The sequence below is a fragment of the Klebsiella sp. NPDC088457 genome, from assembly GCF_044900465.1.
In the GTDB taxonomy this organism is placed as follows: Bacteria; Pseudomonadota; Gammaproteobacteria; order Enterobacterales; family Enterobacteriaceae; genus Klebsiella.
The window spans coordinates 1-57671 of the sequence record NZ_JBJDNH010000002.1; the positions used below are offsets into that span (position 1 = coordinate 1).

At 55.7% G+C, this 57671-nt stretch carries 52 protein-coding genes and 2 pseudogenes (1 of these 54 running past the window's edge); 33 read left to right on the top strand and 21 right to left on the bottom strand.

The annotated features are described in order from the left end of the window. A partial coding sequence (locus ACI2JR_RS02130) for a fumarate hydratase (protein ID WP_462477738.1) occupies window positions 1-428 on the bottom strand: 428 nt, incomplete at its 3' end. A 54-nt stretch (window positions 429-482) separates the two neighbouring features. Then, the gene (locus ACI2JR_RS02135) at window positions 483-1994 is read right to left on the bottom strand and encodes an anion permease (protein ID WP_462477739.1); all 1512 of its coding nucleotides are present in this window, start codon (window positions 1992-1994) and stop codon (window positions 483-485) included. A gap of 636 nt (window positions 1995-2630) precedes the next feature. Between ACI2JR_RS02135 and ACI2JR_RS02140 the strand changes: the two genes are divergently transcribed. Together ACI2JR_RS02140 and ACI2JR_RS02145 are read left to right on the top strand one after the other, a co-directional pair. After that, window positions 2631-5408, top strand: coding sequence for a flavocytochrome c (locus ACI2JR_RS02140; protein ID WP_462477740.1), 2778 nt, complete (start codon window positions 2631-2633; stop codon window positions 5406-5408). A gap of 85 nt (window positions 5409-5493) precedes the next feature. Then, window positions 5494-6447, top strand: coding sequence for an FAD:protein FMN transferase (locus ACI2JR_RS02145; protein ID WP_462477741.1), 954 nt, complete (start codon window positions 5494-5496; stop codon window positions 6445-6447). On the opposite strand, the gene dcuR is transcribed toward ACI2JR_RS02145, so the two are convergent. Then, the gene (gene dcuR, locus ACI2JR_RS02150; protein WP_132731177.1) at window positions 6428-7147 is read right to left on the bottom strand and encodes a two-component system response regulator DcuR; all 720 of its coding nucleotides are present in this window, start codon (window positions 7145-7147) and stop codon (window positions 6428-6430) included. The genes ACI2JR_RS02145 and dcuR overlap by 20 nt on opposite strands. After that, window positions 7144-8763, bottom strand: a complete 1620-nt coding sequence (locus tag ACI2JR_RS02155; protein WP_462477742.1) for a sensor histidine kinase — start codon at window positions 8761-8763, stop codon at window positions 7144-7146. Before ACI2JR_RS02155 ends, dcuR begins: the two co-directional genes overlap by 4 nt. A gap of 506 nt (window positions 8764-9269) precedes the next feature. Between ACI2JR_RS02155 and ACI2JR_RS02160 the strand changes: the two genes are divergently transcribed. The 3 genes and pseudogenes from ACI2JR_RS02160 to ACI2JR_RS02170 all read left to right on the top strand — a co-directional run. Next, window positions 9270-10190 carry an N-acetylmuramic acid 6-phosphate etherase gene (locus ACI2JR_RS02160; protein ID WP_132731175.1) on the top strand — a complete coding sequence of 307 codons (921 nt, stop codon included), beginning with the start codon at window positions 9270-9272 and terminating at the stop codon, window positions 10188-10190. Between the two features lie 273 nt (window positions 10191-10463). Then, complete coding sequence (gene mqo, locus ACI2JR_RS02165; RefSeq protein ID WP_462477743.1) at window positions 10464-12122, top strand: malate dehydrogenase (quinone); 1659 nt, start codon at window positions 10464-10466, stop codon at window positions 12120-12122. 112 nt (window positions 12123-12234) lie between these two features. Next, window positions 12235-12480: pseudogene (locus ACI2JR_RS02170) on the top strand (Bcr/CflA family drug resistance efflux transporter); the annotation flags it as partial. 53 nt (window positions 12481-12533) lie between these two features. On the opposite strand, the gene ACI2JR_RS02175 reads toward ACI2JR_RS02170, so the two are convergent. Continuing rightward, window positions 12534-13568: an AI-2E family transporter gene (locus tag ACI2JR_RS02175; RefSeq protein ID WP_132731173.1), complete on the bottom strand. Its 1035-nt coding sequence runs from the start codon at window positions 13566-13568 to the stop codon at window positions 12534-12536. Between the two features lie 554 nt (window positions 13569-14122). Here ACI2JR_RS02175 and mdtJ point away from each other — a divergent pair. The 3 genes from mdtJ to ACI2JR_RS02190 all read left to right on the top strand — a co-directional run bounded on the left by mdtJ (window position 14123) and on the right by ACI2JR_RS02190 (window position 17063). Then, complete coding sequence (gene mdtJ / locus ACI2JR_RS02180; protein ID WP_462477744.1) at window positions 14123-14485, top strand: multidrug/spermidine efflux SMR transporter subunit MdtJ; 363 nt, start codon at window positions 14123-14125, stop codon at window positions 14483-14485. Beyond that, a complete protein-coding gene (gene mdtI, locus ACI2JR_RS02185; RefSeq protein WP_132731171.1) occupies window positions 14472-14801 on the top strand; it encodes a multidrug/spermidine efflux SMR transporter subunit MdtI in 330 nt (109 codons plus the stop codon). Before mdtJ ends, mdtI begins: the two co-directional genes overlap by 14 nt. Window positions 14802-14906: 105 nt before the next feature. Then, window positions 14907-17063 (top strand): putative bifunctional diguanylate cyclase/phosphodiesterase, encoded by a 2157-nt coding sequence (locus ACI2JR_RS02190; protein ID WP_462477745.1) that lies wholly within the window; start codon window positions 14907-14909, stop codon window positions 17061-17063. A 3-nt stretch (window positions 17064-17066) separates the two neighbouring features. Here the strand turns inward: ACI2JR_RS02190 and ACI2JR_RS02195 are convergent, their stop codons facing one another. From ACI2JR_RS02195 to ACI2JR_RS02205, 3 genes are all read right to left on the bottom strand, one after another. Further along, window positions 17067-17879 (bottom strand): trypsin-like serine peptidase, encoded by an 813-nt coding sequence (locus tag ACI2JR_RS02195; RefSeq protein WP_165905768.1) that lies wholly within the window; start codon window positions 17877-17879, stop codon window positions 17067-17069. 202 nt (window positions 17880-18081) lie between these two features. Next, on the bottom strand, window positions 18082-18309 hold the full coding sequence (locus tag ACI2JR_RS02200; RefSeq protein ID WP_462477746.1) for a hypothetical protein: 228 nt from the start codon (window positions 18307-18309) through the stop codon (window positions 18082-18084). A 196-nt stretch (window positions 18310-18505) separates the two neighbouring features. Beyond that, on the bottom strand, window positions 18506-19432 hold the full coding sequence (locus ACI2JR_RS02205) for a LysR substrate-binding domain-containing protein (RefSeq protein ID WP_462477747.1): 927 nt from the start codon (window positions 19430-19432) through the stop codon (window positions 18506-18508). Between the two features lie 117 nt (window positions 19433-19549). Between ACI2JR_RS02205 and ACI2JR_RS02210 the strand changes: the two genes are divergently transcribed. After that, entirely contained in the window at window positions 19550-20161 is a 612-nt protein-coding gene (locus ACI2JR_RS02210) for a LysE family translocator (RefSeq protein ID WP_462477748.1), read from the top strand. Window positions 20162-20532: 371 nt separating this feature from the next. Here ACI2JR_RS02210 and asr read toward each other — a convergent pair whose 3' ends face one another. Together asr and ACI2JR_RS02220 are read right to left on the bottom strand one after the other, a co-directional pair. Next, window positions 20533-20967, bottom strand: coding sequence for an acid resistance repetitive basic protein Asr (gene asr, locus ACI2JR_RS02215; protein WP_462477749.1), 435 nt, complete (start codon window positions 20965-20967; stop codon window positions 20533-20535). Between the two features lie 176 nt (window positions 20968-21143). After that, a complete protein-coding gene (locus ACI2JR_RS02220) occupies window positions 21144-22631 on the bottom strand; it encodes a carboxypeptidase M32 (protein ID WP_462477750.1) in 1488 nt (495 codons plus the stop codon). Between the two features lie 127 nt (window positions 22632-22758). Between ACI2JR_RS02220 and ACI2JR_RS02225 the strand changes: the two genes are divergently transcribed. The 3 genes from ACI2JR_RS02225 (at window position 22759) to ACI2JR_RS02235 (ending at window position 24472) form a co-directional block, all read left to right on the top strand. Then, window positions 22759-23604, top strand: a complete 846-nt coding sequence (locus ACI2JR_RS02225) for an AraC family ligand binding domain-containing protein (protein ID WP_462477751.1) — start codon at window positions 22759-22761, stop codon at window positions 23602-23604. Between the two features lie 38 nt (window positions 23605-23642). Beyond that, a complete protein-coding gene (locus tag ACI2JR_RS02230; RefSeq protein ID WP_132731162.1) occupies window positions 23643-24233 on the top strand; it encodes a LysE family translocator in 591 nt (196 codons plus the stop codon). A gap of 146 nt (window positions 24234-24379) precedes the next feature. Continuing rightward, on the top strand, window positions 24380-24472 hold the full coding sequence (locus tag ACI2JR_RS02235; protein WP_243655249.1) for a KPN_01571 family protein: 93 nt from the start codon (window positions 24380-24382) through the stop codon (window positions 24470-24472). A 34-nt stretch (window positions 24473-24506) separates the two neighbouring features. Here the strand turns inward: ACI2JR_RS02235 and ACI2JR_RS02240 are convergent, their stop codons facing one another. After that, window positions 24507-25757, bottom strand: a complete 1251-nt coding sequence (locus tag ACI2JR_RS02240) for an MFS transporter (RefSeq protein WP_462477752.1) — start codon at window positions 25755-25757, stop codon at window positions 24507-24509. Window positions 25758-25872: 115 nt separating this feature from the next. Between ACI2JR_RS02240 and ACI2JR_RS02245 the strand changes: the two genes are divergently transcribed. The 3 genes from ACI2JR_RS02245 to bioD all read left to right on the top strand — a co-directional run bounded on the left by ACI2JR_RS02245 (window position 25873) and on the right by bioD (window position 28943). After that, window positions 25873-26781 carry a LysR family transcriptional regulator gene (locus ACI2JR_RS02245; RefSeq protein WP_132731160.1) on the top strand — a complete coding sequence of 303 codons (909 nt, stop codon included), beginning with the start codon at window positions 25873-25875 and terminating at the stop codon, window positions 26779-26781. A 118-nt stretch (window positions 26782-26899) separates the two neighbouring features. Beyond that, entirely contained in the window at window positions 26900-28120 is a 1221-nt protein-coding gene (gene mlc / locus ACI2JR_RS02250; protein WP_132731199.1) for a sugar metabolism global transcriptional regulator Mlc, read from the top strand. 127 nt (window positions 28121-28247) lie between these two features. Beyond that, window positions 28248-28943: a dethiobiotin synthase gene (gene bioD / locus ACI2JR_RS02255; protein WP_132731159.1), complete on the top strand. Its 696-nt coding sequence runs from the start codon at window positions 28248-28250 to the stop codon at window positions 28941-28943. On the opposite strand, the pseudogene ACI2JR_RS02260 reads toward bioD, so the two are convergent. The 4 genes and pseudogenes from ACI2JR_RS02260 to ACI2JR_RS02275 all read right to left on the bottom strand — a co-directional run. After that, window positions 28896-29072, bottom strand: a pseudogene (locus ACI2JR_RS02260) (voltage-gated ClC-type chloride channel ClcB); the annotation flags it as partial. The gene bioD and the pseudogene ACI2JR_RS02260 sit on opposite strands and share 48 nt — an antisense overlap. Window positions 29073-29232: 160 nt before the next feature. Then, entirely contained in the window at window positions 29233-29841 is a 609-nt protein-coding gene (gene dmsD, locus ACI2JR_RS02265; RefSeq protein WP_462477753.1) for a Tat proofreading chaperone DmsD, read from the bottom strand. A gap of 134 nt (window positions 29842-29975) precedes the next feature. Next, window positions 29976-32417 carry a selenate/tellurate reductase subunit YnfE gene (ynfE, locus tag ACI2JR_RS02270; protein WP_462477754.1) on the bottom strand — a complete coding sequence of 814 codons (2442 nt, stop codon included), beginning with the start codon at window positions 32415-32417 and terminating at the stop codon, window positions 29976-29978. Between the two features lie 146 nt (window positions 32418-32563). Continuing rightward, window positions 32564-32827 carry a DUF1161 domain-containing protein gene (locus ACI2JR_RS02275; protein ID WP_132731198.1) on the bottom strand — a complete coding sequence of 88 codons (264 nt, stop codon included), beginning with the start codon at window positions 32825-32827 and terminating at the stop codon, window positions 32564-32566. A 102-nt stretch (window positions 32828-32929) separates the two neighbouring features. Here ACI2JR_RS02275 and ACI2JR_RS02280 point away from each other — a divergent pair, with 102 nt between their 5' ends. Beyond that, the gene (locus tag ACI2JR_RS02280; RefSeq protein ID WP_132731156.1) at window positions 32930-33640 is read left to right on the top strand and encodes a YnfC family lipoprotein; all 711 of its coding nucleotides are present in this window, start codon (window positions 32930-32932) and stop codon (window positions 33638-33640) included. Here ACI2JR_RS02280 and speG read toward each other — a convergent pair. Then, a complete protein-coding gene (speG, locus tag ACI2JR_RS02285) occupies window positions 33634-34194 on the bottom strand; it encodes a spermidine N1-acetyltransferase (RefSeq protein ID WP_462477755.1) in 561 nt (186 codons plus the stop codon). The genes ACI2JR_RS02280 and speG overlap by 7 nt on opposite strands. A gap of 61 nt (window positions 34195-34255) precedes the next feature. Next, the gene (locus tag ACI2JR_RS02290) at window positions 34256-34597 is read right to left on the bottom strand and encodes a DUF1283 family protein (protein WP_132731154.1); all 342 of its coding nucleotides are present in this window, start codon (window positions 34595-34597) and stop codon (window positions 34256-34258) included. 156 nt (window positions 34598-34753) lie between these two features. Between ACI2JR_RS02290 and ACI2JR_RS02295 the strand changes: the two genes are divergently transcribed. The 10 genes from ACI2JR_RS02295 to ACI2JR_RS02340 all read left to right on the top strand — a co-directional run bounded on the left by ACI2JR_RS02295 (window position 34754) and on the right by ACI2JR_RS02340 (window position 47752). Next, a complete protein-coding gene (locus tag ACI2JR_RS02295; RefSeq protein WP_462477756.1) occupies window positions 34754-35080 on the top strand; it encodes a YnfA family protein in 327 nt (108 codons plus the stop codon). A 110-nt stretch (window positions 35081-35190) separates the two neighbouring features. After that, window positions 35191-36474 carry an MFS transporter gene (locus ACI2JR_RS02300; protein ID WP_132731152.1) on the top strand — a complete coding sequence of 428 codons (1284 nt, stop codon included), beginning with the start codon at window positions 35191-35193 and terminating at the stop codon, window positions 36472-36474. Window positions 36475-36616: 142 nt separating this feature from the next. Next, window positions 36617-37831: a starvation-sensing protein RspA gene (rspA, locus tag ACI2JR_RS02305; protein WP_132731151.1), complete on the top strand. Its 1215-nt coding sequence runs from the start codon at window positions 36617-36619 to the stop codon at window positions 37829-37831. 10 nt (window positions 37832-37841) lie between these two features. Continuing rightward, entirely contained in the window at window positions 37842-38855 is a 1014-nt protein-coding gene (locus tag ACI2JR_RS02310) for a Zn-dependent oxidoreductase (protein WP_462477757.1), read from the top strand. Between the two features lie 47 nt (window positions 38856-38902). Continuing rightward, window positions 38903-40279, top strand: coding sequence for an MFS transporter (locus ACI2JR_RS02315; RefSeq protein ID WP_462477758.1), 1377 nt, complete (start codon window positions 38903-38905; stop codon window positions 40277-40279). 190 nt (window positions 40280-40469) lie between these two features. Then, complete coding sequence (gene uxaC, locus ACI2JR_RS02320) at window positions 40470-41876, top strand: glucuronate isomerase (RefSeq protein WP_462477759.1); 1407 nt, start codon at window positions 40470-40472, stop codon at window positions 41874-41876. Between the two features lie 26 nt (window positions 41877-41902). Then, on the top strand, window positions 41903-43447 hold the full coding sequence (locus tag ACI2JR_RS02325) for an MFS transporter (protein WP_132731148.1): 1545 nt from the start codon (window positions 41903-41905) through the stop codon (window positions 43445-43447). A gap of 181 nt (window positions 43448-43628) precedes the next feature. After that, window positions 43629-45092: a mannitol dehydrogenase family protein gene (locus tag ACI2JR_RS02330; protein WP_462477760.1), complete on the top strand. Its 1464-nt coding sequence runs from the start codon at window positions 43629-43631 to the stop codon at window positions 45090-45092. A 590-nt stretch (window positions 45093-45682) separates the two neighbouring features. Next, on the top strand, window positions 45683-47017 hold the full coding sequence (locus ACI2JR_RS02335) for an MFS transporter (RefSeq protein WP_132731146.1): 1335 nt from the start codon (window positions 45683-45685) through the stop codon (window positions 47015-47017). A gap of 303 nt (window positions 47018-47320) precedes the next feature. Beyond that, window positions 47321-47752: a universal stress protein gene (locus ACI2JR_RS02340; protein WP_132731197.1), complete on the top strand. Its 432-nt coding sequence runs from the start codon at window positions 47321-47323 to the stop codon at window positions 47750-47752. A gap of 62 nt (window positions 47753-47814) precedes the next feature. On the opposite strand, the gene ACI2JR_RS02345 is transcribed toward ACI2JR_RS02340, so the two are convergent. Together ACI2JR_RS02345 and ydfG are read right to left on the bottom strand one after the other, a co-directional pair. Further along, the gene (locus ACI2JR_RS02345) at window positions 47815-48501 is read right to left on the bottom strand and encodes a GntR family transcriptional regulator (protein WP_132731145.1); all 687 of its coding nucleotides are present in this window, start codon (window positions 48499-48501) and stop codon (window positions 47815-47817) included. 92 nt (window positions 48502-48593) lie between these two features. After that, window positions 48594-49343 carry a bifunctional NADP-dependent 3-hydroxy acid dehydrogenase/3-hydroxypropionate dehydrogenase YdfG gene (ydfG, locus tag ACI2JR_RS02350; RefSeq protein ID WP_462477840.1) on the bottom strand — a complete coding sequence of 250 codons (750 nt, stop codon included), beginning with the start codon at window positions 49341-49343 and terminating at the stop codon, window positions 48594-48596. 498 nt (window positions 49344-49841) lie between these two features. Here ydfG and dcp point away from each other — a divergent pair, with 498 nt between their 5' ends. From dcp to ACI2JR_RS02375, 5 genes are all read left to right on the top strand, one after another. Continuing rightward, complete coding sequence (gene dcp / locus ACI2JR_RS02355) at window positions 49842-51887, top strand: peptidyl-dipeptidase Dcp (protein ID WP_462477841.1); 2046 nt, start codon at window positions 49842-49844, stop codon at window positions 51885-51887. A gap of 232 nt (window positions 51888-52119) precedes the next feature. After that, entirely contained in the window at window positions 52120-52404 is a 285-nt protein-coding gene (locus ACI2JR_RS02360) for a DUF1272 domain-containing protein (RefSeq protein ID WP_462477761.1), read from the top strand. Window positions 52405-52570: 166 nt separating this feature from the next. After that, window positions 52571-52801, top strand: coding sequence for a hypothetical protein (locus ACI2JR_RS02365; protein ID WP_132731133.1), 231 nt, complete (start codon window positions 52571-52573; stop codon window positions 52799-52801). A 261-nt stretch (window positions 52802-53062) separates the two neighbouring features. Beyond that, entirely contained in the window at window positions 53063-53365 is a 303-nt protein-coding gene (locus ACI2JR_RS02370; protein ID WP_462477762.1) for a cupin domain-containing protein, read from the top strand. Window positions 53366-53516: 151 nt separating this feature from the next. Beyond that, on the top strand, window positions 53517-53927 hold the full coding sequence (locus ACI2JR_RS02375; protein ID WP_132731132.1) for a DUF4354 family protein: 411 nt from the start codon (window positions 53517-53519) through the stop codon (window positions 53925-53927). 398 nt (window positions 53928-54325) lie between these two features. Here ACI2JR_RS02375 and bla read toward each other — a convergent pair whose 3' ends face one another. Beyond that, on the bottom strand, window positions 54326-55180 hold the full coding sequence (gene bla, locus ACI2JR_RS02380; RefSeq protein ID WP_462477763.1) for a PLA/ORN/TER family class A beta-lactamase: 855 nt from the start codon (window positions 55178-55180) through the stop codon (window positions 54326-54328). A gap of 288 nt (window positions 55181-55468) precedes the next feature. Between bla and ACI2JR_RS02385 the strand changes: the two genes are divergently transcribed. Beyond that, window positions 55469-55729, top strand: a complete 261-nt coding sequence (locus ACI2JR_RS02385) for a hypothetical protein (RefSeq protein WP_165905772.1) — start codon at window positions 55469-55471, stop codon at window positions 55727-55729. Window positions 55730-55811: 82 nt separating this feature from the next. Continuing rightward, window positions 55812-56912: an AAA family ATPase gene (locus tag ACI2JR_RS02390; protein ID WP_462477764.1), complete on the top strand. Its 1101-nt coding sequence runs from the start codon at window positions 55812-55814 to the stop codon at window positions 56910-56912. A 41-nt stretch (window positions 56913-56953) separates the two neighbouring features. Here ACI2JR_RS02390 and ACI2JR_RS02395 read toward each other — a convergent pair whose 3' ends face one another. After that, window positions 56954-57671, bottom strand: partial view of an MFS transporter gene (locus tag ACI2JR_RS02395; RefSeq protein ID WP_462477765.1) — the 3' portion only. It continues 548 nt past the right edge of the window; only the last 718 of its 1266 coding nucleotides appear in the window; its start codon lies beyond the right edge, outside the window; the stop codon is at window positions 56954-56956.

Consider the following 57671-nt stretch of genomic DNA (forward strand, 5'->3'; position numbering starts at 1 on the left):
TTGTCCTGGATATAGGTGTTATAGACCCCCTGCGCCAGCGCGGCTTCATCGCCGCCGCCGGTCCACACGCGCTGGCCTTTTTTGCCCATGATGATGGCGGTGCCGGTATCCTGGCAGGTCGGCAAAATGCCTTTGGCGGCGATTTCCGAGTTACGCAGAAACTGCAGCGCGACGTATTTGTCGTTCTCGCTGGCCTGCGGGTCGAGCAGGATCGCCGCAACCTTTTTTTGGTGAGAAACGCGCAGCATAAAGGCCGCGTCGTGGAAGGCCTGCTGTGCCAGCAGGGTCAGCGCTTCAGGTGTAACCTTCAGAATTTCCTCGCCTTCGAATTCGGCTACGGAAACATGCTCTTTGCTCAGCAGATAGTATTCGGTCTCATCTTTTGCCAGCGGAAAGGCTTCCTGATAAACGAACGGTTTAGTCGACATAGCTTAGCTCCCTAAGAGTAAAACCGCCGGGAGTATGCCCCCGGCGGTGATGAATCAGAACATCATGGACATCCACGGATAGCCAATCAGCAGCAGGGCGGCCAGGAAGATGGCGCCGAAGATGGTGCCGAGGCGCCAGTAGTCTTTGGTCGGCAGATAGCCGCTACCGTAGTAAATTGGGCTGGGGCCCGTGCCGTAAGGGGTGATGATGCCCATGACCCCCAGCGAGGTGACCATCAGCAGGACGAACACCTGCATATTCATACCCGGGATGGTTGCGGCGATAGTCAGCATCGCCGGCAGCAGCGCGGTGGTGTGCGCGGTGGTGCTGGCAAACAGGTAGTGCAGCAGGTAGAACGCCAGCAGCAGTACGATAGTGGCGACCCCCGGGGAGATACCGCTCATCAGCGCGCCGCCTTCTTTACCCAACCAGGCGATAAAGCCGGTAGAAGAGAGGCCATCCGCCAGCGCCACCAGGGTGGCGAACCAGACAAAGGTGTTCCACGCCGCTTTATTATTGGTGATATCGCTCCAGGACAGGACGCCGGTCCACAGCATCAGCACGATGACCAGCAGGGCAGCCAGCGCCGGTTCAATCCACTCGGCGGCGAAAATCCACATCATCAGCGCGAAGCAGACGAACACCAGCAGCAGAATTTCATTGCGCGACAGGCGGCCCAGTTTTTCCAGCTCACGTGCGGCCCACAGCGGCACTTCGTTGTTTACTTTGACTTCTGGCGGGTAGAACCAGTAGGCCAGCAGTGGCATTGCCAGAATCAGCAGGATCCCCAGCGGCAGGAAGGCGATAAACCAGGTACCCCACGAGATATTGATCCCGACGATGCTTTTAACCAGCGCGAGGGCCAGCAGGTTTGGCGCCAGCGCGGAGAGGAACATGGAGCTGGTGATACAGGCGGCGGTAATCGCGACCCACATCAGGTAGGAACCGATGCGGCGGGCGCTGGGGTCATTCGGTTTTGAACCGTACAGCGGCGGCAGGTTGGCGATAATCGGGTAGATGGTCCCGCCGCTACGCGCGGTATTCGAGGGGGTAAACGGCGCCAGCAGCAGGTCGGCGAAGGTAATGGCATAACCCAGCGTCAGGCTGCGACGGCCGAGATATTTCACCAGAATCAGCGCCAGACGGCGGCCAAACTGGGTTTTATCATAGCCGGCGGCGAACATAAAGGCGCCGAAAATCAGCCACACGGTGGAGTTGCCAAACCCGCTTACCGCCCACTTAAAGGACGCGCCGGCGAGTTTGAATTTGGGGTCCGCCAGTTGCGCCGGGTTGAAGAGCAGCCACTGGCTGCACAGGGCGATAACCACCACGCCGGTGATGCCAATCACGGCGCCCGGCAGCGGTTCGAAAATGAGCCCGACAATGACGCCGACGAAAATAGCGAAGTAGTGCCAGGCATATGGCGGTAACCCCTCAGGCACCGGAACGAAGAGTAACAGTACCGCGACGATAATGGGCAGCGTCATCATCAGCAGACGGCTTTTATTGGCAGCCCTGGGACTGGCTGCGCCGGCAGGCGCTATGGTTGTCTTTTTCTCTTTCATAATGAGTATCTGCGAGTAGTTGAAAATACGGTTGCGTCACGCCATAACCACTAATTTCTTTAATTACGAAACTTTCTTTAGTTATTAATGGTTGGTTTTGCTGATCGCGTTGACAGTTATTTAACGCATTTTGTCGGGCGTTAAATTAAATTATTGGGTTATTTATATATTGCGCTTTGATGTCGCGTTGCAATTGATCGAGATCAAAAAATACCGCGTAACAGGCTATTTTTTTATTTTGCTAATAACCCTGTTGGATAAGGTGTTTATTTGTTTAAAATATCGCTGATTGTTAAATTGCAATCGAGAATGTGTCGTAACTGATGATGGGGTTGTTTTCTATCGTAATGATATATATCGATTTTTAATTCCTGCCCTTGAGGTAGTGATTTTAACAAAGATGTCCGGTTTGTTATCAGTTTTTTGTTTTATGTGAATGCGATATTTTAAATTAATAATACAATAGAGGTATTGATGTTATTGCTGGGATTAAATAGTTTTTTAACTAACGTAATTACTTTGGTAACTAAAAATAGCGCTATATTATTAGCATGAACACAGGAATTAAGAAACATAATCAAAAACACTTCCGTCACCCCATTCTGAATTTCAATATTTAAAATCTGGAGTGTTAATATGACCAGTAACTCACGTATTTTGCGTCCTTTTACCTTACCCAACGGTACCGAGCTGAAAAACCGTTTGTTAATGGCGCCGATGACCACCTGTAGCGGTTATTTTGATGGTGGCGTGACCAGCGAGCTGGTGGAGTACTATCGTGCGCGTGCCGGCAGCATTGGTACCATTATCGTTGAGTGCTGCTTTATCGATGATTACGGTCTGGCTTTCCCGGGCGCCATCGGCATCGACAGCGATGACAAAATTGCCGGTCTGGCAAAAATCGCCGACGCGATCAAAGCCGAAGGGTCAAAAGCGATTTTGCAGATCTACCACGGCGGCCGCATGGTCGACCCGCAGCTGATCGGCGGTCGTCAGCCGGTAGCGCCGAGCGCGCTGGCCGCGCCGCGTGAGGGCGCCGCGCTGCCGCGGGCGCTGACCGCGGAAGAAGTGACAGGGATGATTGTCAAATTCGGCGATGGCGTGCGTCGCGCGATCCAGGCCGGTTTCGATGGCGTGGAAATCCACGGTGCGAACACCTACCTGATTCAGCAGTTCTATTCCCCGAACTCCAACCAGCGGGACGACGAGTGGGGCGGTAGCCGCGATAATCGCGCCCGTTTCCCGCTGGCGGTGCTGGAGATCACCCATAAAATGGTCAGCCAGTATGCCGATGATGCCTTTATTATCGGCTATCGTTTCTCGCCGGAGGAGCTGGAAGAGCCGGGTATTCGCTTCGACGATACCCTGTATCTGCTGGAAAAACTGGCGGCGCGCGGTCTCGATTATCTGCACTTTTCAGTCGGCGCTTCCCTGCGTCCTTCGATTGTTGACACCAGCGATCCTACGCCGCTGATTGAAAAATATTGCGCGCTGCGTTCTGACACCCTGGCGCAGATCCCGGTGATGGGCGTTGGCGGCGTGGTTAACGCGGCGGATGCGGAGCAGGGGCTGGATCATGGCTACGATCTGATTGCCGTGGGCCGCGCCTGTATCGCTTACCCGGACTGGACGGCGCGGATTGCTGACGGTGAACATCTGGAGCTGTTTATCGACAGCACCCAGCGCGAAGCGCTGCATATTCCGCAGCCGCTGTGGCGCTTTTCGCTGGTCGAAGCCATGATCCGCGATATGAGCATGGGTGATGCGAAGTTTAAGCCCGGCGTGTTTGTCGAAACCGTGCAGGACGATGTCAGCGAACTGGTCATCAACGTCAGTCTGGAAAATGATCGCATCGCCGATATTGAACTGGCGGCCAGCCCGCGGCAAACCGTGGAGTTCACCACCAGTTTTGCCGAGATCCGTGAACGTATTCTGAGTGCGAACACACCGCATGTGGACGCCATCTCCGGTGCTACCAGCCAGAGTGAAGCGGTGAAAAAAGCGGTGTCGAAGGCGATGCTCAAATCGAGCAAAGCGCTGGCCCTTGAAGAGGGTGGCGACGATCTGACGCCGAAAAGCTACGACGTCGTGGTGGTGGGCAGCGGCGGCGCCGGTCTGGCGGCCGCGATTCAGGCGCATGATGAAGGCGCCAGAGTGCTGATCGTTGAGAAAATGCCGACAATCGGCGGTAATACCATCAAGGCGTCTGCCGGGATGAACGCCGCTGAAACACGCTTCCAGCGGGTAAAAGGCATTGTGGACAGCAAAGAGCTGTTCTACCAGGAAACGCTGCGCGGCGGGCATAACAAAAACAATCCGCAGCTGCTGCGCCGCTTTGTGGAAAACGCGCCGCAGGCCATCGAATGGCTGGCCCGCCGCGGGATTATGCTCAACGACATTACCACCACCGGTGGGATGAGCATTGACCGTACCCACCGCCCACGCGACGGATCCGCCGTCGGCGGCTATCTGATTAGCGGTCTGGTGCGCAACATCACCAGACGCGGTATTGACGTGATGCTGGAGACTTCGGTGGAAGAGATCCTGATGGATAACGACGAAGTGTGCGGCGTCCGTCTGCTGAATGATGAGCAGGAGAGCATCGTCGTCCAGACGCCGGGCGTTGTCGTGGCAACCGGCGGCTTCAGCGCGAACAGCGCGATGGTGGTTAAATACCGTCCTGACCTGGCCGGTTTCGTCACCACTAACCATAAAGGGGCGACCGGCGGCGGCATCGCGCTGCTGGAGCGTATCGGCGCGGGCACCGTGGATATGGGCGAAATTCAGATTCACCCGACCGTCGAGCAGAACACCTCGTATCTGATCTCCGAATCGATTCGCGGCGGCGGGGCGATTCTGGTTAACCAGCAGGGCAAGCGCTTCTTCAACGAAATGTCGACCCGCGATAAAGTATCAGCGGCGATTATCGCCCTGCCGGAACATTACGCCTACATCGTCTTTGATGAGCATGTGCGCGCCAAAAATAAAGCAGCCGATGAATACATCGCCAGGGGGCTGGTGACCAGTGCCAGCTCGCTGCGCGAGCTGGCGGAGAAGCTGGGGATGGATTACCATGCCTTCCTCGCGACGCTTGAGCGCTACAACGGTTTTGTTGAAAAGCAGTGCGACGAAGAGTTCGGTCGTACCACCGCGCTGCGCGCGCCGGTCAACGAGGGGCCGTTCCACGCGATCCGTATCGCGCCGGGGGTTCACCACACCATGGGGGGGGTGACCATTAACCCGGAAACCGCGGTATTGAATACCCGCCATCAGCCGATTGCCGGCGCCTACGCGGCAGGGGAAGTGGTTGGCGGCATTCACGGCGGCAACCGCATCGGCGGGAATGCGGTGGCGGATATTATTATCTTCGGCACCCTGGCGGGCCACCAGGCGGCAAAACGCGCCAGAGGCTAACGCTCAGTGATAACAGGCCGGGTTCGCCCGGCGTTTTCCCCCGGCGGCGCGCTGCCGGCCGGGGCGACACAGAGGAGCTGCAACCATGTCTGGCGACCGCCGCATCTATAGTTACTCCACCGTGCTGATGGGCTCACCGATCTTACTTAAACTCTTCTCCCACGACGAAGCCCTGGTTTCCCGCACCTTTCAACTGATTAAGCGTTACGAAGACCTGTTCACCGTTAACCGCGCGCAATCGCAGGTGATGGATATCAATCATGCCGCCGGACGTCATCCGGTTAGCGTCAGCCGCCCGGTTTACCAGTTGATCAAATGCGCGAAAGCCGCCAGCATGGTGCAGGATAGCGCCTTCAATCTGGCGATTGGTCCGCTGGTGAAACTCTGGCGTATCGGTTTTCAGGGACGCAGCGTACCGGCCGAGGAAGAGATTGCCGCCCGGCTGTCGCTGACCCATCCGCAGGATGTGATCCTCGATGACGCCGCTGGCAGCGTTTTTCTCACCCAGGCGGGGATGGAGATTGACCTTGGGGCGATTGCCAAAGGCTATATCGCCGATCGGGTACGCGATTATTTACGTCAGCAGGGGGTCAGCGCCGCGCTGATCAATCTCGGCGGGAATGTGCATACCCTCGGCGAGTGGTCGATTGGGCTGAAAAAGCCTTTTGCCCGCGACGATGCGCTGGTCGGAAGTATTGCGGTTGCCGGTCAGTCGGTGGTGACCTCCGGTATTTACGAGCGCTATTTTGAGCAGGACGGGCGGCGCTGGCACCATATCCTTGACCCGCGCAGCGGCTATCCCCTCGATAACGAACTCGAGAGCGTGACCATCATCGCGGACGACTCGCTCGACGGCGATATCTGGACCACCTTGATCTATGGCCTCGGGGTGGAGAAAGGGTGCGCGGCGCTGCATCGACGCGACGATATCGAAGCGATTTTCGTCACCAAAAATCGCCAGGTGATCCTTTCATCGCAGCGCCGCTTCCGCTTTCATTTACTCGACGACAGCTACCGGCTTACTGACTGTACTGTTTAAGCAGGCTGTACTGCTCGGCGACCAGACGATAGCGGTACACCGGGCGCCCGGTCGCGCCGTAGTGAATGCTGGTGTAAAGAATATTAATTTGCGCCAGCCAGATCAGATATTTACGGCACGAGACGCGGGAAATGTTCACCGCCACCGCCAGCTCGTCGGTCGAAAACTCGGTACCTGGATGGGCATCGATCCACTGGCACAGCGTACGCAGCGTCTGCGCGGTTAACCCTTTCGGCAGCTTGCGCGCGTCGGTGGCTTCCGGCGCTCCGCCGTGGAGCAGGCGGTCAACATCGGCCTGCTCATAATAGGGCTGACCGGTCATCAGCTTTCTTTTTTCGCGCCAGGCGGTCAGCGCCTCTTCGAAACGCGGGAACTGAAACGGTTTGATCAGATAATCGACCACCCCATAATGCATTGAGGTTTGCACCGTCGCCGCATCGGCAGCGGAGGTAATCATAATCACATCGATGGGGCGGCCGGAAGCGCGGATGGTTGGCAGCAGATCCAGCCCGCTATCATGCTGCATGTAGACATCCAGCAGCACCAGATCGATCTCCATCGCGCTATCGTTAATCATCTCCTGGGCTTTATTCAGCGTTGACGCCGTGCCGCAGCAGCGGAAACCGGAGATTCTCGCCACGTACAGGCGATTCAGTTCGGCCACCATGGCATCATCATCAACAATTAAGACATTTATCACGCACGTTTCCTTTTACTATCCCAGGGAAGATGTACAAAAAATTGGGTAAACACGCCGGGCTCGGACTCGACGGCCAGCGTGCCGCCCAGCTCGCGCAGCTGCTGGCTGGCAAGAAACAGCCCGACACCGCGGTTTTCACCCTTGGTGGAAAAGCCTTTCGTAAAGATGGCGTCAATATGGGCGGCCGGAATTCCCGGGCCGTCATCGCTCACCTCGCCACTTAGCCAGCCATTTTGATAGTGCAGCAGCAGGCTGACTTCGCCTTCTTTCTGGCCGCTCATGGCGTCCAGCGCATTCTCGATCAAATTACCCAGCACCGTCACCAGCACGGTGACCTGTTTTTCGTTCGGACAATCGGGGACCAGGCTCTCTTCCGCGAGGCTCAGGCTGAAGCCCCGCTCTTTAGCGCGCTGGATTTTACCAATCAGAAAACCCGCGACCACCGGTGATTTGATCCGGTGCTGAATTTCGCCGATGTCCGCCTGATAAGTATGGGCGGTTTGCAGCACGTATTCCTCCAGCTTGTCGTAGCTTTTCATATTCAGCAGGCCAAGGATCACGTGCAGCTTATTCATAAACTCGTGGGAGGTGGTGCGCAGCGCATCGACATAATTGACCATCCCGTCGAGCCGTTGCAGCAGCTGGCTGACCTCGGTTTTATCACGGAAGGTGCTGATGGCGCCGACAATCGCATTCTGACTGCGCACCGGCACGGTGTTGCTGAGCAGCAGGAATCCGTTGCAGCCGAGCTCGCGGTCGTAAATCGGCGTGCCGGTTTGCAGCACCTCCTGTAAATCCGCCAGCAGCGGGGTATGAGCGATCTCCTGGCCGGGGCCGCTCAGCAGGATCTCGCGGGCCGCGGGGTTGATCAGCGTGACGCGCCCCGCGACATCGACCGCCACCACCCCCTCTTTCAGCGAATGAAGCATCGCCTGGCGCTGCTGGAACTGGGTCGAGATCTCCTGCGGTTCCAGCCCCAACAGCACCCGTTTCAGGCCGCGCACCAGGCTCCAGGTGCCGATTGCGCATACCAGGGCGCTGAACAGCACCGTCAGCAGGACGTCCCAGCGGCCATGGGCGATCTGCTGATCTACTTTACTGAGCGAAATCCCGACCACCACAACGCCAATTTGCTGCTGCTTGTCGTTATACACCGGCGTAAACACGCGTAAGGCCGGGGCCAGTACGCCGTGGTTGATGGCGACATTTTCCGCACCTTTAAACGCCGGCTGGATATCTTCTCCGATAAAGCGCTGGCCGATGATCTGGCTGTTGGGATGCGAATAGCGCACGCCATGCATATCGGTGACCACGGCGTACAACAGATCGTTGCGCCGGGTGATGGCCTGTGCCAGAGGTTGAATGAGATTGTGCTGCGGCGGCTGGGTCAGGCCGAGCTTCACTTCCGGCATGTCGGCGAAGGTACGCGCCACCGCCAGCGCCGTGTCTTTGACGCCGTCGCGGGTGGTATTGCTGATCTGGATAAACCACAGGGCATAGACCAGTAACAGCACGCAACCAATCACGCTGCCAATCATCAGCGTCACGGCGGTACTCAGTTTCATACTCATCAGGCGTTTGCGCGCGGGCGCATCCTGCTCCGCTAAATCCTTCATGACATCCCCTGGAATAATCGGCGAAGGCCTATTATCGCCGATAGGGGCGATTTCATAAAGCCGTGTCATGCACCCGCTGGGCGCATCCGCGCGCGGCCGCGGTTCCCGGTCTGCTGATTATCGACAAAGGCCCGCAGCGGCGGCATGAGCCGGCGGCTGGGCGAGTCAAAACAGAATCCCGGGAGTGCCGGCGTCCACTGCTGCTTGCCGATGCCGCGTCATTCTCATTCGTGACAGGAAGCCAATACTTTGTTGACGGCGGGCTGGTGATGCACTGACTTCTGGTTCGGAGAAGCTGAAAGGTCAGTCGGACTGAAGCGGGCGTCGGCGTAAACTGGCCGCCAAACAGCCAATCGCCAACCGACGGGGCGCGGGGACGAGAAACTGTGACTCCAGCGACGGTAAACGATCTGCGGATGCCTTTACACTGGCGAAACAGCGTAATAGCCCTGCACGGCACGGGGACATGCCGCAGTGAGTTCTTTCTGTTTTAAATGGAGGTTTTTATGAGCAGTAAGCCAACCGCTTCAATGATGGAACGACGCCACCCTGAAACTCGCCACATCGACAGTCTCGCCACCCTCGATATGCTGACCATGCTGCATCAGGACGATCGGCAAATTACCGATGCCATCGCCGCCTGTTTGCCTGAGATTGCCCGTCTGGTCGATAACGCCGCCGCAGCGCTGAGCCGGGGAGGACGGCTGGTTATCATCGGCGCCGGAGCATCTGGCCGCGCGGCATTGCAGACGGTGAGCGAGTTTGCGCCGGAAGAAAAACATTCGCTGATTGGGCTCATTGCCGGTGGTCCGGCAGCGGCGCTGCAGGAGATGGAAACCGCCGCCAACGATTACGATTCCGGCGCCCTGGAACTGCAGGCGCTGCAGTTTGGCCGTAACGATATGCTGCTGGCGCTGACGGTCAGTGGACAAACGCCGTGGGTATGGGGGGCGATGCGTCACGCCTGGTCTCTCGGCGCGCCGATTGCCGTGTTAACCCAGCAGGCGAGTAGCGAAGCCGCGCAGCTGGCGGATATGGTTATTGCGCCGCAAACCGGGCCAGAGGCGGTGGCGGGGTATGGCAACCCGAAAGCGCAGCTGGCGCAGCGGCAAATCCTCGCCATGCTGACCACCGGGCTGGCGATTCGCGAAGGTCGGGTCTATAGCAATCTGCGGGTCGATCTGCAGGCCACCAGTCCACGCTGGGCGGAACGGCAAATGGCGATCGTCATGACCGCTACCGGCTGCTCGCGCAGCGAGGCGAAAGCCGCGCTGGCCAGCTGCAATCAGCACTGCCGTACGGCAATACTGATGCTGATGACCGGGCTTGGTGCCTGGCAGGCGCGGGAGCTGCTGGCCGAGAATAACGATCATTTGCGGATTGCCTTACGGGAAACAAAACGGACGGTTCTGAGTCCGGCAAATTGATCGCCGTCGGCGCGCACTGGCTTGCGCGCCCCATTTTATGAAACCGCGAAATAAATAACTCAATAAACCGCTGGTGACTATTTTACGCCCTCGAAAACCCCGTTATTCTTTCGCTTTTATTTTTCATTGTCGCAGCTTTTACTTTTTTAAATTAAAAAAGTATTAATCAATAATTGATTAACTGTGCGGAAAATGTAAATGATATTTTAAAATATAATAAAAGTGCGTTAACATGTGTGCACTTATTTCATTGTGCTATGCGATAATTCTATTATGCCTGCAATTAAAAATACGTTCTTATCCATGACCGCACTGGCGATGTTTGTCAGCACGGCGAGCTGGGCCAATACCGATTCAGCCCAAAAAACCGATTTCCTGCTGATTGGCGGCGGAATTATGAGTGCCTCTCTTGGGACCTGGCTACAGGAATTACAGCCGGACTGGAAACAGGTGATGGTCGAGAAGCTCGATGGCGTCGCGTTAGAATCCTCTAACGGCTGGAACAACGCCGGTACCGGTCACTCGGCGAATATGGAGCTGAACTATACGCCGGAGCGCCCGGACGGCTCTATCGATGTCAGCAAGGCGCTGGATATCAACGAGCAGTTTATGATCTCCCGCCAGTTCTGGACCGCGCAGGTGAAACGCGGCATTTTGCATGACCCGCATTCCTTTATTAATTCCACTCCGCATATGAGTTTCGTCTGGGGCGATAATGTCGACTATCTGCAAAAGCGTTATACCGCATTGCAGCAAACCACCTTATTCCAGGGGATGAAATTTTCCACCGATCACGCGCAAATTAAACAGTGGGCGCCGCTGGTCATGGAAGGGCGCGATCCGCAGCAAAAAGTGGCCGCCACATGGACGCCGGTCGGGACCGATGTTAACTACGGGGAAATTACCCGTCAGCTGATCGGCAGCCTGAAGAAAAATAACAACTTTACGCTGCAAACCTCTTCCGAAGTCACCGACTTTAAACGCAATGCCGATAATTCATGGCATGTGACGATCAAAAACGTCAATAGCGGCGAAGAACAGGCTATCGATGCGAAATATGTTTTCATCGGTGCTGGCGGCGGGGCGCTGAAATTACTGCAAAAAACCGGTATTCCGGAGGCGGATAATTATGCCGGTTTTCCGGTCGGCGGCTCTTTCCTGATGAGTGAAAACCCGGCGGTCACCCAACAGCACCTGGAGAAAGTCTATGGTCAGGCTTCCGTCGGCGCGCCGCCGATGTCGGTTCCGCACCTTGATGCCCGCTTCATCGACGGGAAACGCGTGGTGCTGTTCGGGCCGTTTGCCACCTTCTCAACCAAATTCCTTAAAAATGGTTCGTTCTTCGATCTGCTGAGCACTACGACCACCGATAACGTGTTGCCGATGACCCACGTGGGTCTCGACAACTTCGATCTGGTGAAGTACCTGATTAGCCAGGTGATGCTGAATGATGATGACCGTTTTGCCGCGCTGAAAGAGTACTACCCGGACGCGCGTAAAGAGGACTGGAAACTGATCCAGGCAGGGCAACGCGTACAGATCATCAAGAAAGACGCCGACAAAGGCGGGGTGCTGAAGCTGGGGACCGAAGTGGTGGTCGACCAGCAGAAAACCATCTCGGCGCTGTTGGGCGCATCGCCAGGGGCGTCTACCGCAGCACCGATCACGCTCAACGTGATCAAACAGATGTTCCCGGAGCAGTTTAACTCCGCCGAATGGCAGAGCCGCATCCACGCTATCGTCCCGAGCTACGGCCAGAAACTGAATGATAATGCCGCGCTGACGCAGCAGGTGTGGGACGACACCGCCGCCACGCTGCAGCTGGCGAAGCCGCCGGTTATCCATATGAGCGACAACCAGCCGGCGGCTGCCGTCGCCCAGCCGTCAGAGCCATCGCGTACGGAGTCTGCGCAGCACGATATGGCGCTGTAATCTGACCTAAGCCCCCGCCAGCCGGGGGCTTTTTTTTAGCATGTCCATGGCGGCGCGTCTATTCATGAGCAGCGCTCATAACCTTGATACGCCAGCAGGGGATTATCCGTCAGCGATTTTCCGCTACCTCTCGATGAATGGCGTCGTTGCCGCGACGTCGACGGCGCTGGATGAGGCGGGGGAATTTGCCGGTTCGGCTTCGGCGCCGATCGGCGCGCTGCAATACGGCAGCGGGATTATCTCCTCGCTGCTGCTGGCGTGGCTACATGACGGGACGCCCTGGATGATGGTGTGGATTATGGCCGCTTTCACCGGCACCAGCCTGCTGGTGGTATGGACCCGGGCGCAAGCAGCCTGAACACGGCATTACCCACGCGGAGGTCGGGGCGGCGGCTGGCCGCCCCGTGGCCATTAATCTTTGCCGACATCGCCCAGCAGGAAGGCGATGCTCTGTCCTCCCGGGCTCTGCTCAAGGGCAATTTTGACAATAATCGTCAGCGGTACCGACAGCAGCATCCCGACCGGCCCCAGTAGCCAGCCCCAGAAAATCAATGACAAAAATACCACCAGCGTCGACAGCCCCAGGCCGCGCCCCATGATCCGCGGCTCAAGAATATTGCCGAAGACGAGGTTAATTACCAGGTAGCCCGCCAGCACCACCAGCGCCTCATACAGCCCGCCAAATACCAGCACCTGCAAAATGGGCGGGATAGCGGCCAGTACTGAACCAATGTTGGGGATATAGTTGAGGGCGAAAGCCAGCAGTCCCCACATAAAGGCAAAACGGACCTCCAGCAGCACCAGCATCCCCCAGACCACCAGGCCGGTGACCAGGCTGATGACGGTCTTTAACACCAGATAATGAGAGACGCTATCAAGGGCGCGCTGAATGGCGCCCATGCCTTCCACCGGCCGGGACATCAGCTGCTGCAGTTTGGCGGGCAGCTGCGGGACTTCCAGTAGCATAAAGACCACCGTCAGGAGCAGAAGGAAGATAGAGGACATGGCGTTGGACAACTGCGTGAGCAGGCCGGTTACCATCGTCATCACCGCGTTGGGGTCGATGTATTTATTCAGCTCGACAACGGAGACGGTAAAGCCGAAACGCTGTAGCCACGGAGTAATGGTATGTACCGGCTCTGACAATGAGCTGCGGTACTGCGGGAGGGTGCGCGCCAGTTCATTGAGCGAGGTGCCTAAGGAGGCCAGCAGAACCACCACCAGCATAACGATGGCGCCGATAAGCAACGATATCGCCAGCACCCGCGGCACCCGACAGCGCACCATCAACTGAACCAGCGGATTAATAACCACGGCGAGAAACAGCGCCAGGATGAACGGGACGATGATATCCGCCGCAAAGCGAATACCGGTCAGAATAATGACCAGCATGCCCAGCATGATGACGATCTTTAATCCGTTAAGCGTGATGATGGGTTTGGCCATACGATTCCCTGAAAAATAAAACCGGTTTTCCTCACAGTGTAGACCCGGATGATGCGACAAAATCAGCAAAAAATGCATTGGACCGCCGGGGAGCATTGCCCCTGGATACTGCCGCCACCGTGGTGAGAACTATCCTGTCGTTAAAATAAAAATAGTGCTGCGCCATCATAATGGCGATTGACATCAGGAAAAGCTAATCTAAATCAAATACTGGAGGTAAAGAAGTGCAAAGACTTTGAGTATAATGACATATTATGGTAAAAATTCACTGTGTATAACTACCGAGGACAATATTCATCCGCAATGACGAGAAGCAATCCCGCGGATAATTGTAATTTTATGGACAATCAGTTCAGGATATATATTTCTCAGCACCCTGCAGGATCCTTCCCTAACTGCCGCTTTGCCGGCGAGCAACACTGGCGCTCAGCGCTTTAGTCCTTTCTCTCTGCCTGAGCTGGCGCACTGCGCACGGCTAAATCTACGTCAGAAATTTTCCGGGTTACCTTCGCGTAAGCCGTCATGGATTATATTCTCAAGCAGGAGAAGGGATCATGTTTTATTGGGTATTATTAGCTTTAGCTATCGTTGCTGAAATAACCGGCACACTTTCTATGAAATGGGCCAGCGTCAGCGGCGGGCATACTGGCTTTATTTTGATGCTGGTAATGATTGCGCTGTCTTATATTTTCCTCGCCTTTGCCGTGAAAAAAATTGCCCTCGGCGTGGCCTATGCCTTATGGGAAGGGATTGGCATTTTGCTGATCACTTTGTTCAGCGTACTGTTGTTCGATGAAACGCTTTCGCTGGTTAAAATGGCCGGTCTGCTCACGCTGGTGGTCGGCATAGTGCTGATTAAATCAGGAACCAAAAAGGCGGAAAAATCGTCGAGGGAGACGGCTCATGCCACAGTTTGAATGGGTTCACGGCGCCTGGCTGGCGCTGGCCATTGTGCTGGAAATTGCCGCCAACGTCTTTTTAAAATTCTCTGACGGTTTTCGTCGCAAACTGTACGGCGTGATGTCTCTGCTGGCGGTGCTTGGCGCCTTCAGCGCGCTCTCCCAGGCGGTAAAAGGGATTGACCTGTCGGTGGCCTATGCGCTGTGGGGCGGTTTCGGCATTGCCGCAACCATCGCCGCCGGCTGGGTGCTGTTCGGCCAACGCTTAAATCATAAAGGCTGGATCGGCGTTATCCTGCTGGTTGCCGGAATGGTGTTAATTAAACTGGCATGATGTGATGCCGCCTGCCTGCGCAGGCGGCAAAATCTGTTCTCTGTATTATTCTTTTAAAAAGAGTATATTCGGCGCGTTTTCCTTCAGCCGTGATGAGGACAGAGAATGGTAAATTTGCCCGGCTGGCGCAACCTTCCTTCGGCCAAAACGCTTTCGGTCATGATCTTCCTCGCCGGCATTGGCCTCATCGTTTCGATTATTTCTCTGCTCTATCTTTCTCAACATCTGATCGGCATTAAAGCCAATGAAATCGACCGACATCGATCTGCGCTCTCCGTCGACGGGGCCGTACAAACGTCGGTCAACCGGGTGCTATCGCTGGTGCTGGATAACTCGATCTGGGATGACGCGGTAAAACAAACCTATGCGCCAACTCTGGATGCCGACTGGCTGTACGACTCGTGGGGTTCGGGCTTCAAAATTAATAACCTCTACGATGGCACCTTCGTTCTGGATCAGCACTACCGCCTGCTGTGGGGCTCGTTTCAAAGCCAGGCCTTTAATGAAACGGACATCCGTTTTTTTGGTAGCGGTCTGCAGACGCTGATCGCCCGGCACGCCGAAGCGCTGCGCAGTGGTAAAAGCGCCTATGCCGGTATTACCCGCACGCGCGAGGGGATTGCCTTTATCGGTATCGGTCTGATTCGCCCGACCGTCGGGCGTTTGCAGGTGCACGATGATACGCGCCGCTATCTGGTGATTACCCGACATATCAACGCGGAGATGCTGCAAAAACTGGGTAATACCTTTCAGATTAACGACCTGCATGCGACAGAAAGCAGCGATGAATACAGCGTCCCGCTGCGGACCAACGCGGGTGAGATAATCGGCTATCTCAGCTGGCAGCCGCGCCTGCCCGGCGCGGAGGCGGCGCAGGCGGCCTCAAACAGTATTCGTCTTATCGCCATCGTCGCCGCCAGCCTGATCCTGCTGTTTATTCTGTTCAGTTGCCTGGGACTGTATAAACTGTCGCGCGGCGAGAAGCTGGCGCGAAAAATCGCCATGACCGATTGGCTCAGCCAGCTTCCCAACCGACGGGCGCTGATCGGGCGGCTCAACCAGGAGTGCGCTAAGGCGCAGCATGAGATCCAGTGCGTGGTATTTATTGACCTCGACGGTTTTAAAGATGTGAATGACAACTACGGTCATGATGTCGGCGATGCGCTGATTGCTCATATTGCGCAGGAGCTTCGGCAAAGAGTCCCTGCGGAGGGGATGCTGGCGCGTATGGGCGGCGATGAGTTTGCCATGACCGTCAGCGGCGAACAGGCTATCGCTCAGGGGTCGGCTTTTTCATGGGCGGTGCTGGAAATGTTGAAATCGCCAATCGGCCTCGAACGGCGCAAAATTTATATCAGCGCCAGCATCGGTATCGCCAGCGGCACCCCCGCGACCTGCTCCAGCACCGAGCTGTTTCGCCGGGCCGATATTGCCATGTACCATTCGAAAAAAACCGGCAAAGGGCGCACCACCTGGTATGACGAGACCCTCAGTGAAGCCCGTCAGTATCAGCTGAATATTGAAAACGGTATCCGCCAGGGGCTGGAAAATGAAGAGTTTGACGTCTGGTATCAACCGATTGTTAACGCCGGAACGCTGGCGATGGAAGGCGTCGAAGCGCTGTTGCGCTGGCCGCGACGGCCGGAGGGGCCGCTACCGCCGGATGCCTTTATTAGCGTTGCGGAAAGCAGCGGCCTGATTTATGCGCTGGGTCAGTTTGTGCTCTACCGGGCGTGCAGCGATCTGCAATCCATGGGGGATTTGATGCTGGCGGTGAATATCTCGCCGGCGCAATTTCGCGATCCGGAATTTGAGTCGCGGGTGGTACAGGTGCTTGCCCGCTGCCACTTTCCGGCCCGCCGTTTGCAGATTGAAGTGACCGAGAGTTACGTCATGGAGAATCCGGCCCGCGCCCGGGCGGCGATTGAGAACCTCAAGGCGCTGGGGACGGCGGTGGCGCTGGACGATTTCGGTATCGGCTACTCCAGCATCGGCTACCTGCGCAGTTTTCGCTTCGACACCCTTAAAATTGATAAGTCGCTGGCCGGGCTGGTGGATGTTGATGCTCAGGCTGCGGAGCTGGTGCGCGGGACCGTGCGTATCGCCGGAGCGCTGGGCATGACGGTGGTGGCTGAAGGGGTGGAAAACCAGCAGCAGCTGGCGCTGCTGCGGCGGGCGGGATGCGATCGGTTACAGGGTTTTTACTTTAGCCAACCGATGCCGATCGCGGAGCTGGTTCAGCTGCGTAAGCAGCAGGGGTAGCGGCTATTCGTTCGCCAGGGCCTGCAGCTTGTCGCGAAAACCGGTGACCGCAATGGCCCGGTTATCCGCGCGCCAGCGGTCTTTCGGCCCGGGCGCCGAACTCTGTACCGCTATCACCTGCCAGCCGGTATCGGTTTTCAACAGTAAGGGCGAACCGCTGTCACCCGGCAGGGTATCGCATTGATGCGACAGGACCGAGGTCTGCGCCCAGCCGGTCACCACGCAATCCTGATGGCTGTATAAATTATCCAGATGATCTTCCGGGTAACCGGACTGCGTCACTTTGCGTGCGGCCGCTTTTAACGCGGCGGTAAGATCGGCTTTATCACCGCTAAATAGCGGCACCGGATCGATTCCGGAAGGGGCGTAGCGCAGAACGATTAAGCCAAAATCCCACGGGGCCGCGGCGGAGGGAACTATCCAGCCATCGCCATCGGCTTTCAACCGTCTGCCCAGAGAAGGGTCGACCCGGCCTTCAATACCGTGAATTTCATAGACCCAGCCGCCTTTACGCGAGATAAATCGCAGTGCGATGGCTTTATCCGCCTTACCCCTGGGCGGCGTCAGCAGGCAGTGGCCGGCGGTCAACGCCAGATGCGGTGAGATAAGGGTGGCGGTACATAGATTGCCGCTGGCCGTTTCTAACTGGCCAATAGCATCCCAGGGCGCTTCAGCGGGGTTGCTCACCGGTTTACGATCGTCATGACCAAAAAAAAGCGTCTTGATATCTTTCGCACTCATGCTGTCATCGTCAGCGTGTGCGAGCTGGGGCAACAGACAAAATGAACACAGTAATAACAGTACGTCTCTACGCATATCACTCTCTGGGGAGAAATTATGTTTATGCTTTTCATCCGGCAGCGCCTGCGAAACGACGGGGGATGATTTTCTGTATATTGACAGTAGCAGCAGATTTAAGTTTATGAAAGTTAAGAGTAATTTTAATTAAAGCAAAAAGGCTATTGAAATCACATCAAAACGTCTCTTTTTCGCTGAAGAATAAAGGCCGCTCAATCACTTAGCGCTTATTTTCCCGCAACGCCATTTGCGCAGAAACCGCGGCGGGAAGCAACATAAATCGGGTTACGGAAAGTACCAAATACGCGCGGGGAGACAACCCGCAGGCTGAAAGTCTCCGCGTAAATGATGAGGTGGGCGGCAATGTTAAAACCACAAAAACTTGCACGTATTCACCGAAAATGGCGGCATCTTTACCGCGTTCGTAGTTACTTTCAAAGTGAAACATTTTCTCACCGCAAATATTGTTATTCCTGTGCCCCGTTGAACAAACAGAGATGTTGTCCCGGTGATGATGCTCATTATTTTCTGTCTCCGGTATCGGGAGGGTGTATGTCTAAAAAAGGTATTCGTGCATTAGTGTATGTTTCCTGTGCTTCGGTTTTTATCTGGGGAGCCGCGGGATATCTGGTGATGCAAGCCGTTCATGTCATGTAGTTCGGGGCCTCTCCCCGGCGGAGTAGCCCGTCAGGGAACGGCGTGGGGAGATGGGCAAGTAAAAAGGCGTACAGCTGGGCGATAGGCTGCGGATTGAGGGTGTTTTTCGGCCAGACCAGATAGTAGCCATCGCCGGTGGCGACGGCCTGGGTAAACGGCAGGGCCAGCAGGCCGCTGCAGATGGCTGGCAGACTCAGGAACAGATCCCCCACCGAAACGCCATGCCCGCTCATGGCCGCCATATTACCCTGTTCGAGGCTATCAAAGACGATTCCCTGGGTAATGTCTATCCCTGATTGCGGGCCGGCGTGTTGTCGCCAGCGTCGCCAGTCCCGACGGTCGGGGGTGGGATGGATCAACGGGCAGGAGGCTAACCCCTGACGGGCGGCCTCGACCATCGCCGGGGCGCAGACCGGAATCAGCCACTCCGCAAACAGCAGGCCCTGGCACTTATCCTCGCCAAAATTACCGTCCCCCAGCAGGATCGCACAATCGTAGGGCTCCTGACGAAAGTCGACGCTGTCTCTGTCCATCCACACGCTGCTCATTTCGATAACCGGGCGCTGATGCTGCTGGCGAAACTGCTGCAGGACATCCAGCAGCCAGCGCATGGTCAACGTTGACGGTGATTTCAGCCGCAGTCTGCCCGCCTGACGGCGCAAGGTCTGGCAGGCTCTGTCGATGGCGGCGAAATTTTCTTCCAGCGCGGTGGCCAGCTGACGTCCGGCATCGGTGATCGTGACCTTCGGCCCCTGACGGGTAAACAGCTGGCACTCGAACCAGGCTTCAAGCGTGCTGATGTGCCGGCTAATGGCGCCCGGGGTGACGTGCAATGCCGCTGCGGCTTTGCTAAATGAGCCAAGACGAGAGGCGGTTTCAAAAGCGCGCAGGGCGTACAGCGGAGGCATCGACATAGCCGGTAGGTTTCTATATTGAGTAAAACTCACATTCAAGCTCATCATTTGTCGTTTTTCAACTCTGATATCAAGGTGGAGAATGCAGCAATCTGTGAAAAAGAGTGAGTCGATGGGATGAATTATATATTGATGGCGGGGTATATCATGACGGTGGTGACGCTGATTGCCACCCCGGGACCGGTGGTGTTGTTGGTCACCGGCACTGCCGCCAGAGACGGTTATTTATGTGCTGTGCGCACTATGCTTGGCGGTAATCTTGCCTCCTTAGTGTTAATTGCCATCGCCGCCGCTATGCTCACCGGCGCGGTGGCGATCAATCCGGCTATTCTGACCCTGCTGGCGATGGCGGGGTCGCTGTATATTGCGCAACTTGCGCTGCGAATGTGGCGCCAGTCCTCTCTCGCGACCGACGTATCGCCAGCGCGCGGCGGCATGCTGTCTGGCTTTATCACCGCGCTGAGTAACCCGAAAGACATTCTGTTTTTTGTCGCCTTTTTCCCACAGTTTATCGCGATAACCCACAATACCGCGCTGAGTCTTGGACTGCTGACCGCAATATGGCTGGTTATCGACCTTAGCGTGCTGTCGCTGTATATCCTCGCTATCCGCCGCTGGCTGGCCCCGGAACGTGCCCGTCGCCTGACGACGGTATCCGCGGCCTTTTTACTTGCCATGGCGCTCTACGGCTTTGTCTACCACGCGTGGCTGCTGGCGGGCCGTTGGTGATAAGCGGTCTATGCTGAAAGAACGGACCTACGGAGGCGGGATGGTGATGGACAGCGGCGTAAGACGCGCGATTATCGCCGGGGAAAGCGAAACAATTGCCTGTGTGTTGCGCGAGCCCGGTTTGGGAAATTGCAGCCGGATATGCGGCAGGGGTGAATGACGGCAAAAATGCGATACGTCAGGCCGGTTATCCGATCGCCGGAGGTGATTGAGCAGCGCTTAATAGAGGAAAAAGCGGGTGGCAATCAGCGCGCAGAGGATCAGCAGAATCAGGATGAGCTCAAAACGGTAGCGCCGCAGCATACTGCCCTCCAGAAAAAAACGGCGCTGAAACAGCGCCGATTTATGATTAACTCAACTTCGCGGAAGCATTACGCTGCCGGCTGTGCAGCCGGTTTAGCGGCCTGATGTTTGGTTGTTTTGTGGTGTTTTTTGGCTGCCTGAGCTTTCTGCGCTACCGGTTTAGCGGCGGGTTTAGTCGCTGCTTTATGGTGCTTTTTAGCGGCCTGGGCTTTCTGTGCGGCGGCCGGTTTTGCAGCGGCTTTGTGGTGTTTTTTAGCAGCCTGGGCTTTCTGCGCGGCGGCCGGTTTTACAGCCGCTTTCTTGTGCTTTTTCGCCGCCTGAGCTTTCTGCTCTGCAGCGGGTTTAGCGGCGGCTTTATGGTGTTTCTTGTGATGGGTGGTTTTGGCAGTGGCGCTGTGAGTGGCAGCAGCCGGAGCCGGAGTGGTGCTTGCCGCGTCAGCAGCGAAAGCAACAGAAGACAGACCCATAGCAGCGGCAACGACCAGAGCTAATACTTTTTTCATTCTGATATCCTCGAAAAGTTTTTTTCATTCAACCCCACTGCGGGGCCGGTGAAACAACTATATGCCTGTCTTTTCGGGGTTTCCGTGAGTGTTTGGTATCGGCGTGTAACGATATGTACAGCCTCGATCCGGGGCGGGGGATTGGCCTGGCGCCGGGGCGGCCCCCGGCGCGCGACTTACAGGTAACGCGAGGTGAGATGCTGGCGGAAGTAATCGCTATTCAGGTCTTCCCCGGTCGCATTGTGGATCAGCTGCGAAGTGGTGAAGCGGCTGCCGTGCTGCCAGATATTCTGCTGCAGCCAGGCAAACAGCGTCGAGAAATCACCGTTGGCAATGTTGGTTTCCAGCTGTGGTAGCGCGCGTTGCGCGGCGGCCATCAGCTGTGCCGCATACATGGCGCCGAGGGTGTAGGAGGGGAAGTAACCAAATCCGCCGTCGGTCCAGTGAATATCCTGCATGCAGCCGTTACGATAGTTACCGGTCGTGGACAGCCCCAGCCAGCTTTGCATTTTCTCATCCCACAGGGCGGGAATATCGTCCACTTCAATATCACCATCGATCAGCGCGCGTTCAATTTCATAGCGCAGAATGACGTGCGCAGGGTAGCTGACCTCATCGGCATCGACACGGATGAAACCGGGTTTGACCCGCTGGTTCCAGGCGATAAAATTCTCGCTGGCGAAGGCCGGCTGGTCGCCGAAACGTTGACGTACGGCGGGCAGCAGGCGTTTCAGGAAGGCATCGCTGCGCCCGAGCTGCATTTCAAAAAACAGACTTTGCGACTCATGAATTGCCGTTGAACGGGCAAGAGCGACGGGCTGGCCGAGCCATTTGCGCGGCAGGTTCTGCTCATAGCGCGCATGGCCGGTTTCATGGATCACGCCGAACAAGGCGCTGAGCAGATCGTCTTCGTTATAGCGGGTGGTGATGCGCACGTCCTGAGGCACCCCGCCGCAGAACGGGTGGGCGCTGATATCGAGACGCCCGGCGTCAAAATCAAAACCCAGCACCCGCATCGCTTCCAGCCCCAGTTCACGCTGTTCGGCCACCGGGAAGGGGCCCTGTGGTGCAACCAGCGGGCGCTGCGCCTGCTTGTCGACCACCTCTGCCAACAGCGACGGCAGCCAGGACTTGAGGTCGGCGAACAGCACGTCAAGCCGTGCGCTGGTCATATCCGGTTCGAAAATATCGAGCAGCGCATCGTAGCGGGAACAGTCTTTCGCCTCGGCGCGGATGCGGGCCTCTTCGCGGCTCAGTTTCACCACCTCACGCAGATTCTCGACGAAGCCATCCCAGTCGTTAGCCGGGCGCTGGCTGCGCCAGGCATGTTCACAGCGGCTGCCGGCCAGCGATTTGGCTTCCACCAGACTTTCCGGCAGCAATGCCGCCTGCTCGTACTGGCGGGCCATTTCACGTAGGTTGGCCTGCTCGATATCGTTAAGATCTTCCTGCCGTGCGTCCTGCAGGGCCTGAGCCACGCTTTTATCGGTCAGGATTTGATGTTGCAGCACGCCCAGTTCCGCCAGGGCTTCACCGCGCGCGGCGCTGCCGCCCGGCGGCATCATTGCGAACATGTCCCAGCTGGCGATAGCGCCGAGATGCGAGAAGCGCGCAAGACGCTGGAAAGTGCGGGTAAGCTGCTGATAGTTTTTGTTTTCAGTCATATTAATTCTGGCCTGTTGCGAGTGAACGAAAGGCGTTGCCTGTTGACCTCTACACTATCCTGATCTGCACAAATCTTCCAGACAGGGCGAAAAGGATCGACAATGCTGAGGGCGCGGGGGAAATAACATGACAAATGACTGGCTGGAACTGCGGCAGCATGCCGATTCGGGAATTGAAACCATCAAAGCGCACTTTGAGGGGCACGCATACGATCCGCACTGGCACGATAGCTACCTGGTGGGGATCACCCTCTCCGGCACGCAGCAGTTTTCCTGCCGTCGCCAGCGTCATCTCAGTCGTCCCGGCGATGCATTCCTGCTTGAACCTGGGGAAATTCACGACGGCGACGCGCCCATCGCCGGGGGGTTTACCTATCTGACCTTTTATCTCGATGAGCAGTGGCTGACAAATACGCTACAGGGGCTGTATGAATCGCTCCCCGGGCGCTATTCGCTGCATTTTGGCCAGACCCTAACCCGCGAACCGCAGCTGGTTCGGGCGATCGGTGAGACGTTCACCACGCTGCACGACGATGAAATGCGCATCGTGCAGCAAAGTTGTATGGATAATTTACTGGCCCAGCTCACCGCGCACTGTCAGTGGCGCAAAAAACGGCCTTCGCACATTCAGAGCGCGGCGGTTGCCCACCGGGCGCGAGACTATATGTATGCCCATATCGGCGAAAATATGGGGTTGTCCGATTTGGCGCGGGAAACGGGGACCGATCGTTTTACCCTGACGCGCTGCTTTAAACGCGAGTTTCATCTTGCGCCCCATGCCTGGCTCATTCAGCTGCGGCTGGCGAAAGCGCGGCAGCTGCTGGCCCGCGGGCAACTGCCGGTGGATGTCGCCGCCACGCTGGGCTTTGCCGATCAAAGCCATCTGGGACGCTGGTTTCTGCGCTGTTATCGGCTGACGCCGGCGCACTACCGTCGGCTGTGCACAAACCTTCCAGAAATTTCCAGAAAATAGCCGCACAGTAGGGGCTTGCGTAATAAAAGGAGCCTGCTGTGGATCTGTTGCCCTATCTGCTATTTGCCTTCGTCGCCTCGATTACCCCCGGGCCGACGAATATTTTGATTCTGACGAACAGCCAGCGCTATGGCGTGAGGGCGACGCTTGCCGCCGTCGTCGGCGCCTGCGTCGCCGCCAGTACGATCGTGATGATTTCGGGGGCCGGCGCCGGAGAACTGTTGCATCAGCATCCGTTGGTCCGCCAGCTGATGAGCTGGAGTGGCACGCTGTGGCTGAGCTGGTTGAGCTGGCAGTTGTTTAGCGCGCCGCCGCCGGACCTGCAGGCGCAGACGGCAGGACGTTTTACCGCCCGCGCAGCGGCGCTTTTACAGGTGGTGAATCCGAAAACGTGGATGATGGCGCTGGCGGTCGTCGGTCTGTTTGCGCCGCAAAGCGAGCACGCGCTACGTGATATCACCCTGATGGCGCTGTGTTTTTTGTTGATTTCACTCCTGTGCCTGGCGGCCTGGGCGTGGCTCGGACAGATATCGAACCGGGTGTTTCGCACCCCTGCGGCGATGGTGGGTTTTCAACGCACGATGGCGCTATTGTTGCTGGTTTCGGCATGGGCAGGGATGCTGACATAGCCTCGTGTCAGACTCAAACGCCGTTTGCTGAGCGAATTGCGCTGCGCTCGCCATCAAAATGTCATCGTCGCTGGACAGAATGGCAGAATGTTTTTTAACCCGCGGCTACACTCAATCTGAGCACAGGCCGCTGAGGTGGGGTTAATATGAATCCGTTCACCATGCTGTTCATCGCACTGCTATCGCTCGATGCCGCCAGAGAATTATTGGGCGCCTCGTCGGTACTGGGGCTGTGGTGAGAGACGTGGCCGCTAAAGGCCACGTGATAAGTCGCTATTTCAGGCGCTTGTGCAGGCAAGCGCCGGTGAGCAGTGCTGCGATTAACAGCAGGGCGATAAATCCGCCGACGCCGTTCCAGCCATAGTTATGCCAGAAAACCCCGCCCAACGTCCCGGCAATACTTGAACCCAGATAGTAGCTAAACAGGTACAACGATGACGCCTGGCCGCGGGCGCGGCGGGCGCGTGGGCCGATCCAGCTGCTGGCCACCGAATGGGCGGCAAAGAAGCCGGCGGAGAACAGCAGCATGCCGATAAAGATCGACCACAGCGAGGAGAACAGGGTTAACATCAAACCGGCCAGCATCACCGCGGTAAACAGTAACATCACCGGCCCGCGGCCATAGCGCGCCGTCATGGCGCCGGCTTTTGGCGAGCTCCAGGTGCCGGTGAGGTAGGCCACGGACAGCAGGCCAACCACCGCCTGATTCAACGACCACGGCGACATCATCAGCCGATAGCCGATGTAGTTAAACAGGGTCACGAAGGAACCCATCAGCAGAAACCCTTCGACAAACAGCAGCGGCAGGCCGCGGTCGCGCCAGTGCAGACGGAAGTTAATCATCAAGGACTTTGGCCGTAGCGACGTTGGGCGGAAGTGGCGTGATTCCGGCAGGATCCGCCAGAACATAATCGCCGACGCGAGGGCAAAACAGCTGATGACCGCCAGCGCCACGCGCCAGCCGAAGAAATCGGTGAATACCCCGGTCAGCAGGCGGCCGCTCATTCCGCCAATGGAGTTACCGCTGATATACAGCCCCATCGAGAAGACAACGACGCTGGGATGGATCTCTTCGCTCAGATAGGTCATGCCGACCGCCGCCACGCCGCTTAACGACAGGCCAATCAGCGCCCGCATAATCAAAATACCGTGCCAGCTGGACATCATCGTGGAGAGCAGGGAACAGCATGACGCCAGCACCAGCGCGGTCACCATCACCTGTTTGCGGCCGATAGCATCAGACAGGGGGCCGGTAAACAGCAGGCCGACGGCGAGCATGGCGGTGGAGATCGATAGCGAGATACTGCTGGCGGCGGGCGTCACGCCAAATTCGCTCGACAGCACCGGCAGAATGGGCTGGACGCAATAGAGCAGGGCAAAGGTTGCCAGACCGGCAGAGAACAGGGCCAGAGTGACCCGTATAAACTGTGGAGTACCGCGTTTGATAAACTGATTTGGCTGGGATACGACATTGTCGCTGACCTCGCTTGCCGGCACGGTGTCAACGGTAGTTGTACGACTCACGGAAAATCCTTGCTGAAAATACAGGGTTAGATGAATTACAGATCACATTTTAAGGGTATGAAAATGTAAATATTCTGTCTAATATATTAATAATCTCAAATAAGACGTTTTAGATATGAATATCGAGCTGCGTCATCTGCGTTATTTCATAGCCGTCGCCGAAGAGCTGCATTTTGGCCGGGCAGCGGCGCGGCTGAATATTTCACAGCCACCGTTAAGTCAACAGATTCAGATACTTGAGCAACAGATCGGCGCCCGTCTGTTCGCCAGAACCAACCGCAGCGTCAGCCTGACGGCGGCAGGCAGGCAGTTCCTTGCCGACAGCCGACAGATTCTTACCCAGGTGGAGGATGCCGCCGCGCGCGCCGGGCGGTTGCATCACGGTGAAACCGGAGAATTACATATTGGCTTCACCTCCTCGGCGCCGTTTATCAAGGCTGTTTCCGATACGCTGTCGACCTTTCGCCGGCGCTATCCGGATGTGCATATTCAAACCCGTGAGACCAACACCCGCGAGCAGATTGTGCCGCTGAATGAAGGGGCGCTCGATCTTGGCCTGATGCGCAATACCCAACTGCCGGAGACGCTGGTCTGGGAGCGTGTTCTGCGTGAACCGCTGCTGGCGATGGTCCCGAGCGATCACCCGCTGGCGCGCCAGCAGGCGGTGAGTCTGCTTGAGCTGGCGCGCGAGCCGTTCGTCTTTTTTGACCCGCACGTCGGGACCGGGCTATACGACGATATTCTGGGGTTGATGCGCCGCTACGGCCTGACGCCGATGATTGCTCAGGAGGTGGGAGAGGCGATGACGATTATCGGGCTGGTGGCTTCCGGCCTCGGCGTGTCGATATTACCCGCGTCGTTTAAGCGAGTGCAGCTTAATGAAATGCGCTGGCTCCCTATTATGCAACAGGATGCGGTATCGGAAATGTGGCTGGTGTGGTCGAAGCACCATGAACAGGGGCTGGCGGCGCAGCGTTTCCGTGAATACCTTCTTGCCGCCGCGGCGGTGAATAATTCAGACTAAAAGCGTTTAAAAATGTGCAGTAAATCACAAGGCTAAGTAAAAATTTGACGAGTGGCAGCGAAGTGCTTCACCATAGCTAAAAGTTTATTTCGAAGCGCGAAAATAAAGGGAGTCAATGGTGGTAGCGGACAGTCAGCCAGGCCATATCGATCAAATAAAGCAGACCAACGCAGGAGCGGTATATCGCCTGATTGATCAGCTTGGCCCGGTGTCGCGTATCGACCTCTCCCGTTTTGCGCAACTGGCCCCGGCCAGTATCACCAAGATTGTGCGTGAAATGCTGGAAGCGCATCTGGTTCAGGAAACGGAAATTCAGGAGCCCGGCAGCCGCGGGCGCCCGGCCGTTGGCCTGATGGTGGAAACCGAAGCCTGGCATTATCTCTCGGTGCGGATTAGCCGCGGCGAAATCCATCTCGCGCTGCGTGATTTAAGCAGTAAGCTGGTGGTCGAAGAGCAGCTCGAGCTGGCGCTCCAGCATGAACAGCCTTTCTTGAGCCGGGTCGTGGACCATATCGATCGCTTTTTTATTCGCCATCAAAAGAAACTGGAACGCCTGACCGCCATTGCCGTGACGATGCCGGGCATTATTGATACCGAAAATGGCGTCATCCACCGGATGCCATTTTATGATGAGGTCATCGATCTGCCGCTCGGCGAGGTGTTAGCGAACCATACCGGGGTCTCGGTTTACATTCAGCATGATATCAGCGCCTGGACCATGGCTGAATCGCTATTTGGCGCCTCGAGAGGGGCGCGGGATGTCATTCAGGTGGTGATTGACCATAACGTCGGCGCCGGGGTGATCACCGATGGCCGCCTGCTGCATGCGGGCAGCAGCAGCCTGGTGGAGATTGGGCATACTCAGGTCGACCCCTATGGTAAACGCTGCTATTGCGGCAACCACGGCTGCCTTGAGACCATCGCCAGCGTCGAAAGCGTACTGGAGCTGGCGCAGGTGCGGATGACCAAATCAATGAGTTCGATGCTGCACCAGCAGCCGCTGAGCGTGGAGTGGCTGTGCCAGGCGGCGCTGCAGGGCGATTTGCTGGCGCGGGACATCATCAGCGGAGTGGGTCAGCATGTCGGGCGGATTCTGGCGATCATGGTGAACCTGTTCAATCCGCAAAAAATCCTCATCGGTTCCCCCTTCAGCCTGGCGGCGGATATCCTGTTTCCGGCTATTTCAGATTGCATTCGGCAACAGTCGCTCCCGGCCTACAGTCGCCATATCAGCGTTGAAAGCACCCAGTTCTCGAACCGGGGAACGATGGCCGGCGCGGCGCTGGTCAAAGATGCCCTCTATAACGGATCGCTGCTCATCCGACTGTTACAGGGTTAACATTTTTTCATAGTCACACCAAAAATTGCGCTATCTCAAGCTGGTCCCCGGCGCCATCGCGTAGACTTTTCCCACAGTTTATTTCTTCTCTTCTGTATATCTCATCAACATAACTGTGGGGTTAGTGATGTTTAAGCGTTTCTTTATAACAGGTACTGACACTGCTGTCGGGAAGACAGTGGTTTCTCGTGCGCTGCTGCAGGCACTGGCTGCCGGCGGCAAAAGCGTAGCGGGATACAAGCCTGTGGCGAAGGGCAGCAAAGAGACGCCGGACGGATTGCGTAACAAAGATGCGCTGATTTTACAAAGCGTGTCGACGCTGGCGTTACCGTATGATGCTGTCAATCCCATAGCGTTAAGCGAAGATGAAAGCAGCGTGGCGCACAGCTGTCCGATCAACTACGGCCTGCTGACCGATGGTCTGCAGCGCCTGAGCGCTCAGGTTGATCATGTGGTGGTTGAGGGGACCGGCGGATGGCGGAGTTTAATGAACGATCTGCGCCCGCTGTCCGAATGGGTCGTCCAGGAACAGCTACCGGTCCTGATGGTCGTGGGGATTCAGGAGGGCTGTATCAACCATGCGCTGCTGACCGCCCAGGCTATTGCCAACGACGGTCTGCCGCTGATTGGCTGGGTAGCAAACAGGATTAACCCGGGGCTGGCCCACTACGCTGAAATTATCGAGGTGCTGAGTAAAAAGCTGCCCGGGCCGCTGATCGGCGAGCTTCCCTATCTCCCGCGCGCTGAACAACGTGAGCTGAGCCAGTATATTGACTTAGCGCTGCTCGGCGAGGTAATGGCGGTAGATCGAGTCCTCGCGTAACGTCCGGAAAAGCGCCGACGCCACGACGCTGGCAATCAGGACGCCGGGCAGTCCTTCATACTGCCCGGTCATGTCACCAATTCTCCATATCGACATCCGCGGCGCGTGGGCCGTCGCCGCCAGCACAATCATCGCTCCCTCACGGCCCGCTGCGCTGCCGGCGCATGCGCGAAAGCTATCAATGTGTTTTGCCCGTAAAATCGGCCCGGTTAAGGTCAGAACAAGGATAAGAAAGGTGACGGCGCCAGCTTTTAGCCGCCATGCCGGAAGCTCCGGCATGGCGCCGCGGTTAGCGATAAAGCGGTTTTTCAGCCACCGCCACGGGCAGCTGGCTTTGCCAGTGGCTAAGCGTAACCTGCGCCAGCTGCCCAAGACTCTGATAAAACGGATGTCCGGCCTCTGCGACAAACACCTGCAGGAAGCGGCCGGACCACGGCAGCAGGTGCCAGGCCAGGAGCTGAGAAAAGGCTTCGTCCTGCCCGGACTCGCACAGCCAGGCGGCCAGCAGCAGGAGCGTGCCAAAATGGTCTTCCGGCTCGGGACTCTGCGTTGCGTGGGCAATCCCGTTGGCCCGCATCCACTCGCGCAAGGCCAGCGTTGAGTCGCCGAACAGCACGTTCTCTTTATCCAGCCACACGGATCCCCACGGCGGCGCCGGGAGCGCCCACGGCCCGATAAACAGACGTTGCCACGCCTGGGGCAACGTTTCCTCGCTCTCTGCGGCGAACCCGGCGACCTCAGTGCCGGCGAGCGGATAAGGCCATTGCGCCTGCCAGCTACCGTCCTGCAGGGCATCTACCAGCGCGGCGGCCTGTTCACCGTGCGGCGCAAATGAAAACAGGGCCCCCAGCGTGCGGGCACTTAATGCGACGGCGTCGCGTTCTTGTGGTTGCATCATCTCTCTCTTTCTTACGACGGCGCGGGGTTAACCACGCCTGAATATTTGCCAGCAATTAGCCAACCGACGGTCATGTCCCGGGCCTGAACCAGGCCGATGGCAGGTGGCGTGAGCGATCGCTACGGCCCATGGTCTTAGGCTTCTGCTTTGGCGATTTCGACCAGGTTAGTATGCTGCGGATTACCTTTCGCCAGCGGGGACGGGCGATGGGTGGTCAGGGTATTAATACAGGCGCCATGATCGATGCGATCGCCAGCCATACTGGCGTCATGCCACGCGCCCTGGCCCATGGCCGCCACGCCGGGCATGATCCGCGGGGTGACTTTCGCGGCAATGCGCAGCTCGCCGCGCGCATTAAAGACGCGCACCATGTCGCCATTCTTAATCCCGCGTTTTTCAGCATCCACCGGATTGAGCCACACTTCCTGGCGGCAGGCGGCCTGCAGCACCTCGACATTACCGTAGCTGGAGTGGGTACGGGCTTTGTAGTGAAAGCCGAAAAGCTGCAGCGGAAACCGGCTGCGCAAGGGGTCGTCCCAGCCTTCGAAGGTGGAGGCGTAAACCGGCAGCGGGCTGATAGTCTCATCGTTTTGCAACTGCCAGCGGGCGGCAATATCTGCCAATTGGCTGGAGTAAATTTCAATCTTACCGGAGGGCGTTTTTAACGGGTGGGCCACCGGGTCTGCGCGAAAATCGCGGTAGGCGACGAAATGACCGGCGGGATCTTTCCGTTTATAAATGCCCATTTCTTTCAGTTCCTCGTAGCCCGGCAGCGCCGGGTCTTTGGCCACCATTTTCGCATACAGATGCTGGAGCCACTGCGCCTGGGTGCGCCCTTCGGTAAACCGCTGATAGACGTCCTCGCCGAGGCGCTTCGCCACTTCGCTGAGGATCCAGTAGATCGGTTTGCGCTCGAATTTCGCCGAGGTGGCAGGCTGGATAAAGATCAGGTAGCCCATATTTCCGGCATAGTCGTTAGGAATGATGTCTTCCTGCTCCACGGTCATCAGATCCGGGAGCAGGATGTCGGCATACTTCGCCGATGAGGTCATAAAGTTTTCAATCACCACGATCGTCTCGCATTTCGTCTCAACCTGGAGAATGTCGTGGGTTTTGTTGATATCGGAATGCTGATTGATGATCGTGTTTCCGGCGTAGTTCCACAGGAATTTTATCGGTACATCCAGTTGCTCTTTGCCCCTGACGCCGTCGCGGGTTGCGGTCATTTCTGCGCCGCGCGCAATGGCTTCGGTCCAGCTAAAGCAGGAGATGGCGGTTTTTACCGGGTTGCTCAGTACCGGCAGCCGCTCGATAGTGAGGGTATAAGTGGATTCGCGGGCGCCGCTGTTGCCGCCGTTGATACCGACGTTACCGGTCAGAATCGGCAGCATGGCGATGGCGCGGGCGGCAAGTTCGCCGTTGGCCTGGCGCTGCGGCCCCCAGCCCTGGCAAATATAGGCCGGGCGGGTGGTACCGATCTCCCGCGCCAGCTTAATAATGCGATCGGCCGGAATGCCGGTAATGCGTGACGCCCACTGCGGCGTTTTGGCGGTGCCGTCCTCGCCGTCGCCAAGGATGTAAGCTTTATAATGACCGTTGGGCGGCGCGCCGGCCGGGAGGGTTTTTTGATCATAGCCGACGCAGTATTTATCGAGGAACGGCTGGTCGACGAGGTTTTCATGAATCAGTACCCAGGCGATTCCGGCCACCAGCGCGGCATCGGTGCCCGGACGAATGGGGATCCACTCATCTTCCCGCCCGGCGGCGGTGTCGGTATAGCGTGGGTCGATGACGATCATTCGCGCGTTGGAGCATTCACGCGCCAGCTCCAGATACCAGGTAATGCCGCCGCCGCTCATGCGGGTTTCCGCCGGGTTGTTGCCGAACATCACCACCAGTTTGCTGTTTTCAATATCGGAGGTGCTGTTGCCGTCGTTACTGCCGTAGGTGTAAGGCATGGCGCAGGCGATCTGCGCGGTACTGTAGGTGCCGTACTGGTTCAACGACCCGCCGTAGCAGTTCATCAGACGGGTAACCGGCGACGCCGAAGGCGAGGAGCGGGTCATATTGCCGCCGACGATCCCGGATGAATAGTTAATGTAAACCGCTTCGTTGCCGTACTCTTTGACCACGCTTTGCAGTTTAGCGGCGATAGTGTCCAGCGCTTCATCCCAACTGATGCGTTCAAATTTGCCTTCACCGCGTTTGCCGACGCGCTTCATCGGGTAGTTCAGGCGATCGGGATGGTTGATCCGCCGGCGGATGGAGCGGCCGCGCAGGCAGGCTCGTACCTGATGATCGCCGTAGTTATCCTGCCCGGTGTTATCGGTCTCTACCCACACCACTTCATCATCACGAACGTGCAGCCGCAGCGCGCAGCGGCTGCCGCAGTTTACCGAACAGGCGCCCCAGACTACCCGTTCTTCTCCCCGGGCGGCCTGTTGCACGGCGGCGGCAGCGGAGCGCAAGCTGAACGGGAGCGTGAGCCCCCCGGCAGCAAGCGCCAGCGACCCTATTGCCGACGATTTGAGTAGCGTGCGTCGACTGACGCCGCCAGGATGTTCCTGATTAGACATTGCTCACCCCATCGTTGTTATTGTGATGAAAAGCGCCGGTATCATTTTCCGGAACTATGGGTGAACCATCATACTCAGATAGGGGTAGGTGGATATTATCCCCGGTCAACTCAGGGATAATATCCTGCGCAGGAAACGTGCGAGGGTTATTGGGCGTCGTTGTCAGAACCGGCGGTGCGGGTATAGATAATTTTGAAGGTATCGTTGGCGCAGTGACCCACGACCTGGGCGCCGGGCTGATCGGGTTGATCGTTGGGTACAATGGCTAAACTAAAGCCTGAGGTCGGGACGCCGTTGTTGACGATCTTCTGCTGAATATCGTTTTTCACGCGCTCGCACGAATCCGGTGCCGCCAGCGCAGAAGTTGAACCCAGTAGCAAAGCCGCGCAGAGCCAGGGGGAGAGTTTCATCATAGACTCCTTATCGATGTCATCCAGGTTTAAGCATAGCAGAACTGGTGTAAACAATTGTATTTGCTAATATGATTGCAGGACGCATAAAAGGAATCGGCTGTGAAAAAACGGTTTTTGCTGATATCGGCGGTGCTGGCGCTCAGCGCCTGTGACGAGCAGGCGCTGCCGGAAGCATTTACGCCGGAAATGGCGAGTTTTTCCAACGAATTCGAGTTCGACCCGCTGCGCGGCCCGGTGAAGGATTTCAGCCAGACCTTGTTCGACGAACATGATGAAGTGGTGAAACGCGTAAGCGCTCGGCTCTCCAGCGAGGGTTGTTTCGATCTGCTGGATTTTGAGGATCGGGAAAATAACAGCGGCGCCACGCTGATGCTGGATGCTAACTACTATCTTGACGCCCGGACCCACGAGAAGCGTCTGCGCCTGCAGGGAAAATGTCAGCTCGCTGAACTGCCGTCGGCGGGCGTCACCTGGGAAACGGACGATAACGGGTTTGTGATCGCCGCACGGGGTAAAGAGAGTACCGCCAGCTACCGCTATGATCGTGAAGGCTACCCATTGGGCAAAACCACCGTGGCGAAAAATGCGCGTTTTACGGTGGTTTCCACGCCAGCGGCGGATCCGCGGAAAAAGCTGGACTATACGGCGGTCAGCACCTTCAACGATCGCCCGCTGGGGAGCGTCCGCCAGACCTGTGACTACGATAGTCACGATAACCCGGTGAACTGCGAACTTCAGGTTGTCGATGAAAGCGTACAGCCGCCGTTAACCCGCCGCTACACCATCAAAAACAGTATCGAATACTACTGAGCCGTAGGCTTGAGCAATGTCGCACCGTGCGTGCGGTGTTCAGTAATATATTGATGCTGGAACAGACACATACGGATGGTATTGCGGTATTCGCCGTTGATGAAAAACTCATGGATCAGCTCGCCTTCTACCATAAATCCCAGCTTGCGGTAGATGTGGATCGCTTTTTCATTTTCGCTGTCGACGATGAGATACAGCTTGTACAGGTTGAGTACGGTAAACCCGTAGTCCATCGCCAGCTTAGCGGCGCGCGTCGCCAGGCCTTTGCCCTGGTAATCGGGTGAGATGATGATCTGAAACTCGGCGCGGCGATGAACGTGGTTAATTTCAACCAGTTCGACCAGCCCGGCTTTTTCACCATTGCATTCAACAACAAAGCGGCGTTCGCTCTGATCGTGAATGTGTTTATCGTAGAGGTCGAAAAGCTCGACGAAGGCTTCATAGGGCTCTTCAAACCAGTAGCGCATGACGCTGGCATTGTTATCGAGCTGGTGGACAAAGCGTAGGTCTTCGCGCTCCAGAGGGCGGAGTTTGATGGTATAGGCGTCAGTCATGGATATTCCTGTGGATCAAAGCGCAATGCGGCGCCCGTGGGCGCCGTAGGTGAACGACGGATTAGGGCGTAATCGCCCGGCCGGTGCGACGGTCGAGGCAGCGCAGGGTGTTGGGTTCCCAGTAAGCGTTAACGTTGGCGCTTTTCTGGCAGTTATCCCGGGCATCAAAAGCGACGTCGGCTTTGTCCCATTCCTTCTCGGTACGCGTGTTCACCTTATGGCGTAAAGAACGGGTGTCATTCCACTGTTCTTTTTCCATTGCCGCCTGCTGGCGGCTCTGCGCGCTATCGCCGGATTCAATCACCAGCGTGTCGGTTTTGGCGAAAGACGACGCGGTAAAGACCGCGGCGCTCAGCGCCAGCATGGCGGTCAGGCACCAGCGTGTGTTCAGTGTCATTTTCATCACGATTTCCTTTAAGTGATAAAAAGGGGTTAGCCCTTTGAGTCTGGTATAAGTTTACTCTATCTCTGGGGGATGGCATACCCGACAAAAGAGTATGAGAGTGGAGTGATTATCGCGTAAAATGGGCCAATAACCCGATCTCTTTACCTGTCTTTAATGTTTAAAACAACGCTGCTTTTCTTCGCGACCGCCATTTGTGAAATCCTCGGCTGCTATTTACCCTGGCTGTGGCTTAAACGCGGCGCCACGCCGCTGCTGCTGATTCCTGCCGGCCTGGCGCTCGCGATGTTCGTCTGGCTGCTGACACTGCATCCGGCGGCAAGCGGGCGCGTTTACGCCGCTTACGGCGGGGTATATGTCTGCACCGCGCTGCTGTGGTTACGCTTCGTCGATGGCGTCAAACTCAGCCATTACGACTGGGCAGGGGCGCTGATTGCTCTGTGCGGGATGCTGATTATTGTTGCCGGCTGGGGACGCGCGTAAGGCGCGTTCTTCTGTGATCGTCCACGCTAATTTTAACCCTGATTCTTGTATGGTAGTCGGCTTATTGCCTTACTGTTTAACGCATATCGCCATTTACAGTAAGGAGCAATATGGCTATCCAGACTCTCGCCAGCCAGACTGGCGCCAAACCCACCCGCATCCGTCGGGTGCAAAATGTGACGCTGGCGCTGCTGTTTATCGCCGGTATTGTCAACTTCCTCGACCGTTCCTCGTTAAGCGTGGCAGGAGAGGCCATTCGCGGTGATTTGGGACTGAACGCGACCGAGTTCGGCGTGCTGCTGTCGGCCTTCTCACTCTCGTACGGCTTTGCGCAGCTACCTTCCGGTATGCTGCTGGACCGCTTTGGTCCTCGTATCGTCCTTGGCGGCGGGCTGATCTTCTGGTCGTTGATGCAGGCGCTGACCGGGATGGTGAACTCGTTCAGCCATTTTATTCTGTTGCGGATTGGTCTCGGGATCGGCGAAGCGCCGTTTATGCCCGCCGGCGTCAAATCGATCAATGACTGGTACGTACAAAAAGAGCGCGGCACCGCGGTGGGAATTTTTAACTCATCGACGGTATTAGGTCAGGCCATTGCGCCACCGGCGCTGGTGCTGATGCAGATCGCCTGGGGCTGGCGGACGATGTTCGTGGTCATTGGTCTGGCGGGTATTGTGGTGGGGCTGTGCTGGTACGTCTGGTATCGCAATCGCGCACAGTTCGATCTGCAGCAGGATGAACGCCTCTATCTCGCCGCGCCGGAGAAGGCGCGGCCGACGCTGAATTTTAGTCAGTGGCTGGGGCTGTTTAAACGGCGCACGACCTGGGGCATGATTCTGGGATTTTCCGGTGTCAACTACACCGGCTGGCTATATATTGCCTGGCTGCCGGGGTATCTGCAGGCGCAGCAGGGGCTAAGCCTTGGCAAAACCGGCTGGGTGGCGGCGATTCCGTTTCTGGCGGCGGCCGTTGGCATGTGGGCGAATGGGCTGGTCGTCGACGCGTTGGCCCGCCGGGGATATGACCTCGCGAAGACGCGTAAAACGGCGATTGTCGTAGGGCTGGTGCTTTCCGCGCTGGGTACTCTGCTGGTGGTGCAGTCCTCATCGCCTGCACAGGCTGTCGCTTATATCTCGATGGCGCTGTTCTGCGTCCATTTTGCCGGCACGTCGGCATGGGGGCTGGTACAGGTGATGGTCAGCGAGAATAAAGTCGCTTCCGTCGCGGCTATCCAGAACTTCGGCAGTTTCGTATTCGCCTCTTTTGCCCCGGTGGTGACCGGCTGGGTGGTCGACACCACTCACTCATTTAATCTTGCGCTGGTCATTGCTGCCTGCGTCACCTTTACCGGGGCGCTTTGCTATTTCTTCATCGTAAAAGATCGCATTGACTAAGCGAAAAGGTGGCGTGCTGCGTCACCTCCCCTGGTGGGGATAATGTGATCGGCGGCATCTTTTTTAAAACTCATACTTGTATGGTAGTAGGGTTGATGTTTTAATTTTGCTCACTAACCGCAGAGATGTAAGGAAAAAAAAGATGAAGATCGTTGCCGCTGAAGTTTTCGTCACCTGCCCTGGACGTAACTTTGTCACGCTTAAAATCACCACCGACGAGGGGATTGTCGGGTTAGGGGATGCGACGCTTAACGGGCGTGAGCTCTCCGTGGCGTCATACCTGCAGGACCACCTCTGCCCGCAGCTGGTCGGCCGCGATGCGCATCGCATCGAAGATATCTGGCAGTTTTTCTACAAAGGGGCTTACTGGCGCCGCGGCCCGGTGACCATGTCAGCGATTTCCGCCGTCGATATGGCGCTGTGGGATATCAAAGCCAGGGCGGCGGGGATGCCGTTGTACCAGCTGTTGGGTGGCGCATCGCGCGAAGGCGTTATGGTCTACTGCCACACCACCGGCCACTCTATTGATGAAGTGCTGGATGATTACGCTCGTCACCAGGAGATGGGCTTCAAGGCGATTCGCGTTCAGTGCGGTATTCCGGGGATGAAGACCACTTACGGCATGGCGAAAGGCAAGGGGCAGGCCTATGAACCGGCAACCAAAGGGCTGTGGCCGGAAGAGCAATTGTGGTCGACGGAGAAGTACCTTGATTTCACCCCACAGCTGTTTGCCGCCGTGCGCGAACGCTTTGGTTTTAACGAACATCTTTTACACGACATGCATCACCGTCTGACGCCAATTGAAGCGGCGCGTTTTGGTAAAAGCATCGAAGACTATCGTCTGTTCTGGATGGAAGATCCGACTCCCGCAGAGAACCAGGCGTGCTTCCGCCTGATTCGCCAGCATACCGTGACGCCGATTGCCGTTGGTGAAGTGTTTAACAGCATCTGGGATTGCAAGCAGTTGATTGAAGAACAGCTGATTGACTACATCCGTACCACCATTACCCATGCTGGCGGTATTACCGGCATGCGCCGCATTGCCGATTTTGCGTCGCTTTACCAGGTGCGTACCGGTTCTCATGGCCCGTCCGATCTGTCGCCGGTGTGCATGGCCGCGGCGCTGCACTTTGACCTGTGGGTACCAAACTTCGGCGTGCAGGAGTACATGGGGTATTCCGAACAGATGCTGGAAGTCTTCCCGCACAGCTGGACTTTTGATAACGGCTATATGCACCCGGGAGAAAAACCGGGACTGGGCATCGAGTTTGATGAAAAACTAGCGGCGAAATACCCCTACGAACCTGCCTGTCTGCCGGTGGCCCGTCTGGAAGACGGCACGTTGTGGAACTGGTGAGGAGGACAAAATGAAGAGTATCGTCATTCGTCAGCCCAATGAGCTGGTCGTCGAAGAGAGGGCGCTTCCCACGCCTGGGGCGGGAGAAGTCCGGGTTAAAGTGAAACTTGCGGGAATATGTGGTTCCGATAGCCATATCTATCGGGGGCATAATCCGTTTGCGAAGTATCCCCGCGTTATCGGCCATGAATTCTTCGGCGTGATCGACGCCGTCGGGGCCGGAGTGACGGACCGGGCGGTGGGCCAGAGGGTTAGCGTCGATCCGGTTATTAGCTGTGGTCACTGTTACCCTTGCTCTGTGGGCAAACCAAACGTCTGCACCTCGCTGGAGGTGCTCGGCGTCCATCGGGACGGCGGTTTTAGCGAGTACGCCGTGGTCCCCGCCAAAAATGCCTGGCAGGTTCCGGACAGCATCCCGGACCGGCATGCCGTGATGGTGGAGCCTTTTACCATCGCCGCCAACGTGACCGGGCAGGTAACGCCGACGCCTGAGGATATTGCTCTGGTGTATGGCGCCGGGCCGATGGGGTTAACCACCATCCAGGTGCTGAAAAGAGTCTATAACGTTCGCCAGGTGATCGTTGTCGATCGGATTGATGAACGTCTGCGGATGGCGGAAAGAAATGGCGCCGACTGGGTTATCAACAATGGCGAGTCCTCATTATCCGACGCCTTGCTGGATAAGGGCATCAGGCCCACGCTGATTATTGATGCCGCTTGCCACCCCGCTATTTTACAGGAGGCCATTACACTCGCTTCGCCGGCGGCCAGGATCGTCCTGATGGGATTCTCAACCGAGCCGTCACAGGTTGCTCAGCAGGGAATCACCGGTAAAGAGCTGGCAATATTTTCATCGCGGCTTAATGCTAATAAATTTCCTGTTGTGCTGACATGGCTGGAACAGAAATTAATTGACCCGGAAACATTAATTACCCACGAATTTGCGTATCAGAATGTTGTCGATGCCATCGAGTTATTTGAAAGCGACAGAAAGAGTTGTTGTAAGGTGTTATTAACCTTCTGACAATAAAGCATGAGCGACTCTATATCCTACAATTAGAGATAATAACGATGACTACAGTGAAAAATGAGAGAACAACTTCCGATCTCATACGCGCGGCCGTATCCGGTTGGTTAGGCACCGCGCTGGAGTTTATGGACTTTCAGCTTTATTCATTAGGTGCAGCGCTGGTCTTCCATGAAATATTTTTCCCCGAGCAGTCAGCGGCGATGGCGCTCATTTTAGCAATGGGTACCTATGGCGCGGGATATATTGCGCGCATAGTCGGAGCCTTTATTTTTGGGCGTATGGGCGACAGGATTGGGCGTAAAAAAGTGCTGTTTATTACCATTACGATGATGGGGATCTGTACCACGCTTATTGGGGTGTTGCCAACCTATGCGCAGGTCGGTATTTTTGCGCCGGTACTGCTGGTCACTCTGCGTATTATTCAGGGGCTAGGCGCTGGCGCTGAAATTTCAGGCGCGGGTACCATGCTGGCGGAGTATGCGCCAAAGGGACAGCGCGGCATTATCTCATCGCTGGTGGCGATGGGCACTAACTGCGGGACGTTGAGCGCAACGGCTATCTGGGCAGTGATGTTTTTCCTTCTCGATCGTGAACAGCTGGTGGCATGGGGATGGCGCGTTCCGTTCCTGGCCAGCGTAGTGGTGATGGTCTTCGCCATCTGGCTGCGTCTTAATCTGAAAGAGAGTCCGGTGTTTGAAAAAGTCAGTGAAGGCAGCGCGGTTCAACAGAAAATAGCTGCCGGGGAAAATACTTTCGGCGCGATGTTGAAAAGTAAATCTTTCTGGCTGGCGACGGGGTTGCGTTTTGGTCAGGCGGGTAACTCAGGCCTGTTACAAACCTTCCTGGCCGGTTATCTGGTGCAAACGTTATTATTTGATAAAGCAATTCCCACCGATGCGTTAATGATTAGCTCTGTTATTGGGTTTATCACCATTCCTTTCCTGGGATGGCTATCAGACAAAGTGGGGCGGCGTTTGCCTTATATTATCGTCAATATCTCGGCGATTATCCTCGCTTATCCGATGATGGCGATTATTGTTGATAAGAGCTACAGCGCGAGCACGATTATGGCGTCATTGATTGTTATTCATAATGTGGCCGTTCTCGGACTGTTCGCACTTGAAAACATCACCATGGCGGAACTTTTCGGCTCGCGTAACCGTTTTACCCGTATGGCGATTTCAAAAGAGGCGGGTGGCTTAGTTGCCGTAGGCTTTGGTCCGGTACTGGCAGGGATCTTCTGTAATATCACCGGTTCATGGTGGCCAATTGTTGCCATGCTGGTTTGTTATTCCGTTATTGGCTTAGTTTCCGCTGTGCTTATGCCGGAAGTTCGGGACCGTGACCTGAGCCTGCTTAACGATGCCGCGGATTTAGAGACGCGCCAGAAAGAAATTAAATCCGGCCAGTATATCTGATTTATATTTATTACATTCGTCCCGGCCTCGCTCCCTGTATAAGAGATGCCAGTACAAGTTATGTTTTCTGTCAGGCACTATATTTATAGCCGTGCCGGGACTCTGATGCGCTATTTTTTATTTTCATGTGGGTGAACGACGCTTTTTTACTGGGGTTGTTGAGTGGTTGTTTTTTACTTAGAGGGTTATCATGACATTAATAAATAAGAACTTTATGATTAACAACGAATATGGCGTCAGACTGTATAACGACATAGCAAAAGATTTACCGATTATTGACTATCACTGCCATCTGGATGCAAAGGAAATTTATGAAAATCGTTCTTTTGCTAATATGAGTGAGCTTTGGTTAGCCGGGGACCATTACAAATGGCGAGCCATGCGGGCTAATGGTATCGATGAGCGTTGTATTACCGGCGAGGCGACGGCAGAAGAAAAATTTCAGGCCTGGGCTGAAACGGTGGAAGCCTGTTTCGGTAATCCGCTGTATCACTGGACTCATCTGGAACTGCAGGCCTATTTTGACTGCGAAGAGGCGTTGAATAGTCGCAACTGGCGCGAGATTATGCAGCACTGCAACGCGCAGCTGCAGAAACAGGCGTTTACGCCGCGTCAGCTAATTCTCCGGTCAAATGTTGAAGTGATCTGTACCACCGATTCTCCCCTTGATGATCTGCATTATCACCAGCTGTTAAATGAGGATGAGACTTTTCCGGTTAAGGTTTTACCGACGTTCCGTCCCGATGGCTTTTTCGAAGAGGAACCCCGCGCGTTTTCTCTCTTTATGGACCGCTTAGCCGCGACGACCCATCTCTCTATCGAAACCCTGGATGACTTCGACAAGGCGCTGGCGGCGCGCATTGCCTATTTTCACGACGCCGGGTGCCGGATTTCCGATCACGGGCTGTTGGCTATTCTCTGGCACGACGTTGCGCAAGAGGAGGCGGAACGACTGTTCAGGCTTAAGCGCCGCGGCGCAGCGTTAACCGCGGGCGAGCAGAACGCGTTGAACAGCACTCTCTTTAAAATGCTGGCACGCCATTACAAACAGCATGAGTGGGCGATGCAGATCCATTTTGGCGCCATTCGTAATAATAACAGCCGGATGTTCGCGCAGCTTGGCATCAATACCGGTTTTGATTCCATCGCCGACGAGCCCGAACTGGCGGCAAACCTGAATCAGTTTCTTGACGGTCTGGCCCGCGATAATGCTTTACCTAAAACCATTATTTACAACCTCAATGCCAGTTATAACGATGTGGTCGCATCCACCATCGCGAACTTTCAGAGTGCGGCGCTGGGGGTGAAATCACCGATCCAGTTTGGTTCCGGATGGTGGTTTAACGATACCCGTCGGGGAATGGAAAATCAGCTAAATGCGTTGGCCGATCAGGGATTATTGATGAATTTCGTCGGCATGCTTACCGATTCTCGCAGCCTGGTTTCATATCCTCGCCATGATTATTTTCGACGGATTGTTTGTAATTTAATTGGCGGGTGGGTGAGCCGTGGAGAAGTTCCTGACGATCAAATCATCCTGAGCCGAATGGTAAAAAATATATGTCACGATAATGCACAAGCATATTTCAAATTTTAATATTCGCCATTGCGTGAGGATTAACCATGGCTCGGACTAATAAGAAAATTACCATTCCGGTGAGTATTGGATATGGTATGACAGATATCATGGGCGGCGGCGCGTTTACCGTTATTGGCGCATGGCTACTCTTTTTTTACACCACTTTTGTTGGTCTCTCTCCGGTTGAAGCAGCATCGATTGTGGCGATTGCCCGAATTGTCGATGCGGTGGTCAGTTTATTCATGGGGAGCTTCACCGATCATTTTTATAAGAACTATTTAGGTAAAAAATTTGGCCGTCGCCGTTTCTTTCTGTTGATTGGCGCACCGTTGATGCTGGTGTACATGCTGCTGTGGCTCGACGGGATGAGCTACGCTTTCTATCTGGCGGTCTACCTGGCATTTGAGGTGATTGCCGCGATGGTGCTGATCCCCTGGGAAACGCTGCCTTCGGAAATGACAAAGGATTTTAACTCGCGGACCAAACTCTCCACCTGCCGCATGTTCCTGTCCGCGTCCGGGACCTTCCTCGCGACCTTTATTCCCGGACTGCTGATTAATCATTTTGGCGAGCACGATGCGAACGCCTATTTTATTAACGGCGTTGTCTTTGCGGTGCTGTTTATGGTCTGCGTATTTATCTCCTGGAAAGTGACCTGGGAGCGCGAACTGACGCCGGAGATGCTGGCGGAATTAGAAAACAAGGCGGTCAGGAAAAGCTTTACCGAGAAACTGGCGGCGTTTGGTAATTTATTCAAGGAGTATGCCTCAACCCTCAAGGTCCGGGCGTTTCGTAAGCATCTGGCGATTTATTTATTCTCGTTCACCGCTAAGGATGTCTATAACACCGTCTTCGTCTTTTTCTGCGTCTATTGCCTGAATGTTTCCTCATCGCTGGCGGGAACCCTGCTGTCGATGAGCATCGTCGGGCTACCGGTGACTCTGGCCGCTGGGGTGGCGATCATCAAATATGGCCCCTCACGACTCTACGTCTTTGCCTATTGCCTGATGATGCTGTGCCTGGGCGGACTCTTCCTGGTGTATCAGTTCCCGACGGACAATAAAGTATTGTTGCTGGTAGTGCTGGCAGGCGTGTATCAGGTAGGGCGCTGCGTGCTGGAATTCACGCCGTGGAACGTGTTCCCGTTTATTCCCGATATTGATGAAATGATCACCCGCCAGCGCCGCGAAGGCCTGTTTGCCGCCGTGATGACCTTTTCCCGTAAAACGACGGTGGCGATTGCGACCTTTGTCGTTGGCCTGTTGCTGCAAAGCGGTGGCTTTGTGAAAGGCAGCGCCGTCCAACCGCAAGAGGCGATTAATACCATTGCGCTGTTGCTATTTGTCGGCACGGCGGGGCTGCTGCTGATTGCGCTATGGCAGGCGCTGACTTTCCGTCTCAATAAACAGACGCATAAGGTTTTTGTCGATGAAGTCGATCGTCTGAAAGCCAACGGCCTGAAGCAGAACGTCACGCCAGAGGCGCGCCGGATCGTGGAAGATCTGACTGGCTACAGCTACGACAAGCTATGGTGCGATTCATCTGCGCAAAGCCGGGGGGCGGCCACGCCTTCCTCAACGCTAAGTTAAGCCAACGTGTGTGATAGCTTTGCGCTATTTAGCAGTAGAAGTGCGACAGCTATCACACAACATTTTATTCTTGTCGTACCAATTAACCGTTAATTAATGCAAATCAAAACTTAAGCGGAAAGTAACGGTAATCTGGTATGGCAGTTAACTTTCATACCGTTTCTACACAGCGAGTCAAAAGATGCAAAACACGCTTTTAACAGCCAGGGCAACACTTCCTTCTTACGATCGCAGCACGCTGGTTTCACGGATTGTGCACCTGGGCTTTGGCGCATTTCATCGTGCGCACCAGGCGGTCTATGCCGATATTCTGGCGGCAGAACAGGGAAGTGACTGGGGCTACACCGAAGTTAACCTGATCGGCGGCGAACAGCAGATTGCCGATCTGCAAAACCAGGATCTGCTGTACACCGTCGCCGAAATGTCGGCGGATGCCTGGACCGCGCGGGTGGTTGGCGTGGTGAAGCAGGCGATGCACGCGGAAGTCGATGGTCTGGAAAGCGTGCTGGCAAAAATGTGTGAGCCGCAGGTGGCGATTGTGTCGTTGACCATCACCGAGAAGGGCTATTGCCACTCACCGGCAACCGGCCAACTGCAGCTGGAACATCCGCTGATCGTCGCCGATATCAGCAATCCCCAGCGGCCGAAATCGGCGCCCGGTGTCATCGTGGAAGCGTTAGCACGGCGCAAAGCCGCGGGTTTGCCGGCATTCAGCGTCATGTCCTGCGATAACATGCCGGAGAATGGCCATGTTATGCGTAATGTGGTTTGTGCGCTTGCCCGGGCTATTGACGGCGAACTCGCGGACTGGATTGAGCAAAACGTCACCTTCCCGTCAACGATGGTCGATCGCATCGTGCCGGCGGTGACGGCGGGCACGCTGAATAAAATTGAACAGCTGACCGGCGTGCGCGATCCGGCAGGCGTCGCCTGCGAACCGTTCCGCCAGTGGGTAATTGAAGATAACTTTGTTGCCGGCCGTCCGGAGTGGCAAAACGCGGGCGCTGAACTGGTCGCTGACGTCATTCCTTTTGAAGAGATGAAGCTGCGTATGCTGAATGGCAGCCACTCTTTCCTGGCCTATCTGGGCTATCTGGCGGGCTATCAGCATATTAATGACTGTATGCAGGACGCAAACTATCGTCTGGCGGCACGGACCTTGATGCTGGAAGAGCAGGCCCCAACGTTGAAAGTACAGGGCGTTGATCTGCAACGCTATGCCGGGCTTCTGATTGACCGCTACAGCAACCCGGCGCTTAAGCATCGTACCTGGCAGATCGCGATGGATGGCAGCCAGAAACTTCCGCAGCGGATGCTCGACTCGGTTCGCTGGCACCTGGCGCAGCACAGTGATTTCAGCCTGCTGGCGCTGGGCGTAGCGGGCTGGATGCGTTACGTCAGCGGTGTGGATGACCAGGGGCAGGCGATTGAGGTCAGCGACCCGTTATTCCCGGTGATCCAGCAGGCGGTACAGAGCAGCGTCGACGGTGAAGCGCGGGTGCAGGCGCTGCTGGGTATCGAGGCTATCTTTGGCCACGCGCTGCCGCAGGAAGCGCGATTTGTCGATGCGCTAACCCAGGCCTATCTGTCGTTACAAAGCCGGGGCGCGAAAGCGACCGTCGCAGCCTGGGCAGAGGGACGCTAGCTGTCGCCATCGGTACTGACACTACGCGTTTCTGCCACTCTTTAAGGCACCCTTTCAGGGTGTCTTATCTTTTGTATTCTGTGCTACTGCGTTATTAATTAATTTAGCTCATTCATTTTAACTGGATGAAAAGGTTTCATTTATATACCGCGGCGCAATGTGTTTACCGCCGCAGGTTGCGCTGAGTCAACGCAAGGCCTGACCCTTATCCCCCTCATTCATGGCTATACAGTAACGCCATTTGTCCTCCTTTTCCTTTTTGCTTCTTGTTTACCAGTAAGGCGAGAGGGCCTGGTGGCGGGAGGTGCGCGCCTGATTATCCCCGCCGTGCGCTCGTTTTGATTATGTGATCGATGACACCCTTTCGCTTTAATATACTTGTATGGCAGTTGCACAAATGTTTTAATTTCGAACGTGTTAAACAGGAGTAAAAAAATAAGAGGTGATGTTAGTTGGTGCTGATACCTTTGCGGCGGGTTGCGAACGGAAATGGCATTCCCCGTTTGAGAAACGGCCTATTGTGGAGCAGTTGAGAGCTATTTAAATCCCCAAAATTTAATTTTCACTATATCTTACAAAGGTACAAGCCTATGGTTGGTTCAGTTGATGTTAAAAAAGATGTAGATAACAAACCTATTATTCGTCGGGTGGCTTCAGCCTCGGCAATCGGAACGGCCGCTGAATATTATGATTTCTTTGCATATGGCACAGCGGCAGTTTTATTTTTTGGGCATCTTTTTTTCCCCAGTGATGATCCGTTAGTGAGTACACTTGCCGCATTCGCGACGTATGCCGTTGGTTTCTTGGCAAGACCGCTAGGGGGCATTGTATTTGGCCATATTGGCGACAAAGTCGGGCGTAAAAAAGCGCTGGTCATTACAATATTAATTGTCGGCCTGGGGACATTCTGCATCGGGCTTTTACCTACGTATGAGAAGATCGGCATCTGGGCACCGGTATTACTTATTTTTATTCGTGTACTGCAAGGGTTTGGCGTCGGTGGCGAGCAAGCCGGTGCGGTGCTGATGACCGCGGAATATTCCGAACCAAAACATCGCGGCTTCTTTGCCAGCTGGGTGCAGATTGGCGCACCGGTCGGTTTTCTTTTGCCATTAGCGCTCTTTGCTTTATTAAATGCAAGCCTGACTCCGGAAGCGATGATGGATTACGGGTGGCGTATTCCGTTCTTATTAAGTTTGCTATTGGTCATTGTTGGCTTATTTATTCGCCTTAAAATTGACGAGTCGCCGGTATTCGCTCAAATCCGCGAAACCAAGGCTGAGGAGTCGCGTCCGTTAGTTGAAGTCATTCGCGACTTCCCGGGGATCGTATTTAAAGGCGTGTGCGCAAAGTTAATTGAAGCATGTACCTTTGCGATGTTTACGGTCATTATACTGGCGTACGGTAAGGCCAATAATCTTGACGCGAATATCCTGATGGAAACGATGATCGTGGCGGTGATACTGGAGATTATTGCGATACCGCTGATGGGCTCGCTTTGCGACAGGATTGGGCGTAAACCGGTCTATATCATGGGGGCGCTGCTGCAGGTCATTATGATTGTCCCATTCTTCCTCGCCATCAATCAGGACAGTTTCTGGCTCACGCAGCTGGTCATGATTTTGGTTCTGAGTCTGGGACACAGTATGTGCTATGCCCCTCAGGCATCGTACTTCCCGGAGCTGTTCCCGACTCATATTCGCTGCAGCGGTATTGCCTTAATCTGGCAGGTGGGGTCGCTCGTCGGCAGCGGTATTCTGGGCCTGGTCGCGGTGAAAATCCTGCAGGTCACGGGAGGGCACTATTACGGACTGGCTATCTATGTGATTGTTCTGGGTGTGATTTCTGTTATCGGGTTAGCGATGATGCCGGAAACGGCTCCGCAGCGACTCAAACGGGAATATCATCAGTGGCATAAACACTGATCTATCCGCTTTGCGCATGCGGTGACAAGGATGTCGCCGCCATGCGCCTCACCCTGAACCGAATTTCACGCCTGGCTTATCGCTGACGTTGGCTGAACATGTTTTTAGGCTGTAGTTTATCAAAAACCAGACCGCCGGCACTGAATATACATATCTTTAATTATCCAGAGGCAACTATATATAATTGATGTTTATTTTAACGCATATGCGGGATAGCCGGGGTGTTGTTTATATCTGATTTAAAATAAATCTGTCATGATGAGCGCAGTAAAAATAAGTAATCCGGGAAAAGGAGAACCGAATATGTACAAGAGAATTTTATTGCCCGTCGATGTTTTTGAAATGGATTTAAGTGACAAAGCGGTACGCCATGCGGAGTTTTTAGCATCGGCAGAAGAGGGCGAAATTACGTTGTTGAACGTGTTGCCAAACAGCAGTCGCTCAATATTGCGGGGCTTTGCCGCAGATATTCAGAAGTTCGAAGCATTTATGCAAGCGGAGTCGGAGAAAAAAATGCAGACGCTGTCCCGACTGTTCTCCATTCCGGCCTCGCGGATGCATTCACGGGTGGTATTTGGTAACGTCCGCGATGAAATTCTGGCCATCAGCAGCGCCGGTGAGTTTGATGTTATCGTTATCGGCTCGCGCAAGCCGGGAATTTCAACGCATCTTCTTGGTTCGAATGCGGAGTCAATTTTGCGTCACGCCAAAATACCGGTGCTGGTTGTCAGATAATCTACTACCTTTTTAACGTGAGCACGGCAGGGCGGGATTAGCCTGCGCTGCCGTGAACGCAGTTACTCTTCGCTAAACCAGTCGCGGTTTTCCTGGCGAATTAATAACACCGATTCGCTAATTTCATGCAGATGTACATTCATGGCTTCTCCCACCGCATCGGCGTCGCGATTTTCCAGCGCCTGAAAAATTTGCAGATGCTGGCGCAACAGCATCTCCGGAGAGCTTATGTGATCGAGGCTCATATAGCGCACCCGGTCGATAGTGGCTTTAATGTTTTCCACCGTATCCCAGGCTAACTGGCAGTCGGCAATGAGGGACAGTTTCTGGTGAAACTCATCATCAAGCTGAAAAAAATCATTTAATTGCTGACGTTCAACGGCAATACGCTGCTGATTAAGATTTTGCTCAAGCTGATAAATTTGCTCACTGTTGACCATCCCCGCCGCCCGGCGAACGACGGCGCATTCGATGGCCTGGCGAACAAAGCAGCCGTTGCGCACGTGGGAGAGGGAGATCTTGTTCACGTAGCTCCCGCGCTGCGGGCGGATCTGGATCAGACCGTTCTCAGCCAGTTTAATAAAAGCTTCCCGCACCGGTTGTCGGGAGACGTCAAAGCGCACGGACACTTCTTTCTCAGACAATGGGGTGCCGGGTGGGATCAGACAATGGACGATATCTCGGCGGAGGATACGGTAAATTTGCTGGTTTACGGGCTGTGTCGGATTAAGTTGCGATTCTGCGGCCATTGATGGTTACTTTTATTGGATTATATGCGTTATTTTACGCGTTATTTGCCTGTTAGCCCATACCCGGCCCTCAATGGGCCGGGTGGGGCGACTTAGCCCTCGCGATGCACGCTCAGACCGGCAAAGCTTTGGCTGACAGGCATCATTTCCAGAGTGTTGATATTGACGTGCGCAGGCAGCGTCGCCACCCACCATACCGCCTCGGTGACATCTTCCGGCGTCAGCGCCTGGGTATTTTCGTAAGCTTTCCCGGCTTTGGCATCATCGCCTTTAAAGCGCACGTTGGAGAACTCAGTACCACCCACCAGACCCGGCTCAACATCGGTCACGCGGATCGCGGTGCCGTGCAGGTCGGTGCGAAGGTTCAGGCTGAACTGGCGGACGAATGCCTTGGTCGCTCCGTAAACATTCCCGCCGGCATAAGGCCAGCTGCCGGCAGTCGAGCCGATATTAATAATATGGCCGCGGTTGCGTTCAACCATCCCGGGCAGTACCGCGCGGGTCATGTAGACCAGGCCTTTGTTATTGGTGTCGATCATATCTTCCCAGTCTTCAACGCTGGCCTTGTGCGCCGGTTCCAGACCCAGCGCCAGACCGGCGTTATTGACCAGAACGTCAATGGCCTGCCAGTCGGCCGGCAGCCCGGCAATCATTTCCTCGATAGCGGCTCGATTGCGCACGTCCAGCTGCGCGGTATAAAGATTATCGCCGAGTTCATCTTTTAATGTTTGCAGACGTTCTTCACGACGCCCGGTGGCGATCACTTTGTGACCATTAGCGATAAAACGACGCGTAATGCTTTCACCAAACCCTGCTGTTGTACCGGTAACCAGAATAATCATCATCGCTCCTGTCAATTTTCTCATTTAGCCCTGAATAAAGCATAGGCAGAGCCTGTCAATCCCGTCTTACTTAATGTTTTTCTTCCATTTCAACACGCTGGGCCACTCAGCAGCCGACAAGGGCCCGCAACCCGGAGAAAAAAATTAAGCAACAACGGAACAGCGCGCTATCTAAGCACTGTAGCTATAAAAGAAAACGGAGTCTACCTCCGCTGAGCGTGCAATACGTATCCAAAACAGGCAATTGCGAAGGTATGAGGTACAAATGTTGCCGTAAGCGGGTCAATTCGTCGCCGGGGAGGTGATGTTTGTCTGTGGGGCCTGTTTGTGCCGTGGTGGTAAGCAAACCGGCGTCTGAATCCTGCCTGTCACGCCGCCGCGCAATGCCGTCCAGTCACCGCCGGCAGATCGGTTTTCAAGGCCACAGTAAGCGGAAATCATTGCGGTCAATCAATGAGTTGCCTAATCTTAGAGGATAACCAGGTCCAGGAGATAATGATGGCGGAAAACAACCCTTTGCTGAGCGTCAGCCTGTTGCCTTACCAGGCGCCGCGTTTTGATCTGATTGAGGATACGCATTACCGTCCGGCTTTTGATGAAGGGGTCCGACGCCAGCGCGAAGAGATTGCGGCGATTGTGAATAACCCGGCGCCGGCCGATTTTGCCAATACCCTGGTGGCGCTGGAACAGAGCGGGCAGCTGCTGGCGCGCGTCACCCGGATATTTTTCGCCATGGCCGGGGCGCATACCAATCCGACCCTCCAGACGCTCGATGAGCAGTTCTCCGCTGAACTGGCGGAGCTGGGGAACGATATCTGGCTTAACGAGGCGCTGTTTCAGCGCGTGAAGCAGGTGTGGCTACAACGTGAAACGCTCACCCTGGATGACGAATCCCGGCGGCTGCTGAAGGTCAGCTGGCAGCGTTTCATTCTGGCGGGCGCCACGCTGGGCGCAGAGCAAAAATCGGTGCTGCGCACGTTGAATAAGCAAGCGGCGGCGTTACAGAGCCAGTTCCAGCAGCGGCTGCTGGCGGCGGTGAAATCCGGCGGCCTGGTGCTGGATTACCCGCATCAGCTGGACGGGCTCAGCGCGGAAGAGATCGCCGAGGCTGCGGAGGCGGCTCGGGAAAAAGGGCTGCACGACCGCTGGCTGCTACCGTTGCTTAACACCACTCAGCAACCGGCGCTGCTGTCGTTACGTCAGCGTCAGACGCGTGAAAATCTGTTCGCCGCGGGCTGGCAGCGCAACCAAAAGGGCGATGCGAACGATACCCGCGATCTGGTGCTGCGTCTGGCGGCGATTCGCGCGCGCAAAGCGGAACTGCTGGGCGTCGCGGACTATGCCAGCTGGTCTATGGCCGATCAGATGGCGGGTACTCCCGAGGCCGCTTTTGCCTTCATGCGGCGGATCGTCCCGGCGGCGCGGGCCCGCGCGGAGCAGGAGCTGGCGGATATCCAGCAGGTTATTGACGATGAGGGCGGCGGTTTTGCCGCCGCGGCCTGGGACTGGCTGTACTACGGGGAGCAGGTGCGCCGGGCGAAGTTTGCTATCGATGAATCGCAGCTCAAACCCTATTTTGCCCTCGACCGGGTTCTGAAGGACGGCGTGTTCTGGACGGCCTCACAGCTGTTTGGTTTACGCTTTGTCGAGCGGTTCGATATTCCTGTTTATCATCCGGATGTCCGGGTATGGGAAATTTTTGACGCGAACGGCGCAGGTATCGCGCTGTTTTACGGCGACTTCTTCGCGCGGGATTCCAAAAGCGGCGGGGCGTGGATGGATGTCTTCGTCGAGCAATCGACGCTGCTCGCCCAGCAGCCGGTGATCTACAACGTGTGTAACTATCAGAAACCGAAGCCAGGGCAGAGCGCGCTGCTTTCCTGGGATGAGGTGATCACGTTATTCCACGAGTTTGGTCATGCCCTGCACGGGCTCTTCGCCAGCCAGCGTTACGCCAGCCTGTCGGGGACCAATACGCCCCGCGATTTTGTTGAATTTCCCTCGCAGATCTATGAGCACTGGGCCAGCGAGGCGCAGGTATTTGCCCACTACGCGCGGCATTATCAAACGGGTGAAGCGATGCCGGACGCGCTGCGTGAAAAGATGCTGCGCGCGGCGAAGTTTAACAAAGGTTACGACATGAGCGAGCTGCTGGCGGCGGCGCTGCTGGATATGCACTGGCATAGCGTGTCGCCGGCGGAAATTCCGCCCGATGTTGATGCCTTCGAAGCGGCGGCTTTAGGTCAAGAAAAGATGGATCTGCCGGCCGTTCCACCGCGCTATCGCAGCAGCTATTTTTCGCATATTTTCGGCGGCGGCTATGCCGCGGGCTATTACGCCTATCTGTGGACGCAAATGCTGGCCGACGATGGCTATCAGTGGTTTGTTGAGCACGGCGGCCTGACCCGCGAAAACGGTCAGCGCTTCCGCGAAGCGATTTTGTCACGTGGCAACAGCACTGATTTAGCTGAACTTTATCGCCAATGGCGCGGCCACGATCCAAAGATTGAGCCGATGCTGGAAAACCGCGGACTGAGCGAGTAGCGCGCTTTGTCGAGTAAAAGAGGACCGGGCGCAGGGCCCGGTTTTTTCACATATTCACCTTCCCCACAATCCCAGCAAAACTGACCCTCGCCACGTCCCCCTGGCGCTGTGGCGCTCGCGGGAGGTCATCTGTCGGGAATGTGGCGGGCAAAAGAAATCGCTGCCCGGTGATTCATATTCTATGGCGACTTGCCTATGCTGTAGTCCGGGTTAATCAACACAGGGCTCCTGTATGTTAGAACTGAGACCAAACTGCGAGTGTTGCAATATCGATCTGGCTGCTCATGAGCAGACCGCCTATATCTGTTCTTTTGAATGTACGTTCTGCGATGATTGCCGGGAAAAACTTCACTCCAGATGCCCCAACTGCGGGGGAGAATTGGTTCGACGGCCAACCAGAACAAAACAAAAACTCGAAAATAACCCTGCATCCGCTACCCGAGTTTTTAAACCAAATGGCTGCAGTGAATCAATTTCCGCGAACCCGGCTCTGCCGCTTCGCGATAACGTGGTGTAAAGCTAAACGTCGTGTTATGCGATCTCGTTATCTCTGTCAATTTTTCAGCCAGCGGCCCGGGCTCAAATTAATCCAACGCCATGAATATCCTGGCTGACCATTGAATTTACCCCGCTGTGACCAAATATCAGTTACCCGGCAACCAGATGGTCGAAAAGGAATCAGCATGTTAGAAAAATACTTTGATTTTGATGATGATAGCGGTGAAGACGCGGTCGAGAGACACAAGCGTCTTCTTGCCGTACAGGCAGCATTAGAAATTTCGAAAGCCGCTGTCTCTTCATCAACCGCGAATTCCGGTATTCGTAGTCAGATGGATTTGCGTAACGTCGCCCAGGAGGTCTCCTCTTTAGCTGATGCTATTCAGGATGCCCTTGAAGGTCGCGAAGAGGACTAGCTTAGGCCAGCCTGCGCTTTTTATATCAGCCGGAGCCTCGCATACGCGGGGCTTTTTTATGGGAGAAACGGCTGGAGCATCGCCGCCGGCGGGGACGACGCGAATATTTCGCTGGCGCCGCGCGTGAGCGATGGAAAATAACCGGTCATGACGACCTAAAAACCGTTCGCGCTAAGTCAGCATTTCTTATCATGATTATTGATTTGGGCGGTGGGTGAAATATGGTACAGCTATAACTTCGCATGTCACGAGGGAAGCGCAGTGAACACAGGCTCTTTAGCGAAAATAGCGTTGGAGTTACCCGAGGTCTGGCAATCGCTGATCCTCGGCAAGGTCGGGGGCGCCAACATTAAACTCATAAAGATGGGCGGTCCGGGTATCCCGGATGAGTCTCATGCCGACTTTGATGAACTGCTGGTGGTGATTGAAGGGGAGATGGCGCTCATTGTTGATGGCCAGGCGGTCATACTCAAAGCGTGGGATTTTTATCTTATCCCCAAAGGCGCAAGCCATCGCGTTCCCCCGGGAAGTCACGGGACATTATTGTTAATCGACAGGGCGTAACATCCCGTCATCATCTGCTTTGTTGTCATGGTGCGGCGAATTTTTCTATATTTGAATTGTTTCTTGTTGGTTTACGCTAAGTTTACCCTGGGATTTGGGATAAGCCTCTTTCTGCGGTATAACCTTCGGGTGTTTATCAAGGAGGTTATTAATGAAAATGGTCAAAGCTCTATTTGTTTCCTCATTTATTCTCGTCTCATTTTCTTCTGTAGCAGCGGAAGATTTACACAATAAACTTGTCATTGAGGCTATTCCTGCTTCTGAAGGTACCGTTGTTATTGCCGGAGAGCCTAAATATGAAAAAACATTTAACCTGGTGGTGACCAGTAAAACCAATGACCCTATCGAACTGACGGGGTTTGTGGGGTGTTATCGGGCTTTCGACGAGAAAGGTAAAGAGTTCGACGAGCGCACGGTCCAGCTGGATCTTTTGGGGACCCTGAAAGACGGTGCCGCCAAAACAGGTCATGTCTCTTTTATCAGCGATGATGACGCGGTATACAATGCGAAATTTGTAAAATGGTCCACGCAGTGCCCTCATCTGGCTAAACGCGCAAAATAGCGCCGGCAGTTGTCTCTCTTGCCGTGACGTATGCACGTCAGGCGGGGCCGTTAATGGCCGACCGTTTAGCTCGCGTTGAATGCCAGGCCATTAGCATCATTATTGTGATGAATCCCACTCTGCGTAGGGGCGAAACAGCGGGCCAAAGGACGCATGCTGGTTGAGATGCGGCTTTATATATATTTACTCGCGAGTCACGGTGGCTGACCAAAGGCTCACCTGGAGGCACCAGGCATCACAATCATCAAAATAACTAGCAGTGGCAGGCCCGCTTCGGCGGGCCTTTTCTGTGTCGGCAGGATGCGGATTAACAATCCCTCAAATCTGAGAGCGATAAGCGGAGCACGCCCGAGAGGGACGCCAGCTCCGTACATTTTTCCATGACGGTGGCCAGGATATTACCAGCGCTGCACCAGGGTTTCGCCGATGGCGGCAATCTGCTTGTTTCTCTCGTCCATAGAGGCTTTGGTTTCGGTTAAATAAATCACCACGATACGCGAGGCTTTACCGTCCGGGCCAAGTGCGGCCACGATCCCCCGTGAGCCACGGTTGCCGGCGCCGGTTTTGTCGGCGATAAACCAGCCTGCGGGCAGCGCCGAGCGCAGCAGCGGTCCCGCCACTTTGTCATCCACCATCCAGCGCTGCAGCTGCCGCTGCGAAGCGGCCGAAAGGACGTTGCCGGTCAACAGCTGACGCAGCGTCTGCGCCATGGCTTCTGGCGTGGTGGTGTCGCGCGCGTCGCCCGGCAGCGCTTCATTGAGGGCCGTTTCCCAACGATCGAGACGTGACGTCCGGTCGCCGCTGCGACGGAGAAAAGCGGTTAATCCCTGCGGGCCGCCGAGGGTGGCCAGCAGCAGGTTGGCCGCCGTGTTATCACTCAGGGTAATGGCGGCGGCGCACAGCTCCACCACGGTCAGCCCATCGCTGAGGTGCTTTTCCGTCACCGGCGAGTACTCAACCAGATCCTGCTGGCGGTAATCAATACGCCGATCGAGCTTTTCTTCTCCGGCGTCAACGCGCGACAAAACGGCGCCGCATAGCAGCACCTTAAAGGTACTCATCATCGGGAAACGTTCGGCTGAGCGGTAGCCGGTCAGCAGCCGGCCGGAGGATAGATCCAGCTCGGCGTAGCCGACCCGGGCCTGGAGCTGGCTTTCAGCCTCTTTAACCTTGCTTACCGTCGCTTCATGCGCCCAGCCGGGCAAAGACAGGGCGGCGAATAACGGGAGCAGAGCGAAACGATTATGACGCATTCAGGGTTCTTCCTTGGATTTGCTTCTGGACAAGCGGACTATGCGGACTCTGGCGAGACGGTTCAATGGAAAATAATCATAAATAAGCGCTATGAAGATTCACAATTCCTCTTTTTTCCTTCATCATCTGCCAGCTTTTACCAGCAATAATCGATGCTTAGCTCAGTATAAGAAAGAGTTTTTTTATTTAAGGCCGTGATGAACTATAAGAATGTACAGAGGGCTGCGTTAATGCGGCCCGCTGTCGGCGACCAAACATTAATCATTGACCGCTCCGGGAGGAACATGGTGGACCCGCTAATTAAGGTCATGCTGGTGGGGGGAAAGGCGGACGGCCTGCTGGTCAGCGTCGCCGATACCGCGACGGAGCTCTCCGTCACCGCTGCGCAGTATGGCGCGAAATCCGGGCCGCCGCTGAGCTATCGGATTGTGTCGCAAACGATCGATGATGAGCGCTACTTTTTTGGCGTCTTCAATGAGTCACATGAGGACTCTGACAAGCTCAAACGAGTCGCCCTGACCCGGGGCATGAAGAAGTCTCTGTGCTGAACCACCGGCGCCGGACGATTCGCCGGCGTCCGGCCTGTCCGCCGCTGCGGCCCCGCGCGGTTTTATTCTCTTCGGGAGCGCCATGATTCGCCATATCCGCATACAAAATTTCAGATCGGTCAGGGATATCGAGCTGGAACTGGGCGCGCTCAATATCGTTTTTGGGCCGAACGGCTGCGGTAAATCCAATATCTATAAAGCCATCCAGCTGTTAACGGCCTGCGCTGACGGCAGGTTCTCCAGTTATATCAGTGATGAAGGCGGCCTCGAGAATATCATGTGGTCGGGGAAAAGCGCGCCCACCGCCCGCTATCCGCGGCGGTTGCAGATAGCCTGTCTCACGGATCAATTCGATTATGAGCTGCAGGTCGGCTTCCCGGAAAAGCTGCCTTATCCCACCCAGTTTATGCTCGATCCGCTAGTTAAAGAGGAGTCTATCTGGCTGGCGGGGTTCTCCCGGCGCCCGTCAGCACGGGTGTTGCAGCGCAAGAATCAGGCCGCATTTCTGCTGGATGTCAACGGCGAGAAAAATACCTTCACCGACACCATTTATGAAAATGAGTCCATTTTCGGTCAACTGGGTGAGCCGCACCGCTTCCCGGAAGTCTCGCGGGTCAGAGAAACTCTGCGCCAGTGGCGCTTCTATCACGAATTTAGTATCGGCAGGCACTCGGCGCTGCGGCATCCGACGGTCGGCTACCGTTCGCCGGTGCTCGATAGCGATGGGCACAATCTCGCCGCCGCCTTTCAGACGATTGTCGAAATTGGCGCCGAAGAGTTACTTCATGAGATCCTTGGCGTCGCCTTTCCGCAGTGCGCGTTTTTCTGTGAAAACGAAAACTCGCGTTTCGCAATGAAGATGCGGCGAAACGGGATATACCGACCGCTGCTGGCGGCGGAAATGTCCGATGGCACGTTACGGTTCCTGTGCCTGGCGGTCGCACTATTAAGCCCGCGTCCGCCGGCGTTTCTGGCGATTAACGAGCCGGAAAACAGCCTGCATCGGCAGATGTTTCCGGCGCTGGCCCGGCTGATTGTTGCAGCCTCCCGCGATAGCCAAATCTGGTTAACCAGCCACTCGTCGGAACTCGTGGCGCTTATCGCCTCGCTGGCGGAGAGCCGGATCTATGAGCTGGAAAACAGCGACGGAGAAACGCGAATCAAAGCCGCCGAGGGCAGTTAAAGTCATCGGCCCGTGATGTTCAACGAGCCGATGCTGGCCATTCAGGCGGCGGGGTTCACCCCGGCGGCGGGCAGCAGCGTTTTGCTGCCTTTCAGGGTGAACAGCGAGATGAGCGTAAATCCCAGCGTAATGGACCCCAGTATCAGGTAGGCCTGATGGAAGCCGACGGTGTCGTACATCCGGCCCACCCATGCCGACAGCACCACGCCGGAGAGCTGTTTCGAGAGGTTAAAACCTATCAGGAACAGCGTGGCGGATAATTTGGGGTTAAATGCCGACGAAATATATTTAAAGGTGCCCACCAGCAGGAACGGCACTTCAAACATATGCAGCATTTTTAACATCACCACTTCGAACGCCGAGGTGGCAAAAGAGGAGCCGAGAATCCGCAGCGACATAATCATCCCGGCGGTCAACAAGGCATTTTTCGCGCCAATACGGTTAACGATGGCCGGGGCGCAGAACATAATCAGCGCATTCAGCAATTCGCCGCCGGTGGTGACAAAGCCAAAGACTTCGGTGCCGCGCTGCGGATCGGCAAAAAAACCTTTAAAAAAGTTAGCAAACTGCTGGTCGAAAACGTCATACACGCTGGCGACGCCGACCACGTAGATAATAAATCCCCAGAAGCGCGGCATCCGCAGCAGCTCCGCGGCGACGCGCAGCGAAAATGCCTGCCGGTTGGTGCCTAAGGCGTCCATCACCTGGGCGCTGTTGCTGCTTTCCGGACGGGAGAACCACAGCAGCACGCCGAGCACC

What these genes read in the sequence shown, in the direction of transcription:
- ACI2JR_RS02220 (WP_462477750.1), bottom strand. Translation starts at nt 22,631, where the DNA reads ATGACTGAAAACAAAAACTATCAGCAGCTTACCCGCACTTTCCAGCGT.
- bla (WP_462477763.1), bottom strand. Translation starts at nt 55,180, where the DNA reads ATGCGTCATAATCGTTTCGCTCTGCTCCCGTTATTCGCCGCCCTGTCT.
- ACI2JR_RS02335 (WP_132731146.1), top strand. Translation starts at nt 45,683, where the DNA reads ATGGTTGGTTCAGTTGATGTTAAAAAAGATGTAGATAACAAACCTATT.
- dmsD (WP_462477753.1), bottom strand. Translation starts at nt 29,841, where the DNA reads ATGATGCAACCACAAGAACGCGACGCCGTCGCATTAAGTGCCCGCACG.
- ACI2JR_RS02315 (WP_462477758.1), top strand. Translation starts at nt 38,903, where the DNA reads ATGACTACAGTGAAAAATGAGAGAACAACTTCCGATCTCATACGCGCG.
- ACI2JR_RS02310 (WP_462477757.1), top strand. Translation starts at nt 37,842, where the DNA reads ATGAAGAGTATCGTCATTCGTCAGCCCAATGAGCTGGTCGTCGAAGAG.
- ACI2JR_RS02295 (WP_462477756.1), top strand. Translation starts at nt 34,754, where the DNA reads ATGTTTAAAACAACGCTGCTTTTCTTCGCGACCGCCATTTGTGAAATC.
- dcp (WP_462477841.1), top strand. Translation starts at nt 49,842, where the DNA reads ATGGCGGAAAACAACCCTTTGCTGAGCGTCAGCCTGTTGCCTTACCAG.
- ACI2JR_RS02225 (WP_462477751.1), top strand. Translation starts at nt 22,759, where the DNA reads ATGACAAATGACTGGCTGGAACTGCGGCAGCATGCCGATTCGGGAATT.
- ACI2JR_RS02175 (WP_132731173.1), bottom strand. Translation starts at nt 13,568, where the DNA reads ATGGCCAAACCCATCATCACGCTTAACGGATTAAAGATCGTCATCATG.
- ACI2JR_RS02365 (WP_132731133.1), top strand. Translation starts at nt 52,571, where the DNA reads ATGTTAGAAAAATACTTTGATTTTGATGATGATAGCGGTGAAGACGCG.
- ACI2JR_RS02340 (WP_132731197.1), top strand. Translation starts at nt 47,321, where the DNA reads ATGTACAAGAGAATTTTATTGCCCGTCGATGTTTTTGAAATGGATTTA.
- asr (WP_462477749.1), bottom strand. Translation starts at nt 20,967, where the DNA reads ATGAAAAAAGTATTAGCTCTGGTCGTTGCCGCTGCTATGGGTCTGTCT.
- ACI2JR_RS02160 (WP_132731175.1), top strand. Translation starts at nt 9,270, where the DNA reads ATGAGCAGTAAGCCAACCGCTTCAATGATGGAACGACGCCACCCTGAA.
- mdtI (WP_132731171.1), top strand. Translation starts at nt 14,472, where the DNA reads ATGCCACAGTTTGAATGGGTTCACGGCGCCTGGCTGGCGCTGGCCATT.
- mqo (WP_462477743.1), top strand. Translation starts at nt 10,464, where the DNA reads ATGCCTGCAATTAAAAATACGTTCTTATCCATGACCGCACTGGCGATG.
- speG (WP_462477755.1), bottom strand. Translation starts at nt 34,194, where the DNA reads ATGACTGACGCCTATACCATCAAACTCCGCCCTCTGGAGCGCGAAGAC.
- ACI2JR_RS02190 (WP_462477745.1), top strand. Translation starts at nt 14,907, where the DNA reads ATGGTAAATTTGCCCGGCTGGCGCAACCTTCCTTCGGCCAAAACGCTT.
- ACI2JR_RS02360 (WP_462477761.1), top strand. Translation starts at nt 52,120, where the DNA reads ATGTTAGAACTGAGACCAAACTGCGAGTGTTGCAATATCGATCTGGCT.
- ACI2JR_RS02200 (WP_462477746.1), bottom strand. Translation starts at nt 18,309, where the DNA reads ATGTTTCACTTTGAAAGTAACTACGAACGCGGTAAAGATGCCGCCATT.
- ydfG (WP_462477840.1), bottom strand. Translation starts at nt 49,343, where the DNA reads ATGATTATTCTGGTTACCGGTACAACAGCAGGGTTTGGTGAAAGCATT.
- ACI2JR_RS02145 (WP_462477741.1), top strand. Translation starts at nt 5,494, where the DNA reads ATGTCTGGCGACCGCCGCATCTATAGTTACTCCACCGTGCTGATGGGC.
- ACI2JR_RS02325 (WP_132731148.1), top strand. Translation starts at nt 41,903, where the DNA reads ATGGCTCGGACTAATAAGAAAATTACCATTCCGGTGAGTATTGGATAT.
- ACI2JR_RS02135 (WP_462477739.1), bottom strand. Translation starts at nt 1,994, where the DNA reads ATGAAAGAGAAAAAGACAACCATAGCGCCTGCCGGCGCAGCCAGTCCC.
- bioD (WP_132731159.1), top strand. Translation starts at nt 28,248, where the DNA reads ATGTTTAAGCGTTTCTTTATAACAGGTACTGACACTGCTGTCGGGAAG.
- ACI2JR_RS02390 (WP_462477764.1), top strand. Translation starts at nt 55,812, where the DNA reads ATGATTCGCCATATCCGCATACAAAATTTCAGATCGGTCAGGGATATC.
- ACI2JR_RS02235 (WP_243655249.1), top strand. Translation starts at nt 24,380, where the DNA reads ATGAATCCGTTCACCATGCTGTTCATCGCACTGCTATCGCTCGATGCC.
- ACI2JR_RS02375 (WP_132731132.1), top strand. Translation starts at nt 53,517, where the DNA reads ATGAAAATGGTCAAAGCTCTATTTGTTTCCTCATTTATTCTCGTCTCA.
- ACI2JR_RS02245 (WP_132731160.1), top strand. Translation starts at nt 25,873, where the DNA reads ATGAATATCGAGCTGCGTCATCTGCGTTATTTCATAGCCGTCGCCGAA.
- ynfE (WP_462477754.1), bottom strand. Translation starts at nt 32,417, where the DNA reads ATGTCTAATCAGGAACATCCTGGCGGCGTCAGTCGACGCACGCTACTC.
- ACI2JR_RS02140 (WP_462477740.1), top strand. Translation starts at nt 2,631, where the DNA reads ATGACCAGTAACTCACGTATTTTGCGTCCTTTTACCTTACCCAACGGT.
- ACI2JR_RS02195 (WP_165905768.1), bottom strand. Translation starts at nt 17,879, where the DNA reads ATGCGTAGAGACGTACTGTTATTACTGTGTTCATTTTGTCTGTTGCCC.
- mdtJ (WP_462477744.1), top strand. Translation starts at nt 14,123, where the DNA reads ATGTTTTATTGGGTATTATTAGCTTTAGCTATCGTTGCTGAAATAACC.
- ACI2JR_RS02345 (WP_132731145.1), bottom strand. Translation starts at nt 48,501, where the DNA reads ATGGCCGCAGAATCGCAACTTAATCCGACACAGCCCGTAAACCAGCAA.
- ACI2JR_RS02300 (WP_132731152.1), top strand. Translation starts at nt 35,191, where the DNA reads ATGGCTATCCAGACTCTCGCCAGCCAGACTGGCGCCAAACCCACCCGC.
- rspA (WP_132731151.1), top strand. Translation starts at nt 36,617, where the DNA reads ATGAAGATCGTTGCCGCTGAAGTTTTCGTCACCTGCCCTGGACGTAAC.
- ACI2JR_RS02205 (WP_462477747.1), bottom strand. Translation starts at nt 19,432, where the DNA reads ATGTCGATGCCTCCGCTGTACGCCCTGCGCGCTTTTGAAACCGCCTCT.
- ACI2JR_RS02155 (WP_462477742.1), bottom strand. Translation starts at nt 8,763, where the DNA reads ATGAAGGATTTAGCGGAGCAGGATGCGCCCGCGCGCAAACGCCTGATG.
- ACI2JR_RS02210 (WP_462477748.1), top strand. Translation starts at nt 19,550, where the DNA reads ATGAATTATATATTGATGGCGGGGTATATCATGACGGTGGTGACGCTG.
- ACI2JR_RS02275 (WP_132731198.1), bottom strand. Translation starts at nt 32,827, where the DNA reads ATGAAACTCTCCCCCTGGCTCTGCGCGGCTTTGCTACTGGGTTCAACT.
- ACI2JR_RS02290 (WP_132731154.1), bottom strand. Translation starts at nt 34,597, where the DNA reads ATGAAAATGACACTGAACACACGCTGGTGCCTGACCGCCATGCTGGCG.
- uxaC (WP_462477759.1), top strand. Translation starts at nt 40,470, where the DNA reads ATGACATTAATAAATAAGAACTTTATGATTAACAACGAATATGGCGTC.
- ACI2JR_RS02330 (WP_462477760.1), top strand. Translation starts at nt 43,629, where the DNA reads ATGCAAAACACGCTTTTAACAGCCAGGGCAACACTTCCTTCTTACGAT.